Origin of the sequence: Enterobacter sp. R4-368 (assembly GCF_000410515.1) — a bacterium.
Classification (GTDB): domain Bacteria; phylum Pseudomonadota; class Gammaproteobacteria; order Enterobacterales; family Enterobacteriaceae; genus Kosakonia.
In genome coordinates this window covers 3,214,611-3,272,281 of sequence record NC_021500.1, presented here as the reverse complement: position 1 = coordinate 3,272,281, position 57,671 = coordinate 3,214,611, and the positions used below count along the sequence as shown (strand labels likewise).

Below are 57,671 nucleotides of genomic sequence, written 5' to 3'. Positions count from 1 at the left end.
GATTTTCAGCACGCCCGGTGCCAGATCGTCGCCCTGAGTGATTTTGCGGCGTTTCGCTTCGAGTTTTTTCTCGAACTCGTGTTTCAGTTCGTCATACTGCTCAGCCAGCTGTTCCAGCTGATTTTGTTTCTCTTCGTCGGTCAGGCCGAGTTCCAGCCAGCGGTCGCGCGGCAGCTTGTCGAGCTTGTCAGCTTCAACGCCGCCGGAAACCAGCACGCTGTGGATACGGCTAAACAGGCCAGCTTCGAGGATCTGCAGTTCTTCAGACAGGTCTTTCTTCGCCTGTTTGAGCTGCATTTCTTCGATTTCCAGCGCACGTTTGTCTTTTTCCACGCCATCGCGGGTAAAGACCTGAACGTCGATAACGGTACCGGAAACACCGTTCGGTACGCGCAAAGAAGAGTCTTTAACGTCAGACGCTTTCTCACCGAAGATCGCGCGCAGCAGTTTCTCTTCTGGCGTCAGCTGGGTTTCACCTTTCGGCGTTACCTTACCAACCAGAATGTCGCCGCCGGTCACTTCCGCACCGATGTAAACGATACCGGATTCATCCAGTTTGGAGAGCGCGGCTTCACCCACGTTCGGGATGTCTGCGGTGATCTCTTCTGGCCCCAGCTTGGTGTCACGAGACACACACGCCAGTTCCTGGATGTGAATCGTGGTGAAACGATCTTCCTGAACCACACGCTCGGAGACGAGGATGGAGTCTTCGAAGTTGTAACCGTTCCACGGCATGAACGCTACGCGCATGTTCTGGCCGAGCGCCAGTTCACCGAGGTCGGTGGACGGGCCGTCTGCCAGCACGTCGCCGCGCTCAATTGGCTCACCCAGATAAACACACGGCATCTGGTTGATGCAGGTGTTCTGGTTAGAACGGGTGTATTTGGTCAGGTTATAGATGTCGATACCTGCTTCGCCCGGGTACATCTCATCTTCGTTAACTTTGATAACGATACGAGAGGCATCCACGTACTGAACAGTACCGCCACGTTTAGCAACTGCGGTTACACCGGAGTCAACAGCAACAGCACGTTCCATACCGGTACCAACCAGCGGCTTGTCAGCGCGCAGAGTCGGAACCGCCTGACGTTGCATGTTCGCACCCATCAATGCACGGTTGGCGTCATCGTGTTCCAGGAACGGGATCAGGGACGCACCGACAGAAACCACCTGTTGGGTGGAAACGTCCATGTAGTCAACCTGGTCTGCGCTGAAGAGGCTGGATTCGCCTTTGCTGCGGCAGGTTACCAGATCGTCTACGAAACGACCTTCTTCCGTCAGGTTGGTGTTCGCCTGAGCGATAACGTAGTTACCTTCTTCGATAGCAGAAAGGTAATGGATCTCGTCAGTCACAACGCCGTCGGTCACTTTACGGTACGGCGTTTCCAGGAAGCCGTATTCGTTAGTCTGTGCGTACACGGACAAGGAGTTGATCAGACCGATGTTCGGACCTTCAGGCGTTTCGATCGGACATACGCGACCGTAGTGGGTCGGGTGTACGTCTCGAACTTCAAAGCCTGCGCGCTCACGGGTTAGACCGCCTGGGCCGAGTGCAGAGATACGACGTTTGTGCGTAATCTCGGACAGCGGGTTGTTCTGGTCCATAAACTGTGACAGCTGGCTGGAACCGAAGAACTCTTTAACGGCTGCAGAGATAGGCTTCGCGTTGATCATGTCCTGCGGCATCAGGGTATCCAGATCGCCCAGAGACAGACGCTCTTTCACCGCACGTTCTACACGAACCAGGCCAACGCGGAATTGGTTTTCCGCCATTTCGCCTACGGAACGGATACGACGGTTGCCGAGGTGGTCGATATCATCCACTTCACCGATGCCGTTACGGATACCGATGAGCTTTTTCATCACTTCGATGATGTCTTCTTTGCTCAGGATACCGGAACCTTCGATGCTGTCGCGCAGCAGAGAACGGTTGAACTTCATGCGACCAACCGCAGAGAGATCGTAGCGGTCTTCAGAGAAGAACAGGTTCTCGAACAGGCTTTCCGCAGCTTCGCGAGTCGGCGGCTCACCAGGGCGCATCATGCGGTAGATTTCTACCAGCGCGCTCAGACGATCGTTGGTCGGGTCGACACGTACGGTCTCAGAGATGTACGGACCGTGGTCCAGATCGTTGGTGAACAGGGTTTCGATACGTTTGTGACCAGACTGGCTCAGCTTCGCCAGCAGATCGAGCGACAGCTCCATGTTTGCCGGGCAGATCAGCTCGCCAGTGGATTCGTCAACGTAGTCTTTAGCTGCAACTTTGCCTGCGATGTACTCAACCGGTACTTCAATGTGTTGAATTTCGTCTTTTTCCAGCTGACGAATATGGCGCGCGGTAATACGGCGGCCTTTTTCAACATACATTTTGCCGTTTGCTTCGATATCGAAGGATGCAGTTTCGCCACGCAGGCGTTCCGGCACCAGTTCCATCTGCAACTTGTTGTCGCGGATTTCAAAGACAACTTTTTCAAAGAACAGATCGAGAATCTGCTCAGTGGTGTAGTTCAGCGCGCGCAGAATAATGGTCGCCGGCAGTTTGCGGCGGCGGTCGATACGCACGAAGAGGTTATCTTTCGGGTCGAACTCGAAGTCCAGCCATGACCCACGGTAAGGAATAATACGTGCGTTATAAAGCACCTTACCAGATGAGTGGGTTTTACCCTTATCGCTGTCGAAGAAGACGCCAGGACTACGGTGCAGCTGAGAAACGATAACACGCTCAGTACCGTTGATAACAAAGGTACCGTTGTCGGTCATGAGCGGAATTTCGCCCATGTAGACTTCTTGTTCTTTAATGTCTTTAACGGTGCCTTCCGGCGCTTCGCGCTCGTAGATCACCAGACGCAGTTTTACGCGCAGCGGAGCGGAATACGTTACGCCACGGATCTGACATTCTTTAACGTCAAAAACAGGTTCGCCAAGACGGTAGCTGACGTATTGCAGTTCCGAATTGCCGCTGTAGCTCTTAATCGGGAACACGGAGCGGAACGCCGCTTCCAGACCGTACTGCCCTTCAGGATCTTGCTCGATAAACTTCTGGAACGAGTCAAGCTGGATAGAAAGGAGATATGGGACATCCAGTACTTGTGGACGTTTACCAAAATCCTTACGAATACGTTTTTTCTCGGTATAGGAGTAAACCATAGGGTTCCTCAGCTCGCTGACAAGTCGACCCACTCTGTCCGTCGAAAGGGACAGTTTATGCAACACTATTTTTTTAGACCGGAAAGTGGAGCACTTCCCGCAATGCTTGTTGCTATCACGCTTAAATCATTTCATTGCGATTTACACAGAAAGAATTTTCTGTCGCAGTATATTAAGTCGTCGATAGAAACAAGCATTGTAAAGGCTACTGGCAGTCAAACAGTGTGAAACGCTACCGGTACCTTCTACAGCGCAAAAAGGCTGGTGACCAAAAAGTCACCAGCCATCAGCCTAATTTCTCAGGCTGCAACCGGAAGGGTTGGCTTATTTAACTTCAACTTCAGCGCCAGCTTCTTCCAGAGATTTTTTCAGAGCTTCAGCGTCATCTTTGCTCACGCCTTCTTTCAGAGCGGCCGGAGCAGATTCTACCAGGTCTTTAGCTTCTTTCAGACCCAGGCCAGTTGCGCCACGTACTGCTTTGATAACAGCAACTTTGTTAGCGCCAGCGGCTTTCAGAATTACGTCGAACTCAGTTTTTTCTTCAGCAGCATCAGCAGCCGGGCCAGCAGCAACAGCTACAGCAGCAGCAGCAGAAACACCGAATTTTTCTTCCATTGCAGAGATCAGTTCTACAACGTCCATTACGGACATAGCGGCAACTGCTTCAATGATTTGATCTTTAGTGATAGACATTTAAATTGTTCCTGAATATCAGAATAAGTTTATACGTAAGCAAATGCTTTATAAAGAAAACTGCGATTAAGCAGCTTCTTTCGCATCGCGTACAGCAGCCAGAGTACGAACCAGTTTGCCAGCAGAGGCTTCTTTCATGGTTGCCATCAGGCGTGCAATTGCTTCTTCGTAGGTCGGCAGGGTTGCCAGGCGATCGATCTGGGACGCCGGGATCAACTCACCTTCAAAGGCAGCGGCTTTGACCTCAAATTTTGCATTCGCTTTCGCGAACTCTTTGAACAGACGAGCAGCAGCGCCCGGGTGTTCCATAGAGTATGCAATCAGGGTCGGACCAACGAACGCGTCTTTCAGGCACTCAAACTGAGTACCCTCAACAACACGGCGCAGCAGGGTGTTGCGAACAACACGCATGTAAACGCCGGCTTCGCGACCTGCTTTACGCAGTTCGGTCATTTTATCTACGGTAACGCCACGGGAATCCGCAACAACCGCAGACAGCGCGCCTTTGGCTACTTCGCTGACTTCAGCAACAATCGCTTGTTTGTCTTGAAGATTTAAAGCCATTAGCTTTGCTCCTGGATGTTTGCCAGGGCTCATGCCCTGGAACTCACTTCACTCTTCTCAATGAAAAGAGCGTCTTAATACGGTGAGCAGAAACAAGCCAAAGAGTACTTTAAAAATAATCTTTAGGTTCTGTCACCGTCTACGCAGGGAATTAAGCTTCTTACGAAACACCTGCGGTCTTCGACGGAGGCCTGGATTAGGCCAGGCTCCAACGAACAAATCTGTTTGTTTGCTAACTTACGCTAGCAAAACGTGGGGGTAAGATTGTAGACAAATCCACCACCCACGTAAAGGCGAATATTAGTTCGCTACTGCGTTCAGACCAGCCTGGTCTACCGCAACACCCGCACCCATGGTGGTGGAGATGCTAATTTTCTTGATGTACACGCCTTTCGCCTGAGACGGTTTTGCTTTTTTCAGCGCAACCAGCAGAGATTCCAGGTTTTCTTTCAATTTGTCAGCGTCAAAATCCACTTTACCGATGGTGGTATGGATGATGCCGTTTTTGTCGTTACGGTAACGAACCTGACCGGCTTTAGCGTTTTTAACCGCTTCAGCAACGTTCGGCGTTACGGTACCAACTTTCGGGTTTGGCATCAGGCCACGCGGACCCAGAACCTGGCCCAGCTGGCCAACAACGCGCATTGCATCCGGAGAAGCAATAACTACGTCGAAGTTCATTTCGCCTTTTTTGATCTGCTCAGCCAGATCTTCCATACCTACCAGCTCAGCGCCAGCTGCTTTAGCAGCTTCAGCGTTCGGGCCCTGGGTAAATACGGCTACGCGAACAGAACGGCCAGTACCGTGCGGCAGTACAGTTGCACCACGTACGTTCTGGTCAGATTTACGCGCGTCGATGCCGAGGTTAACAGCAACGTCTACGCTTTCTACGAATTTAGCAGTGGCCAGCTCTTTCAGCAGAGCAATGGCTTCGTTGATGTCGTACTGTTTGGTCGCATCAACTTTGTCACGGATCACGCGCATGCGCTTGGTCAGTTTAGCCATTTCTTAATCCTCCACTACCAGGCCCATGGAACGCGCAGTACCTTCGATTGAGCGAGTCATCGCTTCAATGTCAGCACCGGTCATGTCCGCGGCTTTAGTCTGAGCAATTTCCTGCACCTGAGCGCGGGTTACTTTGCCCACTTTGTCTTTGTTCGGCTTGCCGGAACCAGACTTGATACCAGCCGCTTTCTTCAGCAGAACTGCTGCCGGAGGCGTTTTGGTAACGAAAGTGAAGGAGCGGTCAGCGTAAACGGTAATAACAACCGGAATTGGCAGACCTTTTTCGATGGAATCAGTTTTGGCGTTAAACGCTTTACAGAATTCCATGATGTTAACACCCTGCTGACCCAGAGCCGGACCAACCGGTGGGCTCGGGTTTGCCATGCCAGCTGCAACCTGCAGCTTGACGTAGGCCTGGACTTTCTTAGCCATTGAAATTTCCTCGTTTGGGTATAGCGCCCCGAAAGGCTCCCCGTGTTTGAATACGTTTTACGGATACGAGACCCATAAAAACAAAAGGCGCGAAATTGTATGTCAATTTCGCGCCCTGTGCAACGTTTGATCGCCGAATATTTAGGCTTTTTCGACCTGGCTGAAATCCAGTTCTACCGGGGTCGCACGACCGAAGATAGAAACAGACACTTTAAGGCGAGACTTCTCATAGTCCACCTCTTCAACCACACCGTTAAAGTCGGCAAACGGACCGTCGCTAACGCGGACCATTTCACCCGGTTCAAACAGCGTTTTCGGACGCGGCTTATCACCAACCTGTTGCAGGCGGTTCATGATCGCATCCACTTCTTTATCGCTAATCGGCGCCGGACGATCGGACGTGCCGCCGATGAAGCCCATTACGCGCGGAACGCTGCGTACCAGGTGCCAGCTGGCGTCATTCATCACCATCTGGACAAGGACGTAGCCCGGGAAGAATTTGCGTTCGCTTTTGCGACGCTGGCCACCACGGATTTCGACCACTTCTTCAGTCGGCACCATGACTTCGCCAAACAACTCTTCCATATTGTGTAATTTGATATGCTCGCGCAGCGAAGTTGCTACGCGGCCTTCAAAACCGGAAAACGCCTGAACGACGTACCAGCGCTTTTTAGGAGCTTCAGACATCTCAGAACCTCAGGCCAGTGATAAAGGAAACCAGGCGGACCAGAATACCATCCAGTCCCCACAGGATCAGTGACATGACTGCAGTTACGGCAGCCACGATCAATGTGGTGTGCAATGTTTCCTGACGAGTGGGCCAAATCACTTTACGTACTTCGGTTCTCGCTTCACGGGCAAAAGCAACGGTCGCTTTACCCTTCGTCGTCAACAGCGCGACACCACCTGCTGCAGCAATCAGAATAACAACTGCCAGCGCGCGGAGCGGCAGCATCATGTCACGATAAAGATAGTTGCCAACGATAGCCACGAGCAGCAGTACTGCAACAACAACCCACTTCATCGCTTCCAGGCCGCGCCCGCTCCCTTGAGCTTCGGTATTCGCACTCATAAACCAACCTGTCACAAGAATTCAGACAAACATTTTTGCCCCGCATAAGCGAGGCAACCAAACCGAAATGCTCTGGCGAGATTCGGACTAACGCCCTCTTCAGAGCCTGTCTCAGCAATGATTATGACAAATAAAATCACTGATGAGCCAGGTTCTGGTTCGAAAGCGTACAAAAAGGGCATCAAATGATGCCCTCTTCTTGCGCATTGCGTCAAATGTTATCAGCGATTAGCTGAGAACTTTTGCTACAACGCCCGCGCCAACGGTACGGCCGCCTTCACGGATTGCGAAACGCAGACCATCGTCCATCGCAATCGGGTGAATCAGGGTAACAACCATTTTGATGTTGTCGCCCGGCATTACCATCTCTACGCCTTCCGGCAGTTCGATGGTGCCAGTCACGTCAGTTGTACGGAAGTAGAACTGCGGACGGTAGCCTTTGAAGAACGGAGTGTGACGGCCGCCTTCATCTTTGGACAGAATGTACACTTCAGATTCGAATTTGGTGTGCGGCTTGATGGAACCCGGCTTAGCCAGTACCTGACCACGTTCGATTTCTTCACGTTTGATACCACGCAGCAGAACACCTACGTTCTCACCAGCACGGCCTTCGTCCAGCAGTTTGCGGAACATTTCAACGCCGGTACAGGTCGATTTCGCGGTGTCTTTGATACCAACGATTTCAACTTCTTCACCCACTTTGATGATACCGCGCTCTACACGACCGGTAACAACGGTACCACGACCGGAGATGGAGAATACGTCTTCGATCGGCAGCAGGAACGGCTTGTCAATCGCACGCTCTGGTTCCGGAATGTAGGAATCCAGGAAGCCAGCCAGTTCGATGATTTTCGCTTCCCACTCTGCTTCGCCTTCCAGCGCTTTCAGAGCAGAACCACGAACGATCGGCGTGTCGTCGCCCGGGAAATCGTACTGAGACAGCAGTTCACGAACTTCCATCTCTACCAGTTCCAGCAGCTCTTCGTCATCAACCATGTCGCATTTGTTCAGGAACACGATGATGTACGGAACGCCTACCTGACGACCCAGCAGGATGTGCTCACGGGTCTGCGGCATCGGGCCGTCAGTCGCAGCAACAACCAGGATCGCGCCGTCCATCTGCGCAGCACCGGTGATCATGTTTTTAACATAGTCGGCGTGGCCCGGGCAGTCTACGTGTGCGTAGTGGCGAGTCGGGGTGTCATATTCAACGTGAGACGTGTTGATGGTGATACCACGAGCTTTTTCTTCCGGCGCGTTATCGATCTGGTCGAATGCGCGAGCAGAACCACCGTAGGTTTTAGCCAGAACGGTAGTGATTGCAGCAGTCAGCGTTGTTTTACCATGGTCAACGTGGCCGATAGTACCGACGTTAACGTGCGGTTTTGTACGTTCAAACTTTTCTTTAGACATCGATTGTCCCTCTAAGACACGGATAAATCGGTGATATCACCACATCAACCAGGCAACATGCCCGACTCGTTGAATGCTAATAACAGAAGAGAAACCAGGGAGGAGAAGTGAAGTGGTGCTGATACCCAGAGTCGAACTGGGGACCTCACCCTTACCAAGGGTGCGCTCTACCAACTGAGCCATATCAGCACGTCTTGGAGCGGGCAGCGGGAATCGAACCCGCATCATCAGCTTGGAAGGCTGAGGTAATAGCCATTATACGATGCCCGCATCCTGAAACTCGGCTACCCAGTACTTTCTGTATTATCGGGAGAAGACACTCTCCCAAAGAGCTGATTCACTACTGACACCAACTCAGGTTACGTTTTAGCGTAACCGAAAATGGTGGTGGGGGAAGGATTCGAACCTTCGAAGTCTGTGACGGCAGATTTACAGTCTGCTCCCTTTGGCCGCTCGGGAACCCCACCGGACTTGATGGTGCCGACTACCGGAATCGAACTGGTGACCTACTGATTACAAGTCAGTTGCTCTACCTACTGAGCTAAGTCGGCATCAAGTAGCGCGCATTCTAGGGAGACAGAGGGATTGATGCAACTAAAAAATTGCACAAAACGTTCTATCGCTCACATTTTGCGCGACAAGCCGAAGAAATGCTGTAATTTCATGCAACACCGTGGAAAAAACCACCATTTTTCACGATTCATTCCCATCTATTCTCTCGCCACCCTTCTCTGCTCAATACCGGGCAGACCTTTGCCAGTGCAGTTGCGTTATCGTGGTGCAAATAAAAACTCGCTCAACGCCGATTCCTCAGCGCTAGTGTGGGATCGTGAAGTGGATCACTAATTGCATCTCCGCTATCACACCCCAGCGGAGGCATCATCATGAAGATTGTTTTGTTAAATGCAGCCACGTTGCCCGTCTATTGCCCGGAACTTGCTCAATTGCTACTGGACGCATTGCACAGCGGCGCATCCGTGGGGTATCAACGTTCGATCAGCCAACAGGAAGCTGAAAGTAGCTTTTACCGTTTACGCAGTGAACTAGAAAAAGGCGAGCGACTCATCTGGATTGCGCGGGATGAACAGGGCGTTTCGGGCAGCGTCAGTTTGCAACTCAACATGCAACCTGAAGCCCTTAACCGGGGACATATCAAACTTCTGCTGGTACATCGCCGCGCCCGCCGCACAGGTGTTGGCAAGAGACTCATTGCTGAACTTGAGAGAGTAGCATGTGCTCGCCAGCGCGGTTTGCTATCGCTTGAAGTGCTGGCGGGTTCTGCCGGAGAAGCATTCTATCGCTCACAGGGATACCGCTGCCTTGGTGAAGTGCCAGATTTTCTCTGCTCTGCAGATGGTTATTACCACCCGGCAGCCATTTATTTTAAACGCTTATTTGCTGTAAATCAGATGGTTCGTTCTATTGCCAGCTAAAGTGAAGCGCGTGATGCTTTCTACTGAAAGCATCACCTCAACGCGATTTTTCATATTATTCCCTGTCATCTGGTGTTAACCTCCTGCCCATTGATCCCACTTATTTCAATAACGTCGTGCCATAGCATTATCTATAGAGTCTCTCTCTTACTGCGCGCAGGAAGCCAACGCAGCGAGTGATAATGGCAGGCTAATAAAAGCTTATGAGTAAAAAAGAGCAAACGTTAATGACGCCTTACTTACAGTTTAATCGCAGCCAGTGGGCTGCGCTTCGCGACTCTGTCCCTATGACCTTAACCGAAGGCGAGATCGCGAGATTAAAAGGCATTAATGAAGACCTTTCTTTGGAAGAAGTTGCGGAAATATATCTTCCACTTTCCCGTTTACTCAATTTCTACATCAGTTCGAACTTACGCCGTCAGGCCGTTCTTGAACAATTTCTCGGCACTAACGGGCAGCGTATTCCTTATATCATCAGCATTGCGGGTAGCGTTGCCGTAGGCAAAAGCACCACCGCTCGCGTCTTGCAGGCACTGCTGAGCCGCTGGCCAGAGCATCGCCGTGTAGAACTCATTACGACCGATGGTTTTTTGCACCCAAACCAGGTGCTGAAAGACCGCGGCTTGATGAAGAAAAAAGGGTTTCCGCAATCTTATGATATGCACCGCCTTGTGCAGTTTGTTTCAGATATTAAATCGGGTGTGACTAACATCACCGCGCCGGTTTATTCACATCTTATTTATGATGTGATCCCCGATGGGGATAAAACGATCTCGCAACCGGATATTTTAATTCTCGAAGGGTTAAATGTTTTACAAAGCGGGATGGATTACCCACACGATCCACATCATGTATTTGTTTCCGACTTTGTTGATTTCTCGATTTATGTGGATGCGCCAGAAGATCTCTTGCAAACCTGGTATATCAACCGTTTCCTGAAGTTCCGCGAAGGGGCATTTACCAATCCTGATTCTTATTTCCACAACTATGCCAAATTGTCGGAAGCCGAGGCGATTGAGATTGCTATGTCATTGTGGAAAGAAATTAACGGTCTAAATCTTAAAGAAAACATCCTGCCAACCCGCGAGCGCGCAAGCCTGATAATGACAAAAAGCGCCAACCATGCCGTGGAACAAGTACGACTACGCAAATAAATAAAAAGGGAGCATGAATGCTCCCTTTTTATTATTCCGCGCTACGAAGCGATATTTCTCCACCCACCCAGGGTTTAATAACGCCGTCCTGCTCAAGTAGCAAAGCACCTTGTGAATCAATCCCGCGGGAAATGCCAAAGATCTCTTTTTCACCAATAATCAATTTCACAGGACGATTAATGAAATTATCCAGCACTTCCCAGCGAGAGAGGAAAGGCGTTAACCCCTCTTGTTCAAATTGCTGTAAGGCAGTGCGAAGTTCAATGATCAAGCGTGACGCCAGTTGGTTGCGATCAATGCGCACACCAGCCTCCTGCAGATTAATCCAGCTCTGACTGATATCTTCTGCCTGTGTTTTTCGCATTACAAGATTGACGCCAGCGCCAATGACAATTTGCGCCGCATCGCCGGTTTTCCCCGTTAATTCGACGAGGATCCCCGCGAGTTTACGATCCTGTAGATAAAGATCATTTGGCCATTTGACGCGAACTTGCTCAGCGCCTAAATCGCGCAACACCTCGGCCATAACGATCCCAATGACCAGGCTCAGACCAATTGCAGCCGCCGGCCCCTGCTCAAGCCGCCAGTACATGGAAATATAGAGGTTGGCACCAAACGGAGATACCCATTTGCGCCCACGCCGCCCACGACCAGCCTGTTGATATTCGGCAACACAGGCGTCACCGGAGCGTAAGTCACTTAAGCGATCCAACAGGTACTGGTTGGTTGAATCGATCACCGGTAGCACCGCAACAGAGCCCTGTGCGACCTGGCTACTGATAAAGGCTTCATCCAGTAGTTGAATAGGTTCTGGCAAGCTATAGCCTTTTCCCGGCACGGTGAAAACATCTATACCCCAGTCACGTAGCGTCTGGATATGTTTGTTGATAGCAGCACGGCTCATGCCTAAACGCTCACCAAGCTGCTCGCCAGAATGGAATTCGCCATCCGCCAGAATCGAAATCAGCGTTAATGGAACGGTATTGTCTTTCACGCAATAGCCTCCACCGCATTCACCTCGCCAGAAGATCCTATAAAGCGCACTTCCGGTTCCAGCCAGATATCAAATTTATCGCCTACACTCTGCCGAACAAAATGTGCAAGACGCACCACATCTTCGCTCGTTGCGTGCCCGGTGTTAATCAACACTAAAGCTTGTAAGTGATGGACCGCAGCGCCCCCTAATGAGGTTCCTTTCAACTGGCATTGATCGATCAACCAGCCTGCGGCCAGCTTCACTGAACCATCTTCCTGTGGGTAATGCGGAGCATGAGGAAAACGTGCGAGCAGTATGCGAGCTTGCTCAGCCGTGATCACCGGGTTTTTGAAGAAGCTACCCGCATTCCCGTTCACTTTAGGATCCGGCAACTTGCTGGTACGCATCTGGCAAACAGAATCGAAAACTTGTTGAGGCGTTACAGTCGCGGGATCCAGACGGGTTAAATCACCGTAGGTCAACACAGGCTGCCAGGATTTTGCCAATCGCAGCCCAACAGCGGTAATCGCGTAACGGTCCTGATATTCATGCTTAAAGATGCTGTCACGGTAGCCAAAGCGGCAGGCCTCTGCAGATAAACGCAGCGACTTACCGCTACTGAGCTCCATGCAATCTACATAACTGCAGACACGTTGTAACTCAACGCCATAGGCACCGATGTTCTGGATAGGAGAGGAGCCCACACAGCCTGGAATTAACGCCAGATTTTCCAGTCCCGGCATGCCTTGCTCAAGTGTGCACCGTACAAGATTATGCCAGTTCTCTCCCGCACCAACATGCAAAAGCCATGCGTCCGCCTCTTCGTGAACGTCAATTCCTTTAATACGATTGATAATGACCGTGCCGACAAAATCTTCCAGAAACAATACGTTGCTTCCTTCGCCGAGGATCAATACGGGTTGCTGGCTTTGTACTGCAGACTGCCAGGCATTGAGCAGTTGCTGCGTACTTTCGACACAAACAATTTGGTGAGCCTGGCGATCAATACCAAAGGTATTCCAGGGCTTAAGGGAGAGATTCATTAGCGCTATCCTGATGCAAAAACACGGCTAGTTTACCGCATCCGCAGGATGAGCGCTTGTGCTGTTTCGCAGCGCAGAAACGCAAAAAGGCCATCCGTCAGGATGGCCTCTTCACTTAATTAATGCCTGGCAGTTCCCTACTCTCGCATGGGGAGACCCCACACTACCATCGGCGCTACGGCGTTTCACTTCTGAGTTCGGCATGGGGTCAGGTGGGACCACCGCGCTACTGCCGCCAGGCAAATTCTGTTGTCAGACCGTTCTCACGCCCTGACATAATCTGTATCTCGCTGAAAATCTTCTCTGTCTCTCACGCCAAAACATCTTCGGCGTTGTAAGGTTAAGCCTCACGGTTCATTAGTACCGGTTAGCTCAACGCATCGCTGCGCTTACACACCCGGCCTATCAACGTCGTCGTCTTCAACGTTCCTTCAGGAGACTCAAGGTCTCAGGGAGAACTCATCTCGGGGCAAGTTTCGTGCTTAGATGCTTTCAGCACTTATCTCTTCCGCATTTAGCTACCGGGCAGTGCCATTGGCATGACAACCCGAACACCAGTGATGCGTCCACTCCGGTCCTCTCGTACTAGGAGCAGCCCCCCTCAATTCTCCAGCGCCCACGGCAGATAGGGACCGAACTGTCTCACGACGTTCTAAACCCAGCTCGCGTACCACTTTAAATGGCGAACAGCCATACCCTTGGGACCTACTTCAGCCCCAGGATGTGATGAGCCGACATCGAGGTGCCAAACACCGCCGTCGATATGAACTCTTGGGCGGTATCAGCCTGTTATCCCCGGAGTACCTTTTATCCGTTGAGCGATGGCCCTTCCATTCAGAACCACCGGATCACTATGACCTGCTTTCGCACCTGCTCGCGCCGTCACGCTCGCAGTCAAGCCAGCTTATGCCATTGCACTAACCTCCTGATGTCCGACCAGGATTAGCTGACCTTCGTGCTCCTCCGTTACGCTTTAGGAGGAGACCGCCCCAGTCAAACTACCCACCAGACACTGTCCGCAACCCGGATTACGGGTCCACGTTAGAACACCAGCCATTAAAGGGTGGTATTTCAAGGGCGGCTCCACGCAGACTGGCGTCCACGCTTCAAAGCCTCCCACCTATCCTACACATCAAGGACCAGTGTTCAGTGTCAAGCTATAGTAAAGGTTCACGGGGTCTTTCCGTCTTGCCGCGGGTACACTGCATCTTCACAGCGAGTTCAATTTCACTGAGTCTCGGGTGGAGACAGCCTGGCCATCATTACGCCATTCGTGCAGGTCGGAACTTACCCGACAAGGAATTTCGCTACCTTAGGACCGTTATAGTTACGGCCGCCGTTTACCGGGGCTTCGATCAAGAGCTTCTCCTTACGGATGACCCCATCAATTAACCTTCCGGCACCGGGCAGGCGTCACACCGTATACGTCCACTTTCGTGTTTGCACAGTGCTGTGTTTTTAATAAACAGTTGCAGCCAGCTGGTATCTTCGACTGATTTCAGCTCCATCCGCGAGGGACTTCACCTACATATCAGCGTGCCTTCTCCCGAAGTTACGGCACCATTTTGCCTAGTTCCTTCACCCGAGTTCTCTCAAGCGCCTTGGTATTCTCTACCTGACCACCTGTGTCGGTTTGGGGTACGATTTCGTGTTACCTGGAGCTTAGAGGCTTTTCCTGGAAGCAGGGCATTTGTTACTTCAGCACCGTAGTGCCTCGTCATCACGCCTCAGTGTTAAAGTGCTCCGGATTTGCCTGGAGCACACACCTTCACGCTTAAACCGGGACAACCGTCGCCCGGCTAACATAGCCTTCTCCGTCCCCCCTTCGCAGTAACACCAAGTACAGGAATATTAACCTGTTTCCCATCGACTACGCCTTTCGGCCTCGCCTTAGGGGTCGACTCACCCTGCCCCGATTAACGTTGGACAGGAACCCTTGGTCTTCCGGCGAGCGGGCTTTTCACCCGCTTTATCGTTACTTATGTCAGCATTCGCACTTCTGATACCTCCAGCATGCCTCACAGCACACCTTCGCAGGCTTACAGAACGCTCCCCTACCCAACAACGCATAAGCGTCGCTGCCGCAGCTTCGGTGCATGGTTTAGCCCCGTTACATCTTCCGCGCAGGCCGACTCGACCAGTGAGCTATTACGCTTTCTTTAAATGATGGCTGCTTCTAAGCCAACATCCTGGCTGTCTGGGCCTTCCCACATCGTTTCCCACTTAACCATGACTTTGGGACCTTAGCTGGCGGTCTGGGTTGTTTCCCTCTTCACGACGGACGTTAGCACCCGCCGTGTGTCTCCCGTGATAACATTCTCCGGTATTCGTAGTTTGCATCGGGTTGGTAAGCCGGGATGGCCCCCTAGCCGAAACAGTGCTCTACCCCCGGAGATGAATTCGTCATCCCCACCCTTCCTCCAGTTTATCACTGGCAGTCTCCTTTGAGTTCCCGGCCTAACCGCTGGCAACAAAGGATAAGGGTTGCGCTCGTTGCGGGACTTAACCCAACATTTCACAACACGAGCTGACGACAGCCATGCAGCACCTGTCTCACAGTTCCCGAAGGCACCAATCCATCTCTGGAAAGTTCTGTGGATGTCAAGACCAGGTAAGGTTCTTCGCGTTGCATCGAATTAAACCACATGCTCCACCGCTTGTGCGGGCCCCCGTCAATTCATTTGAGTTTTAACCTTGCGGCCGTACTCCCCAGGCGGTCTATTTAACGCGTTAGCTCCGGAAGCCACGCCTCAAGGGCACAACCTCCAAATAGACATCGTTTACGGCGTGGACTACCAGGGTATCTAATCCTGTTTGCTCCCCACGCTTTCGCACCTGAGCGTCAGTCTTCGTCCAGGAGGCCGCCTTCGCCACCGGTATTCCTCCAGATCTCTACGCATTTCACCGCTACACCTGGAATTCTACCTCCCTCTACGAGACTCAAGCCTGCCAGTTTCGGATGCAGTTCCCAGGTTGAGCCCGGGGATTTCACATCCGACTTGACAGACCGCCTGCGTGCGCTTTACGCCCAGTAATTCCGATTAACGCTTGCACCCTCCGTATTACCGCGGCTGCTGGCACGGAGTTAGCCGGTGCTTCTTCTGCGGGTAACGTCAATGAGCAAGGTTATTAACCTTACTCCCTTCCTCCCCGCTGAAAGTACTTTACAACCCGAAGGCCTTCTTCATACACGCGGCATGGCTGCATCAGGCTTGCGCCCATTGTGCAATATTCCCCACTGCTGCCTCCCGTAGGAGTCTGGACCGTGTCTCAGTTCCAGTGTGGCTGGTCATCCTCTCAGACCAGCTAGGGATCGTCGCCTAGGTGAGCCGTTACCCCACCTACTAGCTAATCCCATCTGGGCACATCTGATGGCAAGAGGCCCGAAGGTCCCCCTCTTTGGTCTTGCGACGTTATGCGGTATTAGCTACCGTTTCCAGTAGTTATCCCCCTCCATCAGGCAGTTTCCCAGACATTACTCACCCGTCCGCCACTCGTCACCCGAGAGCAAGCTCTCTGTGCTACCGTTCGACTTGCATGTGTTAGGCCTGCCGCCAGCGTTCAATCTGAGCCATGATCAAACTCTTCAATTTAAAAGTTTGATGCTCAATGAATTAAACTTCGTAATGAATTACGTGTTCACTCGTTGAGACTTGGTATTCATTTTTCGTCTTGCGACGTCAAGAATCCAGTCACCCTGAGTGCCCACACAGATTGTCTGATAAATTGTTAAAGAGCGGTGCCGCCTCGCTTTTTTTTTGCTGCGGCGCGGGTTGCGTATACTACGCTTTCCCGCCGTGAAGTCAACTGTTTATTTTCAGGTTTCTTCACCTGACAGGCCGGTGTGTTTGCCGTTGTGCCGTGTCAGTGGAGGCGCATTATAGGGAGTTAATTCCCGCTGACAAGCATAAATTTAAAAAAAGTTTTCGTTCGCTTAATTTTCAGTCGCAACGGCTTCGCCGAGGATCAATACGGGTTGCTGGCTTTGTACTGCAGACTGCCAGGCATTGAGCAGTTGCTGCGTACTTTCGACACAAACAATTTGGTGAGCCTGGCGATCAATACCAAAGGTATTCCAGGGCTTAAGGGAGAGATTCATTAGCGCTATCCTGATGCAAAAACACGGCTAGTTTACCGCATCCGCAGGATGAGCGCTTGTGCTGTTTCGCAGCGCAGAAACGCAAAAAGGCCATCCGTCAGGATGGCCTCTTCACTTAATTAATGCCTGGCAGTTCCCTACTCTCGCATGGGGAGACCCCACACTACCATCGGCGCTACGGCGTTTCACTTCTGAGTTCGGCATGGGGTCAGGTGGGACCACCGCGCTACTGCCGCCAGGCAAATTCTGTTGTCAGACCGTTCTCACGCCCTGACATAATCTGTATCTCGCTGAAAATCTTCTCTGTCTCTCACGCCAAAACATCTTCGGCGTTGTAAGGTTAAGCCTCACGGTTCATTAGTACCGGTTAGCTCAACGCATCGCTGCGCTTACACACCCGGCCTATCAACGTCGTCGTCTTCAACGTTCCTTCAGGAGACTCAAGGTCTCAGGGAGAACTCATCTCGGGGCAAGTTTCGTGCTTAGATGCTTTCAGCACTTATCTCTTCCGCATTTAGCTACCGGGCAGTGCCATTGGCATGACAACCCGAACACCAGTGATGCGTCCACTCCGGTCCTCTCGTACTAGGAGCAGCCCCCCTCAATTCTCCAGCGCCCACGGCAGATAGGGACCGAACTGTCTCACGACGTTCTAAACCCAGCTCGCGTACCACTTTAAATGGCGAACAGCCATACCCTTGGGACCTACTTCAGCCCCAGGATGTGATGAGCCGACATCGAGGTGCCAAACACCGCCGTCGATATGAACTCTTGGGCGGTATCAGCCTGTTATCCCCGGAGTACCTTTTATCCGTTGAGCGATGGCCCTTCCATTCAGAACCACCGGATCACTATGACCTGCTTTCGCACCTGCTCGCGCCGTCACGCTCGCAGTCAAGCCAGCTTATGCCATTGCACTAACCTCCTGATGTCCGACCAGGATTAGCTGACCTTCGTGCTCCTCCGTTACGCTTTAGGAGGAGACCGCCCCAGTCAAACTACCCACCAGACACTGTCCGCAACCCGGATTACGGGTCCACGTTAGAACACCAGCCATTAAAGGGTGGTATTTCAAGGGCGGCTCCACGCAGACTGGCGTCCACGCTTCAAAGCCTCCCACCTATCCTACACATCAAGGACCAGTGTTCAGTGTCAAGCTATAGTAAAGGTTCACGGGGTCTTTCCGTCTTGCCGCGGGTACACTGCATCTTCACAGCGAGTTCAATTTCACTGAGTCTCGGGTGGAGACAGCCTGGCCATCATTACGCCATTCGTGCAGGTCGGAACTTACCCGACAAGGAATTTCGCTACCTTAGGACCGTTATAGTTACGGCCGCCGTTTACCGGGGCTTCGATCAAGAGCTTCTCCTTACGGATGACCCCATCAATTAACCTTCCGGCACCGGGCAGGCGTCACACCGTATACGTCCACTTTCGTGTTTGCACAGTGCTGTGTTTTTAATAAACAGTTGCAGCCAGCTGGTATCTTCGACTGATTTCAGCTCCATCCGCGAGGGACTTCACCTACATATCAGCGTGCCTTCTCCCGAAGTTACGGCACCATTTTGCCTAGTTCCTTCACCCGAGTTCTCTCAAGCGCCTTGGTATTCTCTACCTGACCACCTGTGTCGGTTTGGGGTACGATTTCGTGTTACCTGGAGCTTAGAGGCTTTTCCTGGAAGCAGGGCATTTGTTACTTCAGCACCGTAGTGCCTCGTCATCACGCCTCAGTGTTAAAGTGCTCCGGATTTGCCTGGAGCACACACCTTCACGCTTAAACCGGGACAACCGTCGCCCGGCTAACATAGCCTTCTCCGTCCCCCCTTCGCAGTAACACCAAGTACAGGAATATTAACCTGTTTCCCATCGACTACGCCTTTCGGCCTCGCCTTAGGGGTCGACTCACCCTGCCCCGATTAACGTTGGACAGGAACCCTTGGTCTTCCGGCGAGCGGGCTTTTCACCCGCTTTATCGTTACTTATGTCAGCATTCGCACTTCTGATACCTCCAGCATGCCTCACAGCACACCTTCGCAGGCTTACAGAACGCTCCCCTACCCAACAACGCATAAGCGTCGCTGCCGCAGCTTCGGTGCATGGTTTAGCCCCGTTACATCTTCCGCGCAGGCCGACTCGACCAGTGAGCTATTACGCTTTCTTTAAATGATGGCTGCTTCTAAGCCAACATCCTGGCTGTCTGGGCCTTCCCACATCGTTTCCCACTTAACCATGACTTTGGGACCTTAGCTGGCGGTCTGGGTTGTTTCCCTCTTCACGACGGACGTTAGCACCCGCCGTGTGTCTCCCGTGATAACATTCTCCGGTATTCGTAGTTTGCATCGGGTTGGTAAGCCGGGATGGCCCCCTAGCCGAAACAGTGCTCTACCCCCGGAGATGAATTCACGAGGCGCTACCTAAATAGCTTTCGGGGAGAACCAGCTATCTCCCGGTTTGATTGGCCTTTCACCCCCAGCCACAAGTCATCCGCTAATTTTTCAACATTAGTCGGTTCGGTCCTCCAGTTAGTGTTACCCAACCTTCAACCTGCCCATGGCTAGATCACCGGGTTTCGGGTCTATACCCTGCAACTTAACGCCCAGTTAAGACTCGGTTTCCCTTCGGCTCCCCTATTCGGTTAACCTTGCTACAGAATATAAGTCGCTGACCCATTATACAAAAGGTACGCAGTCACACCCGAAGGTGCTCCCACTGCTTGTACGTACACGGTTTCAGGTTCTTTTTCACTCCCCTCGCCGGGGTTCTTTTCGCCTTTCCCTCACGGTACTGGTTCACTATCGGTCAGTCAGGAGTATTTAGCCTTGGAGGATGGTCCCCCCATATTCAGACAGGATACCACGTGTCCCGCCCTACTCATCGAGCTCACAGCCTGTGTGCTTTTGTGTACGGGGCTGTCACCCTGTATCGCGCGACTTTCCAGACGCTTCCACTAACACACAAGCTGATTCAGGCTCTGGGCTGCTCCCCGTTCGCTCGCCGCTACTGGGGGAATCTCGGTTGATTTCTTTTCCTCGGGGTACTTAGATGTTTCAGTTCCCCCGGTTCGCCTCATTAACCTATGGATTCAGTTAATGATAGTGTGACGAATCACACTGGGTTTCCCCATTCGGACATCGCCGGCTATAACGGTTCATATCACCTTACCGGCGCTTTTCGCAGATTAGCACGTCCTTCATCGCCTCTGACTGCCAGGGCATCCACCGTGTACGCTTAGTCGCTTAACCTCACAACCCGAAGATGTTTCGTGAACATCCGCGTGTCGCGAAAATTTGAGAGACTCACAGAACAGTTCGCACTGTTCAGTGTTTCAATTTTCAGCTTGATCCAGATTTTTAAAGAGCAAATATCTCAAACATGACTCGTGAGTCAGTTTTGAGATACGGTGGCAACGCCTTTCACACATTCCCGCGCAAGTGGCGTCCCCTAGGGGATTCGAACCCCTGTTACCGCCGTGAAAGGGCGGTGTCCTGGGCCTCTAGACGAAGGGGACGTAAAGTCTCGCTCGCAAGACGCCTTGCTATTCACTTTTCATCAGACAATCTGTGTGGACACTGCAGGGGCAGGTTCTTTAAGGTAAGGAGGTGATCCAACCGCAGGTTCCCCTACGGTTACCTTGTTACGACTTCACCCCAGTCATGAATCACAAAGTGGTAAGCGCCCTCCCGAAGGTTAAGCTACCTACTTCTTTTGCAACCCACTCCCATGGTGTGACGGGCGGTGTGTACAAGGCCCGGGAACGTATTCACCGTGGCATTCTGATCCACGATTACTAGCGATTCCGACTTCATGGAGTCGAGTTGCAGACTCCAATCCGGACTACGACGCACTTTATGAGGTCCGCTTGCTCTCGCGAGGTCGCTTCTCTTTGTATGCGCCATTGTAGCACGTGTGTAGCCCTGGTCGTAAGGGCCATGATGACTTGACGTCATCCCCACCTTCCTCCAGTTTATCACTGGCAGTCTCCTTTGAGTTCCCGGCCTAACCGCTGGCAACAAAGGATAAGGGTTGCGCTCGTTGCGGGACTTAACCCAACATTTCACAACACGAGCTGACGACAGCCATGCAGCACCTGTCTCACAGTTCCCGAAGGCACCAATCCATCTCTGGAAAGTTCTGTGGATGTCAAGACCAGGTAAGGTTCTTCGCGTTGCATCGAATTAAACCACATGCTCCACCGCTTGTGCGGGCCCCCGTCAATTCATTTGAGTTTTAACCTTGCGGCCGTACTCCCCAGGCGGTCTATTTAACGCGTTAGCTCCGGAAGCCACGCCTCAAGGGCACAACCTCCAAATAGACATCGTTTACGGCGTGGACTACCAGGGTATCTAATCCTGTTTGCTCCCCACGCTTTCGCACCTGAGCGTCAGTCTTCGTCCAGGAGGCCGCCTTCGCCACCGGTATTCCTCCAGATCTCTACGCATTTCACCGCTACACCTGGAATTCTACCTCCCTCTACGAGACTCAAGCCTGCCAGTTTCGGATGCAGTTCCCAGGTTGAGCCCGGGGATTTCACATCCGACTTGACAGACCGCCTGCGTGCGCTTTACGCCCAGTAATTCCGATTAACGCTTGCACCCTCCGTATTACCGCGGCTGCTGGCACGGAGTTAGCCGGTGCTTCTTCTGCGGGTAACGTCAATGAGCAAGGTTATTAACCTTACTCCCTTCCTCCCCGCTGAAAGTACTTTACAACCCGAAGGCCTTCTTCATACACGCGGCATGGCTGCATCAGGCTTGCGCCCATTGTGCAATATTCCCCACTGCTGCCTCCCGTAGGAGTCTGGACCGTGTCTCAGTTCCAGTGTGGCTGGTCATCCTCTCAGACCAGCTAGGGATCGTCGCCTAGGTGAGCCGTTACCCCACCTACTAGCTAATCCCATCTGGGCACATCTGATGGCAAGAGGCCCGAAGGTCCCCCTCTTTGGTCTTGCGACGTTATGCGGTATTAGCTACCGTTTCCAGTAGTTATCCCCCTCCATCAGGCAGTTTCCCAGACATTACTCACCCGTCCGCCACTCGTCACCCGAGAGCAAGCTCTCTGTGCTACCGTTCGACTTGCATGTGTTAGGCCTGCCGCCAGCGTTCAATCTGAGCCATGATCAAACTCTTCAATTTAAAAGTTTGATGCTCAATGAATTAAACTTCGTAATGAATTACGTGTTCACTCGTTGAGACTTGGTATTCATTTTTCGTCTTGCGACGTCAAGAATCCAGTCACCCTGAGTGCCCACACAGATTGTCTGATAAATTGTTAAAGAGCGGTGCCGCCTCGCTTTTTTTTTGCTGCGGCGCGGGTTGCGTATACTACGCTTTCCCGCCGTGAAGTCAACTGTTTATTTTCAGGTTTCTTCACCTGACAGGCCGGTGTGTTTGCCGTTGTGCCGTGTCAGTGGAGGCGCATTATAGGGAGTTAATTCCCGCTGACAAGCATAAATTTAAAAAAAGTTTTCGTTCGCTTAATTTTCAGTCGCAACGGCCGCTAATCGGTCGATTTGCACTTTAATTGAGCGATTTCGCGGGCAAAACTCGCCACATGCTGCCAGTTGGTATAGACAACTTCCTTAGTCGGATCCGTTTCGCCACCGGTCATCTTCATAATCAGTTGAATCATCAAGCGGTCATACCAACGATAATGTGGATAACGCAACGCACCGGCAAATACCGCGCACTGATCTGGCTGCCACGGTGAAGAGAGCAAAAATTTACGGGTATAGTTATTGGTTTGCGGAGAGCTTTTCTCAGGCTTACGCGCAACAAGGTTAACGGAGTAGAACGCGCTCGGTAGCGCATTCAGCTGCTGCAGGTGCTTTTTCACGAAGCTCGCCAGCGCCGGGTGGAAATGGCCGTATCGGATAGATGCACCAATCACCACGCGCTCGTAGTTATCCCATTCAATATCTGGCGTACGGTTCAGGTTCACCACATCAGCATAGACACCAAGCTCTTTCAGCTCGGACGCCAGATAAGAGGCGATTTCCCGCGTTTGCCCATCCCGGGTCGAAAATAGAATCAATGTTTTCACGTCACACTCCCTTATTCGCGCCAGAAAGTTGGGGTAAACAGTACCAACAATGTGAAGACTTCAAGGCGACCAAACAGCATATTCGCGATGAGGATCCACTTCGCCACCGGGTTCATGCTCGCGAAATTATCAGCAACTACGCCCAGCCCTGGCCCCAGGTTATTCAGCGTGGCGACAACGGAAGCAAAAGCAGAAAAGTCATCCACGCCTGTGGCGATAATCGCCAGCATGCTGACAATAAACACCAGCGCATAAGCAGAGAAGAATCCCCACACTGCTTCAAGAATACGTTCCGGCAAAGCGCGATTCCCCAGCTTAATGCTGTAAACCGCATTCGGGTGCACCAGACGTTTCAGCTCGCGGTTACCCTGCTTGAACAGCAGCAATATACGGATCACTTTCAAACCACCACCGGTAGAACCCGCACAGCCACCAATAAACGCCGAACACAGTAGCAGCACCGGCAAGAACAGCGGCCAACGCGCAATACTGTCAGTGGTAAACCCGGCAGTGGTCGCCATCGACACCACCTGAAAGAAAGCCTGGTTCACCGTCGTTACCGCAGAGCTGTAAACATCGTGGAACCACAGCACCACGGTGCAGATCACCACCAGCGTCAGTTGCACGCCGATAAACATTCTGAATTCAGGATCGCGCCAGTAAACTTTCAGGCTGCGCCCGCTCAGCAAAGAGAAGTGCAGGCCGTAATTACAGCCGGAGATCAATAAGAAGATAGCAATGATGGTGTTAATGGTTGGGCTATTGAAGTAACCCACGCTGGCATCATGTGTCGAGAAGCCGCCAATGGCGATGGTCGCAAAGCTATGGCCGATGGCATCAAAAGCGGGCATCCCGGCAAACCACAGCGCCAGCGCGCACGCTACGGTCAGCAACACATAAATAAGCCACAGCGTTTTTGCCGTTTCGGCAATACGCGGGCGCATTTTGTTATCTTTCAGTGGTCCTGGCATCTCCGCGCGGTAAAGCTGCATCCCCCCCACGCCAAGAATCGGCAGTATCGCGACCGCCAGGACAATGATCCCCATCCCACCAAACCATTGCAGCATCTGGCGGTAGAAGAGGATGGCATGCGGCAACGAATCCAGCCCCACCAGCGTGGTGGCCCCGGTTGTCGTCAGGCCAGAGAAGGATTCAAAAAAGGCGTCGGTCACCGTCAGGTTCGGGCTTTCCGAGAAAATAAACGGCAGCGCACCCACACTCCCCAGCACGGTCCAGAACAGCACGACGATCAAAAAGCCTTCGCGGGATTTCAGTTCCTTTTTCTCCCGACGGTTTGGCCACCACAGGATGGAGCCAATTACCAACGCAGCGAAAAAGGTCTGGGTAAATGCACGACCCGCACCATCGCGGTAAATAAGGGCTACCAGTCCGGGTAAGATCATCGTTCCGGAAAAGAGGATAACCAGCAGTCCAACGATTCGGGTTATGGCGCGAAATTGCATCTCTGCCGCTTCCTTAGGTGTTCAGAAAATCAGGTGGGGGATTATTCTTCAGTTTTTAACAATTGCAATGCGCCACGACTAAAATCCGCAAGCCTTGCTGAAAATGCGTCCAGTCTGCTGTGAGGAAGCGCCACTCGCAGATGCACGGAGGCCTGATACTCGCTTGCGACAATTTTCCCCTCAAATTGCCCAAGCAGCGTTTCAACTCCGGCGAGCTGTGCGTAATCGCACCACAAAGTATATTCGGTTAATGGCATTTTGCGGACGGTGGTTAACAGGCTTAACGCCTGCTGCACCCCGCCGCCATAAGCTTTCACCAGCCCACCGGTTCCCAGCAGCACGCCGCCATAATATCGCACAACTACGGCGGTAATTTCGCCGATACCGCTGCCCATTAACTGCGAGAGTATCGGTTTACCCGCCGTGCCTGCCGGTTCGCCATCGTCAGAAAAGCCTAACTGCTGCGAATCATCCGGCGCGCCAGCGACCCACGCTACACAGTGATGACGCGCGTCCGGATGTTCCGCCCGAACCGCGTCAACAAACGCTTTTGCTGCGTCAACACCGTCCGTATGCGCCAGCAGCGTAATAAAGCGGCTCTTTTTGATCTCCTCGCTAAAGGTGACCGGTGCCGCCGGGATCAGCCAGCTCTCCATTACGCCAGCTTCTGGTCCCGCGTCATGTTTTCAATACCGTTTTCGTGGATAACCACGTTATCTTCAATACGAATGCCGCCAAACGGTTTCAGCGCATCAATCTTCTGCCAGTTAAAATGCTTGCTGAGCGGGCCTTCACGCCACGGCGCTAACAGCGACTCAATAAAGTAAATACCCGGCTCGATGGTCAGCACCATGCGCGGTTCCATCACACGCGTGCAGCGCAGATACGGGTATTTCGATGGCGCAGCCAGATGCGTACCGCTGTCGTCTTGCATAAAACCAGCGACATCATGCACTTGCAAGCCAAGCGGGTGACCAATACCGTGCGGCATAAACGGCCCGGTAATGTCCTCCTCAACCATGGCTTCTTCACTGATATCGGTGATGATTTGGTGGCGACGCAGCAACTTCGCGATGCGCTGATGGAACTGCACATGGTACTCCACGTAATTGACACCCGCTTTCATGGTGGCAATCAGCGCCAGTTGTTCATCATTAACGTCTTTCACCAGTTGCGCGTAATCGGTGTCGCTGTTCGCCGCCCAGGTACGGGTCAGGTCAGCGGCATAGCCGTTGTACTCCGCGCCTGCATCCAGCAAGAAACTGCGCATTTCCGCCGGTGCGCGATGGTCGAGCTTGGTGTAATGCAGCACAGCGGCGTGTTCGTTCAGCGCAACAATGTTGCCATAAGGCACGTCAGTATCGCGATGGCCGGTGGCGGTCAGATAGGCGAGATTGATGTCGAACTCACTCATGCCAGACTGGAACGCCTCATGCGCTGCGCGATGACCAATCACCGCCGTCTTCTGCGCTTCACGCATGCACGCCAGTTCATAATCGGTTTTATACGCGCGGTAATAATGCAGATAATCGATCACCCCTTTCGGGTTGATATTGCTTGCCGCGATATCAAGGCTCAACGCGCGTTCCGCAACAGGCCCAATATAAGCGATGTTGCCGCGTGCGGCTGGCAGTTGGTTGCCAATACCGTCCGCTTTTGGCAACGCAATAACGTCAATCTCTTCGGTCCAGAAACTGGTCGGCAACGGCTCTACGTTGTGCCAGTAGTCCACCGGCAAGTAGAACCACAGCTTCGGTTTATTCACGCCATCAACCAGCAGCCAGCAGTTCGGCACCTGCGTTACCGGCACCCAGGCTTTAAATTGCGGATTCACTTTAAACGGATAAGGGTGGTCATCAAGAAAGACGTTAAACAACTCGCCGGAGTGAATAAGTAATGCGTCGAGTTTAAACCGCGCCAGCACATCACGGGTGCGTTCCTGTAAAGTAACAATATGATTTTTATAAAGTTCAGCCAGTGAGTCCATCGTTTTTCCTTCTGTTTCTTGTGACCTCAAGTTTTCGCATCTTAGCACACCTGCCCGCAACTGAGTGATTTCCGCCGAGCGTGATCGGCGCTGCATTTTTTTAATGAGTTGTTTGCATTTTATTAACATAAAAACCACACTCCGCTTCATCTGGTACGACCAGATCACCGCTGGATTCAGGAGACTGACATGCTCTACAAAGGCAATAACCTGTACCTCGACTGGCTGGAAGACGGCATCGCCGAACTGGTGTTCGATGCGCCTGGCTCAGTTAACAAGCTTGATACCGCTACCGTCGCCAGCCTTGGCGAAGCGTTGGGCGTGCTGGAAAAGCAATCAGATTTAAAAGGGCTGCTGCTGCGCTCGGAAAAAGCGGCCTTTATTGTCGGTGCCGATATCACCGAATTCCTCTCCCTGTTCCTGGTTCCGGAAGAACAGTTGAGCCAATGGCTGCACTTCGCCAACAGCGTCTTTAATCGTCTGGAAGATCTGCCCGTTCCGACGATCTCCGCTGTAAATGGCTATGCCCTCGGTGGCGGCTGCGAATGTGTGCTGGCGACAGACTACCGCTTAGCCACGCCGGATCTGCGCATTGGCCTGCCGGAAACCAAACTCGGCATTATGCCGGGCTTTGGCGGATCGGTGCGCATGCCACGTTTGCTGGGTGCCGATAGCGCACTGGAGATCATCGCCGCCGGGAAAGATGTCGGCGCGGAACAAGCGCTGAAAATCGGCCTGGTCGATGGCATCGTCAAACCGGAGAAATTGCGCGATGGCGCGGTGGCGATCCTGCGTCAGGCGATTAATGGCGATCTCGACTGGAAAGCCAAACGCCAGCCGAAACTGGAGCCGTTGAAGCTGAGTAAAATCGAAGCCGCCATGAGCTTTACCATCGCCAAAGGCATGGTGATGCAAACCGCCGGAAAACATTACCCGGCGCCGATCACTGCGGTTAAAACCATTGAAGCCGCCGCCAGATTTGGCCGCGAAGAAGCGCTGAAGCTGGAAAACCAGAGTTTTGTTCCGCTCGCACATACCAACGAAGCCCGCGCGCTGGTCGGCATTTTCCTCAATGACCAGTATGTAAAAGGCAAAGCGAAGAAACTCACCAAAGATACTGAAACGCCAAAACATGCTGCTGTGCTGGGTGCTGGCATTATGGGCGGCGGTATCGCTTACCAGTCGGCCTGGAAAGGCGTGCCGGTATTAATGAAAGATATCAATGAGAAATCCCTCGCGCTTGGCATTAATGAAGCTGGTAAGTTGCTGAATAAGCAGCTTGAACGCGGCAAGATCGATGGCCTGAAGCTGGCGAACGTGATTGCCACTATTCAGCCAACGCTGGAATACGCTGGTATTGAGCGTGTCGATGTGGTGGTTGAAGCAGTGGTAGAAAACCCGAAAGTGAAAAAAGCGGTGCTGGCGGAAACAGAAGACAAGGTTCGCCCGGATACCGTTTTGGCCTCCAACACCTCCACCATTCCCATCAGCGAACTGGCAAGTGTGCTGAAGCGGCCGGAAAATTTCTGCGGCATGCACTTCTTCAACCCGGTGCACCGTATGCCACTGGTTGAGGTCATTCGCGGCGAGAAAACCTCTGACGACACCATCGCGAAAGTGGTGGCCTGGGCGAGCAAAATGGGCAAAACGCCGATTGTGGTCAACGACTGCCCAGGTTTCTTTGTGAACCGCGTGCTGTTCCCCTACTTTGCCGGTTTCAGCCAGTTGCTGCGCGACGGCGCGGATTTCCGCAAAGTCGACAAAGTGATGGAAAAACAGTTCGGCTGGCCGATGGGCCCGGCTTATCTGCTGGATGTCGTTGGCATTGACACCGCACATCACGCGCAGGCAGTAATGGCGGCTGGATTCCCGCAGCGGATGCAGAAAGATTATCGCGATGCGATTGACGCGCTATTCGACGCTAACCGCTTTGGACAGAAAAATGGCCTCGGTTTCTGGCGCTATAAAGAAGACAGCAAAGGCAAACCGAAGAAAGAAGAAGACAGCGCCGTGGACGGTATGCTGGCGGAAATCAGCAAAGGCAAACAGGATTTCAGCGACGACGACATTATCGCGCGCATGATGATCCCGATGGTCAACGAAGTGGTGCGTTGCCTTGAAGAAGGCATTATCGCCAGCCCCGCAGAAGCAGATATGGCGCTGGTTTACGGCCTGGGCTTCCCTCCGTTCCACGGCGGTGCGTTCCGCTGGCTGGATACGCTCGGCAGCGCGAAATACCTCGATATGGCGCAGCATTATCAGCACCTTGGCCCGCTGTATGAAGTGCCGGCCGGGCTGCGTGAAAAAGCGCGCCACAATGAACCTTACTATCCTGCGGTTGAACCTGCGCGCCCGGTGGGCGATTTGAAAACGGCTTAAGGAGTCACAATGGAACACGTTGTCATTGTCGATGCGATTCGCACCCCGATGGGCCGTTCAAAAGGCGGCGCATTTCGCAATGTGCGGGCGGAAGATCTTTCCGCTCACCTGATGCGTAGCCTGCTGGCGCGTAACCCGGCGCTGGACGCCACCGCCATCGACGACATTTACTGGGGTTGTGTGCAGCAGACGCTGGAACAGGGCTTCAACATTGCCCGTAACGCCGCGCTGCTGGCTGAGATCCCACATTCTGTACCCGCCGTAACGGTTAACCGTCTTTGCGGCTCCTCAATGCAGGCCTTACACGATGCCGCGCGTATGATCATGACCGGCGATGCGCAGGTTTGTATGGTCGGCGGCGTGGAACATATGGGCCATGTACCGATGAGTCACGGCGTTGATTTTCATCCGGGCATGAGCCGTAACGTCGCGAAAGCGGCGGGAATGATGGGGCTTACCGCGGAAATGTTATCGCGCATGCACGGCATCAGCCGTGAAATGCAGGATGCCTTTGCCGCTCGCTCCCATGCCCGCGCCTGGGCCGCGACGCAATCTGGTGCGTTTAAAAATGAGTTAATCCCTACCGGCGGCCACGATGCGGACGGCGTACTGAAACAGTTTACCTATGACGAAGTGATCCGCCCGGAAACCACGGTCGAAGCACTGTCAACGCTGCGCCCGGCCTTTGATCCGGTAAGCGGCACCGTTACCGCTGGCACCTCTTCCGCGTTGTCAGACGGTGCATCAGCCATGCTGGTGATGAGCGAGAGCCGCGCCCGTGAGCTAGGTCTGAAGCCGCGCGCGCGCATTCGTTCGATGGCGGTGGTTGGCTGCGATCCGTCGATCATGGGCTATGGCCCGGTTCCGGCCTCTCAACTGGCGCTGAAAAAAGCCGGATTGACCGCCAGCGATATCGACCTGTTTGAGATGAATGAAGCGTTTGCCGCGCAGATCCTGCCGTGTATTAAAGATCTGGGCCTTATGGAGCAGATCGATGAGAAGATCAACCTCAACGGCGGCGCGATTGCGCTTGGTCACCCGCTGGGCTGCTCAGGAACACGTATCAGCACCACGCTGCTGAACCTGATGGAACGTAAAGACGCACAATTTGGTCTGGCGACCATGTGCATCGGGTTAGGTCAGGGGATCGCTACGGTGTTTGAACGCGTTTAGCGCTTCAGGCAGGAAAAGTGCTATCTCAATACCATGAACGCCAGAGCAAGGCAGCAACAGAGCGGATCCCCGGCACGCAGCCGGGGTGAGCAAAAGCAGCCAGCAGTGCGGATGGCGATTAGGGCAAAGAGAAAAGGTCTGTCAAGCCATTGGTGCCAGAGCAAGACGGCAACTGAGTGAATACCCGGCAGCATAGTGGTATGTAACCGGGGTGAGCGAAAGTAGCCAACACGCGATGGCGTCAAGGGTAAAGAGAAGGTTTAGTTGCCGTTCTTCCCGCCTGTCAGGGGCGGGTTTTTTATTTCTGTTATCCGGCAGGCAACCACCGCATAGAGTAAAGAGAAAAGGCGATATCAAAGCTGCTGGCGGCAGATCAGGGCAGGAATAAATCATTCCCCGGCAGCATAGTGAACTATGTGACCGGGGAAAGCGAAGGCAGCCAGCGCGGCCAGAGTGACAAAGGTGAAGACAGGCTTAGATAAACGCAAACGCATCGCCAAACAGGCGATCTTCACGCGCACCGCGCTCATTACAGAACAGATCGCGGGCAATTTTCGCCATCTCGAAACGGCCTGCAATATAGATATCGTGCTCGGCCAGCGAACCGAAATCCTGCAATACCGCAGCCAGCACGGTGCCAGAGCGGCCGCGCCAGCCCGCTTCCGGCTGCTCAACGACGGGCACAACACGCAGATTCGGATGATCTACCGACAACGCTTCCAGCTCGCTTAAATCGTAGAGATGTTTCTCTTCGCGACCACCCCAGTAAATGGTGATGTCACGATTCGGGTTTTGCGCCAGAGAAGTCAGCAAAATAGAGCGGACATAGGAGAAGCCGGTACCACCGGCAATCAGCACCATCGGACGCTCTTCATCGTCACGCAGCCAGGCCTCGCCGTGCGGAATATCGATAACGATTTCCCGATCTTTCAGAATGCGATCCATCACCGCCATCGCGTAGAGATTCAGCTCAGACGCGCCAATATGCAGTTCGATAAAATCATGCTGATCCGGCGTCGAGGCCATCGAGAACGGGCGCTTGTCTCGCTCATCCATCACCACCATCAGATACTGGCCCGCGCGGAACGAAAAAGCCGCCTCCGGCACTAAACGGACACGATATACGGTATCAGTGATGGCCTCTACCGAGGTCACTTTACAGCTTAAGGTTGTCATGCGCTCTCTCTGTCGGGTCTATTTTCGTCGTTCAGTATGGCCAGTTCATCCCAGATGGCGTCGATTCTTGCCGTAACTTCCGGGTCTTTCTTGATGGGGCGGCCCCATTCACGCTGGGTCTCGCCCGGCCATTTATTGGTGGCATCCAGTCCCATTTTGGAGCCCAGTCCGGAAACCGGCGAGGCAAAATCCAGATAATCAATCGGCGTGTTTTCCACCAGAACCGTATCCCTCGCAGGATCCATTCGGGTGGTAATCGCCCAAATAACGTCATTCCAGTCGCGGGCGTTCACATCGTCATCGCACACGATCACAAATTTGGTGTACATAAACTGACGCAGGAAAGACCAGACGCCCATCATCACGCGCTTGGCGTGACCGGGGTACTGTTTCTTCATGGTGACTACCGCCAGGCGATAGGAGCACCCTTCCGGCGGCAGGTAAAAATCAACGATTTCCGGGAACTGCTTTTGCAGGATCGGCACGAACACTTCGTTTAGTGCCACGCCCAGCACTGCCGGCTCATCTGGCGGACGGCCAGTATAAGTGGAGTGGTAAATCGCATCTTCGCGCTGCGTAATATGGGTAACCGTAAACACCGGGAAATTATCAACTTCGTTGTAATAACCGGTGTGATCGCCATACGGCCCTTCCGGCGCCATCTCACCTGGCTCAATATAGCCTTCCAGCACGATTTCTGCACTGGCGGGAACTTCAAGATCGCTGGATACGCACTTCACCACTTCGGTTTTTGTGCCGCGCAGAAGCCCGGCGAAAGCATATTCAGAAAGCGTATCCGGCACCGGCGTTACTGCACCAAGGATGGTTGCCGGATCGGCGCCCAGCGCCACAGCAACCGGGAAACGTTCGCCAGGATGCGCTGCCTGCCACTCCTGGAAATCGAGCGCACCGCCGCGATGGGAAAGCCAGCGCATGATTAATTTGTTTTTACCGATCAGCTGTTGGCGATAAATACCCAGGTTCTGCCGCTCTTTGTGCGGGCCACGCGTCACGGTCAGCCCCCAGGTGATCAGCGGCGCGGCGTCTTCGGGCCAGCACTGCATAATCGGGATGTTGCGCAGATCCACGTCATCACCCTGCACTACTTTTTGCTGGCAAGGAGCACCGCGCAGACGCTTTGTCGGCATGTTAAGCACTTGCTTAAACTGCGGCAGTTTATCAAAGAGATCGCGAAAACCTTTTGGCGGCTCCGGTTCTTTGAGAAACGCCAGCAGTTTGCCCACGTCCCGCAACGCGCTGACATCCTCTTGCCCCATGCCCAGCGCTACGCGGCGCGGCGTGCCAAATAAGTTGCACAGCACCGGCATGGTGTAACCTTTGGGATTTTCAAATAACAACGCCGGGCCACCCGCACGTAGCGTGCGATCGGCTATTTCCGTCATTTCCAGATAAGGGTCAACCGGAAGAGTGATGCGTTTCAGCTCGCCCTGCTGCTCAAGCAGGGTCAGGAAGTCGCGTAGGTCGTTGTATTTCATGCGGTCTATTATCGCCTCCAGGTAAGGGGCATATTATACGGTGTTCGCCCGGCGGTTGCTGTATTTTTGTTAAATCTGCGTGAATTACAACGACATCTTTTGGCGCAGGTTATAATCAACTTAGCCATCATGCTGCGGTTTTGATATTCTTGCGCCCGAACTTACGGAAAAGAGTCATTATGCGATCCTGGTATCTACTTTACTGCAAACGTGGCCAGCTCCAGCGCGCCCAGGAACACTTAGAACGCCAGGCGGTCAGCTGTCTGACGCCTATGATTGCACTGGAAAAAATGGTGCGCGGCAAACGCACAACAGTGAACGAACCTCTTTTCCCGAACTATTTGTTTGTGGAGTTTGATCCTGAGGTGATTCATACCACCACGATCAACGCCACGCGCGGCGTCAGCCATTTCGTCCGCTTTGGTATGCATCCGGCAACCGTTCCGCAATCCGTCATTCAGCAACTTTCGCTCTATCAGCCAGAAGGGATTACCGACCCTGACACGCCTTATCCAGGCGATGATGTGGTGATCACCGAGGGTGCACTCGAAGGTTTACAGGCAATCTTTAAAGAGCCGGACGGCGAGGCGCGCTCCATGCTCTTACTCCACCTGCTTAACAAGCAGGTACTGCAAAGCGTCAAGAACACCGATTTTCGCAAGGCGTGAGCGTCGCGTTAAAAATCCACGCCGAATAACCGTCGCACGTTTTGATCCGTTACTGAACCCAGCCACTGAACCTCTTCCCCACGAAGCACGGCAACTGTGGCAAGAATATGCCCCAGCAGTGCCGGTTCATTACGCCGCGACGCAGGCTTTGGTTTAAGATCGCGCGGCAACAAGTAGGGCGCATCGGTTTCAATCAATAGCTGCCCGGCGGGGATCAGCGGAACCACTTCACGTAATTCCAACCCGCGACGTTCATCGCACACCCAGCCGGTAATGCCTAAGTAGATGCCGCGATCGAGACACTCTCGTGCTTCCTGCGCCGAACCGGTGAAACAGTGCAGCACCGCACCAGGCAACTTATCCAGCCACGGATCCAGCAGCGCCAGGAACCGTTCATGCGCATCGCGGCAGTGCAGAAACACCGGCATGTTTAGCTCGGCGGCCAGCGACAGCTGCGCACCGAAAGCGTACTCCTGCTCCTGCGGCGTCGAAAAATTGCGGTTGAAATCCAGCCCACATTCACCCACGGCAACGACTTCCGCTGTAGCGGCCAGCGTGCGGATCGTCTCTGCGGTTTCATCGGTCCAGCCACTACTGTCATGCGGATGCACACCGGCAGTGGACCAGCAATGACGATAGCGTTGAGCAAGTTGCTGTGCCTGCTGGCTTTCATGCAGGTTAGTTCCGGTAATGAGCATACCCGCCACACCCGCCGCTTGCGCCCGTGCCACGATCTCATCCCGGTCTTTTGCAAACTGGCTGCTGGTTAAATTCACACCGATATCAAACATGTTTTTTCCCATACAACAACCGCCCTGACGGGCGGCTGGTAATTACTCTTCGCTGGTTTCTGTTTCGTTCTCTTCATCCGGAATGCGGCGCTTACCGACGTAGAAGCGAGCAAAAAAGACGCCGACTTCGAACAGGCAATACATCGGTATTGCCAGTAAGGTCTGCGAGAAGACATCCGGTGGCGTTAGCAACATACCAATAACGAACGCGCCAACCAAAACGTACGGACGTTTTTGCCGCAAGTCCGCAGGCGTGGTCACGCCCATCCAGCACAGCAGCACGATAGCAACCGGCACTTCAAACGAGACGCCGAAAGCCATAAACAGCGCCATCACGAAGCTAAGATAACTGGCAATATCGGTAGAAACCTGCACGCCTTCCGGCGCGGTGTGTGTCAGGAAACCGAAGGCCAGCGGGAACACTACGAAATAGGCGAATGCCATGCCGATGTAAAACAGCAACGAACTGGAAACCAGCAGTGGCACCACCAGACGACGTTCATGCTTGTATAACGCCGGAGCGACAAACGCCCAGACCTGATACAAAATGACCGGCGCGGAAAGGATCAGCGACACCATAAAGGTCAGTTTGATCGGCGTAAAAAACGGCGAGGCCACGTCGGTGGCGATCATCGTCGCGCCCAATGGCATCTGCTTGATGAGCGGTGCGGAAACCAGTTGGTAAATATCATTCGCGAAGTAAACCAGCGCGAGGAAAATCACGATAACAGCGATAATGCAGTTCAGCAGACGCTTACGCAGCTCAATAAGGTGTGCGATCAGCGGTTGGGTATCGTCTACAGCCATGTTCAGGATTTATCACTTGAAGAAGGTGTGGAGTCGGAAACCGGCGAGGCCGTTTGCACCGTGGTAGTCACCTGCGGCACTTTTTTCGTTTCTGCAGCATCGGGGACTTGCTGTGGCGAACTGGCCTGATTTTCAGCGGCGGCAGGCGTAACGCCTTCATGCTGCGCGTCGTTATCTTTCACCACCGGGTTATGGATGGTATGAGCTTCATCACTGGCTTTTTCGGCATCGTTAGCGCTATAGGAGCGCTTCATTGATTCCGCCGCCTGGCGCAGCTCATCCATCGACTGCTTTAACTCTGGCGTCAGGTTTTCCAGGCTCGCTTTTTCCACCTTTTTCAGGCTGTCCTGGAACTCCTGCAGCTTCAGTTCCTGCGTCAGTTCATTCTGCACCGTCGTTGCCAGCGAGCGCAGCGCGCGGACCCAGCCCGCTACAGTGCGCACAGCCACAGGTAGCCGTTGCGGCCCTAATACCACGAGGCCAATGATGAAAACGAGTAACAGTTCGCCAAAACCTATATCGAACACGAATTACACCTGCTCTTTGTCGTGACGTTTTTCGTCTTTTTTAGCGTCGTCGGATGTCTTGCTGTCGGAAAGAGACGTTGCCGTAAAATCCGCATCTTGTGCCGATTTATCCTGCTTTTCCTCTTTATCGTCATCACCCATAGCCTTTTTGAAGCCTTTGATGGATGCGCCAAGGTCTGAACCTATAGAACCGAGCTTTTTGGTGCCAAACAGCAGCACCACGATGACCGCAATAATCAACAACTGCCAAATGCTGATACCACCCATACATAGTCCTCTGTAACAGATGATGTTAAAAACAGGCCCCAGTATACACTTTATCCATTAAGCTGCCTCTTTGTTGACAGCTTCTGTGCACCAGGCCCAACCGGGCGGCGTTTCGCTTAACGTGTTTTATACCAACCCACAAACCAGGCCAGAACGCCACCTACCATTAGCCATGCAGGCGTTAAACCCCACTCTGGTCGATTAATCAGTAACAGCGTACCGCTCAGTAAGAGCGTCGCGCCAATACCAAACAGATAGCGTGATTGCCCCTGGCGCACATGGTTTGCCTGTAATTCACTGGCTATCTTATCCACGCTTTGCTGCAAATGCTTGCCTTGCTGCAACCCGTTGTAGATCAGTTCAGGAATTTCCGGCATTTTCTCGATCCAGAATGGGCCTTTCTCTTTCAACGCTCTGACCAGCGCCGGAATACCCACCTGATCTTTGATCCACGTTTCAAGGAAAGGTTTCGCGGTTTTCCATAAATCCAGTTGCGGATAGAGCTGACGGCCGACACCTTCGATATAGAGCAATGTTTTCTGCAACAGGACCAGTTGCGGCTGCACTTCCATATTAAAGCGACGTGCCGTATTGAAGAGGTTGAGCAGCACATGCCCAAAGGAGATTTCCGCCAGCGGCTTTTCAAAGATCGGCTCACACACGGTGCGAATGGCAAACTCAAACTCTTCTACATTGGTATCCGGCGGAACCCAGCCTGAATCCACATGCAGCTCCGCCACTTTGCGATAGTCGCGGTTAAAGAAGGCAATAAAGTTTTCCGCCAGGTAGCGCTTATCTTCTTTGTTCAGCGAACCGACAATACCGCAGTCAATACCGATATATTGCGGATCTTCCGGGTGATCGTAGCTGACGAAAATATTGCCAGGGTGCATGTCGGCATGGAAAAAGCTGTCGCGGAAAACCTGGGTGAAAAAGACCTGCACACCGCGTTCGGCCAGCAATTTTAAATTGGTGCCGTTTTTCTCCAGCGCCGCCACATCGGAAACCGGAATGCCATAAATACGCTCCATTACCAGCATATTTTGGCTGCAATAATCCGAGTAGATTTCCGGCACGTACAGCATTGGGCTGTTTTCAAAGTTGCGGCGCAACTGGATCGCGTTAGCGGCTTCACGCAGCAGATCCAGCTCATCAATCAGCGTCTTCTCATACTCGCGCACCACTTCACGCGGGCGCAGACGACGACCGTCCGGTAACAGGCGTGGAACCCAGCCCGCCAGGCGGTAAATCAGTTTCAAATCCGCTTTGATCACCGGCAGGATGTCCGGGCGGATGACCTTAATCACCACCTCTTTGCCACTCTCTTTCAACCGTGCTGTATGCACCTGCGCAATGGACGCAGAGGCCAGCGGTTCGATGGCGAAGTCATCAAACCAGGTTTCCACCGGCAGATCACCCATCGCTTTTTCAATCTGCTTTTTGGCGAGATGACCATCGAAAGGCGCAACGCGGTCCTGCAACATTGCCAGTTGATCGGCAATCAGCGGCGGGAATAAATCGCGGCGAGTAGACAACATTTGCCCGAACTTAATCCACACCGGCCCCAGTTCCTGCAAGGCAAGACGCAGGCGTTCCCCAAGCAATTTTTCTTTGTGCCGGTTCGGCATCCAGAACAGCGTCCGCCGCCATAACCGCAGCGGCAGAGTGATACGCATTTTGGGAATGAGCTCATCAAGCCCGTAACTTAAAAAGGTTTGGATGATGAAATAGAGGCGCCGTAATTCTCCAGGCGTCATTTGCCCTCCAGTTTATCCAGGCGTTTGGCTAAGGCATCCGCAGCCCTTTCCACAGCAGCCGTTTCTTCAGCAAACCAGGCAACTTCCAGTGCGCCCGGCGCAAGGCGCCACTCTTCCGTCAGCACTTCAGCGACATAGCGTTGCTGGCGTTGAAAACCGTGTTGCAGAAAGCGTGCCCCGCCGCGCAGGAATTTACTGATCCCCTCAGCGGCGATATCGCCTGTCCATGGTGCGAGGATCTCGGCAGGATCGAATTCCGCCAAATCCATCAGCGAAACCAGGTTTTGCACCACCTGGATATCGCCCTGCACTTCCAGCTCGCCGCTGCGAATAAGCGCAGTCAGCTGCTGGCGGTCACGCAGCTTCGGCAGTACCCGCAGTTGCGTAATCACGGAACAGTCGGCCTCACCTTCCCACTCGCCTAATACATCAATCTGGCGCTCACTGAACACCAGCACAAAGGGGGAAGAGAACTCTTGCAGCACTACGCGCAACACCTTGCCATGCAAACGCTGGCGCGCGGGTTTCAGCGCGCCTTCACGGTATAAAAACGTATTCAATACACGTTCAATTCCGGCGGCAACCATCGGCTTAAAAGGCATACGCACTCCTGTCAGAATTTGTAGCCACGGTGCAGAGCAACGATACCGGCCGTCATGTTGTAGTAATCGACGTTTTCGAAACCGGCGTCCTGCATCATCGCTTTCAGGGTGTCCTGATCGGGGTGCATACGGATGGATTCAGCAAGATAGCGATAGCTTTCCGCGTCGTTTGCTACCAGTTGACCAATACGCGGCAGGACGTGGAAAGAGTAAGCGTCATAGGCTTTGCTCAGCGGTTCAATAATTGGCTTGGAAAATTCGAGCACCAGCAGGCGACCGCCCGGTTTCAAAACGCGGAACATGGAGCGCAGCGCTTTCTCTTTTTCCGTCACGTTACGCAGACCAAACGAGATGGTGATGCAGTCGAAAGTATTGTCCGGGAACGGCAAGGCTTCAGCATTTGCCTGCACATACTCTACGTTACCGATCACACCGAGGTTGCGCAGTTTCTCGCGCCCCATTTTCAGCATCGAGTCGTTAATATCTGCCAGCACAACCTGGCCGGTTTCACCCACCAGGCGGGAGAACTTCGCCGTCAGATCGCCCGTACCACCGGCCAGATCGAGAACTTTCTGCCCGCGACGCACGCCGCTGCAATCAATGGTAAAGCGCTTCCATAAACGGTGAATGCCCATCGACATCAGATCGTTCATGACGTCATATTTTGAAGCGACCGAATGGAAGACATGCGCCACCATGTCGGCTTTGTTTTCTTTGGCGACGGTCTGAAAACCAAAGTGTGTTGTCTCTTTTGAATCTTCCGCCATCTTAGTGCCTGCTATTCAAGAAATTGTTTGTGAAGTGTATCAGATTGGAGGCGATTGCCCTACGATTCAACCACCCGAAGAAGCCTTCGATTCGGGCTCCTCGTCCGCGGCCATGCTCTCTAATGCATTGTCTTCAAAGCAATCGAGGGAATCGTTTTGCCCGGAACGCAAACGAAACTCTTCGTCCTGATCCTGTGCTTGCGCCGCCAATTCCGGATTAATCTCGCGTTTGATTTCGACACCGAGCCCGCGAAACGCCTCGGCCTGGGCCAGCAGATTGCCGCGCCCGGAACTCAGTTTTTTCATCGCCTGACGGTAATTGTCCTGCGCTTTATCCAGACTCTGGCCAATGGATGACATATCGTCAACGAACAGGCGCATTTTGTCATACAGGCGGCTCGCCCGCTCCGCGATCTGCTGCGCATTGCGGCTTTGGTGTTCATACCGCCACAGGTTGGCGATGGTGCGTAGCGCCACCAGCAGTGTCGTCGGGCTGACCAGCATAATGTTATTTTTCAGCGCTTCGGTGATCAGTTCGGGCTGCCTGTCCAGCGCAATCAAAAAGGCCGGCTCCACCGGGATAAACATCAACACATAATCCAGGCTGCGCAACCCCGGCAGTTGCTGATAATCCTTACGACCAAGCAGACGAATATGGTTGCGTACCGAGGCGATATGTTCCTGTAACGCGCCTTCGCGCGTAAAGTCGTCGTCGGCATTGAAGTAACGTTCATAGGCGACCAGCGTCATTTTGGCGTCGATTACCACGTCTTTGCCCTGCGGCAGACGCACGATCACATCCGGCTGCATTCGCGCGCGATGGTCATTTTCAATACTGACCTGGGTTTCGTATTCATAACCTTCACGCAGACCAGAGGCTTCCAGCACGCGGGTCAGCACCACTTCCCCCCAGTTACCCTGGGTTTTGTTATCGCCTTTCAGCGCGCGCGTCAGGTTAATCGCTTCCTGCGCCATCTGGGCATTGAGCTGTTGCAGGTTGCGAATTTCATGCGCCAGCGTATGCCGTTCACGCGCTTCCTGACCAAAACTCTCCTGCACCTGGCGACGAAAGCCATCAAGCTGCTCGCGCAGCGGCGTTAGCAGACCGTTCAGACTTTGTCGGTTTTGTTCATCGACGCGGCGATTGCTCTGCTCAAAGATGCGGTTAGCGAGATTTTCGAACTGCTCGCTCAAGCGCTGCTCGCTGCTGTGCATCTGGCGCAGCTTCTCTTCGGCATGTAACTGGGTAGCTTCCAGTCGGGTCGTCACTTCGCGCAAATCAGCTTCCAGCGAGCTATTGATATGTTGCAGGCTGCGCAGCTCGTTATTGAGCAGCTCGCACTCTTCGCGCCAGTGTTCGTTTTGGGTTATCTGCTGCCGGGCGGCGCTCAGTTCGCTAAAGACATCTCGCTGCTCCGCGAGCAGATCCGCCTGCTGTTGCGCCCCGCGCCAGCTTGCTGCCAGCCAGCCGACCAGTAAACCCGCCAGCGCAACGGCTGCCATGACGATGATTGAAGTGTCCACCACGTCCCCTTAGTGATAACGCATATAGCGGAGGATTGTGCTGTATAAACGTCCAGTTTGGAAGGGGTTTTCCTGCGAAGCAGTACGCAAAAAGAAAAGGCCGAACGCGTCGGCCTTAGCAAACGGGGAGGTGAATTACAGAAGACGACGCGCCGCTTCCACCACGATTTTCACCGCGTGACTTTCGGTCTGCTTCATGGTTTCCGCATTCGGGATCTCTTGCTGGGTGCGGTTTACAATCACACCGGCAACCATACCGGCACGCAGCCCCTGGCTCGCGCACATGGTCAGCAGCGTGGCGGATTCCATTTCATAGTTCATTACGCCCATGGATTGCCACTCTTCCATGGAACCTTTAAAGCGGCTCACCACGCGGCCAGAGAAGGTGTCGTAACGCTCCTGGCCTGGGTAGAAGGTGTCAGAAGAGGCAGTCACGCCGATATGTTTCGTTGCGCCAATCGCATCCGCTGCGGCAACCAGCGCGGTAGTGCACTCAAAATCCGCCACCGCCGGGTACTCCATCGGCGCAAAGTGCAGGCTCGCGCCATCAAGGCGCACGGACGCGGTGGTGATCAGCACGTCGCCAACATTGATGTGCGGCTGAATCGCACCGGTGGTGCCCACACGCAGGAAAGTGCGGATGCCAAGCTGCGCCAGTTCTTCTACGGCGATAGAGGTTGACGGGCCGCCGATGCCGGTGGAACAAACGATAACCGGTTTGCCATCCAGCTCTGCGCGCCAGCTGGTGAATTCGCGGTGGGATGCCAGTTTGACCGGCTTATCCATCAGCGCGGCGATCTTTTCCACACGCTCCGGATCGCCAGGGACGATGGCCAGCGTAGCCCCTTGTAAATCGTTTTTGGTGAGGCCGAGATGAAAAACATCAGACTTGGACATAACAGACTCCTCTGTGGTCGGTTTTATCAGTAGAGGCAAAAAGATACTTTACAGAAGGCACGGACATAATTTCGTGACTGATATCACCATGAATTAAACTGATTGCAGTTCATTTCCATAAATTAGTGACTTACATCACACTAACATGACACATCCCACAACTCAGCAGCAAAGATAGTCTACGGCACGGTGATTTGCGCGCGCGGCAGGCCTTCCCGTCTATAGTTATTGAAGCGCTAAAAAAGGTATGGAGAATGCCATGACAACCAACAACACACCAGGCTTTGCACCTGCGGCTTCACCCCTTGCTTCAACCGTTGTTCATACGTCGGAAGACGCCTTAATCGCAGGCGAAACGTCTATTCCGACACAGGGCGAAAATATGCCCGCTTTTCATGCCCGGCCGAAAAATGCAGAAGGTCCCTTGCCGATTGTCATTGTGGTACAGGAAATTTTCGGCGTGCATGAACATATTCGCGATCTGTGCCGCCGTCTGGCGCTGGAGGGCTATCTCGCCATCGCGCCGGAGCTCTACTTCCGTCAGGGCGATCCGAATGATTTTGCCGATATTCAAACCCTGCTGAGCGGCCTGGTAAGCAAAGTACCGGACGCGCAAGTGCTTGCCGATTTGGATCACGTCGCCAGCTGGGCGGCGCGTAACGGCGGGAACGCTCACCAACTCTTAGTGACCGGTTTTTGCTGGGGCGGGCGTATCGCCTGGCTGTATGCCGCGCACAATCCGCAGTTGAAAGCCGCCGTCGCCTGGTATGGCAAGCTGGTGGGGGAAAAATCACTTAATTCTCCGCGCCATCCGGTGGATATTGCCACTGAACTTACCGCGCCAGTGCTCGGTTTATATGGCGCGCAGGATACCGGCATTCCGCTGGAGAGCGTGGAAACCATGCGCCAGGCGCTGAGAGCCGCGAACGCCAAAGCGGAAATCATCGTCTACCCCGAAGCGGGCCACGCGTTTAATGCGGACTATCGTCCGAGCTATCACGCAGAATCCGCCGCTGATGGCTGGCAGCGGATGCTGGCATGGTTTGCGCAGTACAGTAAAAAGTGACGGTGTGCGCCGGAGTAAATGCCCGGCGCACCTCATGCTGTTTCGAGACGCCAGCCCTGGGTCAAACGTACCGCCACGATCTGTTTGCATTGCAGCGGTGCATGATGAAAGGCACTCAGCGTTTGCCCATCGCGCAGGCGTAAATCAAGCAAATAGCGCTCGCCCTGATAAATGCAGCTTTGTACCTCAGCGCTCAGACCCTCACTCGCTACCTGCACATGCTCGGGGCGAACCAGCACCGGCTGGTGAAGATCCGCGCCAGTATGCGCCAGCCCAGCATGCATTTGCGCGCCATCCAGTTGCTGTACCCCGGCGGGCGTCGCCAGCATCAGCACACTCCCCTTACCAATAAAACGCGCCACCCAGCCATTCTGCGGCTGCTGATACAGCGCCTGCGGTGCGCCCCACTGCATCAGTTCGCCCTGGTGCATCACCGCGATATGGCTGGCGAGCGCCATCGCTTCCGCCTGATCATGGGTGACATAGACAAACGTTGCACCAGTGCGGCGATGAAAATCACGGAAAGTCTGTTCCATGGTGGCACGCAGATGGCGATCGAGGTTTGCCAGCGGTTCATCAAGCAACACCACTTGTGGCTCCGCGACCAGGCAGCGCGCCAGCGCCACGCGTTGACGCTGACCACCGCTTAACTCTTGCGGCGAACGTGCGGCGTAAGCACCCAGTTCAACCACCTCCAGCGCGTCCATCACCTGCTTGTGACGCGCAGCGCCGTGCACATTGCGCAGCTTTAGCGGGTAGCCCACGTTCCCGGCAACCGTCATATGCGGCCACAGCGCATAAGACTGAAAGACCATCCCCATATCGCGCTGCTCCGGCGGAGTGTGCAGCGTTTTATCTGCCAGCAGACGATCGCCCAGCCATAAGCGCCCTTCGCTCAAGGTCTCAAGCCCCGCAAGAATACGCAGCGTGGTGGTTTTGCCGCAGCCACTTGGCCCCAACAGGGCGGTAAACGCCCCCTGCGGAATGGTCAGATTGATATCCCGCACCACGGTCTGGCCGGCAAATGCTTTGCTTAGATGTTCCAGTCTCAGCTCTGCCAAGGGATCACTCCTTTCGGTAAATAGCGGCCAAGCGCGCTGAGCAACAGCATCACCAGCGCCACCAGAATGACAACCAGCACGGAAAGCGCCGATGCCAGCACCTTATCGCCGCTCTCATCAAGGTTAAAAATCACCACGCCCAGCGTCTCTTTCCCGGCGCTCCACAGCAGCGCCGAGACAGTGAGTTCATTCACCGCTGTGAGGAATACCAGCAACGCCCCGGCAAACGCCGCCGGTGCCAGCAACGGCAGGACGATATGGCGCAGTCGCCGGGAGAAGTTCGCCCCAGCCAGGCTGGCCGCTTCTTCCATTGCGGGATCCAGTTGCAGCATGCTGCTGTGCACCGGCTTCAGGCAAACCGTGAGGAAACGTGCGAGATAGGCGAAAAAGATAATGCCCAGCGTGCCGCTAAGGCTGATATCGATCAGCGGCAATGGGCGAGCAAACAGCAGAATACAGGCAATCGCCAGCACCACGCCGGGCAAGGTATAGGGGATGTCGATAATTAAATACAGCCAGCGCAACGGCCGGTTCGGGTAGCGCACCAGCAGCCACGCTAGCGGCAGGCTGAGCAACATCAACACCACAGCCGCCGAGATCGATAAAAACAGGCTGTTGCTGAGCGCGCGTAACGTGGCGCTTTGCGCATCAAAGATCCCTCGCCAGGCGGCAAAGGTAAGCGTTTCACTATTCAGCGCGACGCCAAGCGTCGGCACCAGCGAGGTGGTAATCAGCGCCACTAGCGGCGCGAGCAGGATGGCACACAGCACCGCCGCCAATAATAACTCGACCGCCAGCCGCCATTTGCCGAGGGTGAAACCCAGCGCGCGCCCCGCCATGCCAATCAGCGGCAGCGCATAACGCCGCTGCATGTGGCCTTGCAGCGTGACAATGCCAATTGCCAGCATCCCCATCAGCACCGACAGCGCCGCCACGTCGTTCAGCATCGCCGGGCCAAAGCTGGAAAGCGTCTGATAGATATACACAGGGAGTACAAAGTAGGAAATCGGGATGCCCAGCATCGCCGGAATACCAAAATTACCGAGCGCCGAAACAAACGCGATCGCCGCCCCGGCCCACAATGCAGTACGGCACAGCGGCAACACAATGTCGAAGAACACCCGCCACAACGATGCGCCGTGTAATCGTGCGGCTTCAATATGCTCTTTTGGCAAACACTGTAGCTGGGTGCGCAGCGCCAGAAACACCAGCGGCGCATGCTGAATACCGAGCAGCAATGCGATGCCTTCTGCCGAATAGAGCGGGTTGCTGCTGCCAAACCCTGGCGCAAGACCAATGCTATTGAGCAAGATGCTGCCCGGCCCCAAAAGTTGCAGCCAGCTTAACGCGGTGACCTGCGGCGGGATCATCATCGGCAGCATAAACAGAAATACCCACAGCTGTTTGAGGCGGATATTGGTCAGCGCCAGGCAAAAAGCGAACAGGCTACCCAGCAGCAGTGACAGCAGCATGCCCAGCCCACTGGTATACAGGCTGTGCCACAGCGCAAGCCAGGTGGAAGGGTTGCTCATCACACGCCACAAACTGCTGTCGCTGCCGTGGCGCCCGTCAACCAGCGCAGAGACCAGCAACCGCAGGCTGGGCAGCAGGCTCAGTAGCGCAACAAGAAATAATAACAGCCAGAGCAGCCCTTTTGCCGGGCCGCCGCTGGCGTGCTGGCGCAGCGTCATACTGGTCATCAATTAGCGGTTTCCGAACAGGTCGGCAAAGCGCTTTTTATTGGCTTCCGTCTCGGCCAACGCTTTTGCTGCATCAAACGGCATCAGCTTGATGCTGTCGCGCGGCGGGAACCCGGCCGGAACCGGCAAGGTGGCGTCGGCGGGCAGATAGCCCTGCTGGAGCACCAGTTTTTGCCCCTCATCCGAGAGCACAAAGTCGATAAACGCTTTCGCCGCCTGCGGGTTTTTCGCGTTTTTCATCATCGCTACCGGCTCGGTAACAATGCTGACGCCCTCTTTCGGGAAGACGAACTCAATCGGTGCGCCTTTGGCTTTTTCGCGGATCGCCATGTAATCCACCAGCACGCCATAGGCTTTGCTGCCGGACGCAATCGCGCTCATCACCGCGCCGTTACCGCTTTGCGGCATCGCACCGTTCTCTTTTAGTTTCTCGTAGTATTGCCAGCCGAGCGCCGGATCGTTCATCAGCGTCGCCTGGTGGATTTGCGCCGCGCCGGAATAGAGCGGGCTTGGCAGGGTGGTCATGTTTTTCAGCTCCGGTTTGAGCAGATCCTGCCAGGAGCTTGGCTTAACGGGGGCTTTGCTGTGATAAGCAATACCGGTGGTGATCAGTTTGGTGCCGTAGTAGTAGCCCTCTTTGTCATACAACTGCGCATCAAAACGCGTCGCTTGCGGTGATTTATACGCCGCCAGTAGATTTTGCTGTTTCAGGGATTCCATGGTCACGCTGTCGGCAATCAGCAGCACGTCCGGGGCGGCGCCACCGGCGGCTAACTCTGCCTGCAAACGCGCGGTCAGCTTGGTAGTTCCGTCGCGGATCCATTTCACTTCAATGTCCGGGTGCGCTTTTTCAAAGGCGCTGACGGTCATTTGCGCATCTTCATTGGGCTGGCTGGTATAGAGCGTCAGAGTGGATTTGGCGAAAGCTGACGTACTGATGATGGCCAGCAGTACCGCTGCCAGCACACTTTTCTTACTCATGGTTCAGTCCCCTGTGTTTTCGTTGCGACGATTTAAACAAGGGAGTTTGACAAAAATGTTACCGAAGCGATGTTGGCTTGTTACAGAGGAATGACGCGCCGCCGGTTTCACACCGGGCGGCGCGGTAAGACTTACTGCTGACGCAGGTTCTGCGCGGCTTTCACCATGTTCGCCAGCGCGCTACGGGTTTCCGGCCAGCCGCGGGTTTTCAGGCCGCAGTCCGGGTTCACCCACAAACGTTGTGCCGGGATACGCTGCGCGGCTTTTTGCAGCAGTGCTTCGATCCACTCGACACTCGGTACGTTCGGCGAGTGAATATCGTACACACCCGGGCCGATTTCGTTCGGGTACTCAAACTCTTCGAACGACTCCAGCAGTTCCATATCCGATCGCGAGGTTTCAATGGTAATCACATCGGCATCCAGCGCGGCGATGGAATCCATGATGTCGTTAAACTCGCAGTAACACATATGGGTATGGATCTGCGTGTCATCTTTCGCCACCGCCGCGTTGATGCGAAAAGCCTCCACGCCCCAGGCCAGATAGGCGTCCCAGTCGCTGCGACGCAGCGGCAAACCTTCGCGCAGTGCCGGTTCATCAATCTGGATAATGCCAATCCCTGCCGCTTCCAGATCCGCCACTTCATCACGCAGTGCCAGCGCAATCTGTTTGGCGATGGTTTCGCGGCTCACGTCTTCACGCGGGAACGACCAGCAAAGAATGGTCACCGGGCCGGTCAGCATCCCTTTCACCGGTTTATCGGTCAGCGACTGCGCATACTTCGCCCACTCGACGGTAATCGCTTCCGGGCGGCTGACGTCGCCGATAACCACTGGTGGTTTTACGCAGCGGGAGCCGTAGCTCTGCACCCAGCCGTTTTGTGTAAAGACGAAGCCATCCAGGTTTTCACCGAAGTACTCCACCATGTCATTACGCTCGGCTTCGCCATGCACCAGCACGTCTAAGCCCAGACGCTCCTGCTCGACAATCGCCTGTTTGATATGTTCGGCGATACCAGTGCGGTAATTACCCGCGTCGAGATTGCCTTTTTTGAAATCCAGCCGCAGGCCGCGAATCTCGGTAGTCTGCGGGAAAGAGCCGATAGTGGTGGTCGGCCAGGCAGGCAGCTTAAAGCGCTCGCGCTGGGCTTTCGCGCGCTCGGCGTACGGGCTGTTACGCTGGCTGTCCTGCGCGGTGATCGCCGCCAGACGCTGCGCTACTGCCGTGTTGTGAACGCGCGTAGAGTGGCGACGCGCCTGAATCGGGGCGCTCCATTCCACCAGTTTTTCCGTATTACCGCTGTTCAGCGCATCGCGCAGCAGCGCCAGTTCCTGGCATTTTTGCAGGGCGAAGGCGAACCAGCTTTTCACTTCCGCATCCAGACGCGTTTCAACACTCAGATCGATCGGGCTGTGCAGCAAAGAACACGAAGAGGCAACCCACAGCGGACGTTTACCGACCACTTCGTTGATTTGCGCATATTTCTCGGTGAGATCGGCGCGCCAGACGTTACGACCATTCACCAGACCGGCAGAAAGCAGCCAGTCAGCAGGCAGACGCGAGTGCAGCTCGGCCACGTTGTCCTTGCCGTGTACTAAATCAACGTGCAGCCCCTGCACCGGCAGCGCGGTGATCACATCAAGGTTCGGCGTCACACCTTCAAAATAGGTGGTCAGCAGCAGCTTTAGCTGGCCGGAAAGCGCGTCGTAAGCTGGTTTAAACGCATCCAGCCAGGCTTGTGGCAACTCCAGCACCAGCGCCGGTTCGTCGATTTGTACCCACTCAATACCGCGTTTTGCCAGCTCGCCTAGCACCTGTTTGTAGACCGACAGAATGTCGTTCAGCAGGCTTAAACGATCAAACTGTTCGCCTTTCACTTTGCCCAGCCACAGGTAAGTGACCGGGCCCAGCAGCACAGGTTTCACCTTATGGCCGAGCGCCAGCGCTTCGTCTACTTCGTCCAGCAGTTGCGTCCAGGTCAGTTTGAACTGCTGGCCTTTGCTGAACTCCGGCACCATGTAGTGGTAGTTGGTGTTGAACCATTTGGTCATTTCCGCCGCTGCCGCCGGTTCGCCGGTTGGCGCGCGGCCACGACCAATGCGGAACAGGGTGTCGATATCGACGGAACCGTCGTTGTTCTGATGACGAGCCGGCACATTGCCCAGCAGCAAGCTGGTGGTCAGAACATGGTCGTACCAGGCGAAATCGCCCACCGGCAGCAGATCGATACCGGCCTCTTTTTGCTGCTCCCAGTGGCGGGCGCGCAACTCGCGCCCTACCGCCAGCAGCTCTTCACGGGTGGAGTTACCCGCCCAGTAGCTCTCTTGCGCTTTTTTCAGCTCGCGGCGCAGGCCAACGCGAGGGAAACCGAGGGTGTGATTAAGAATTGTCATTTTTAGCCTCTTCAATTGGGTTAATCCAAAGGATTTCGGATTAAGGGAAGGCGGCAAGTTCATGAATCCCCAGGAGCTTACTGAAGTAAGTGACTGGGGTGAAAGAGCGCAGCCAACGCACCATTAATTCGAAAGACACAGGATTTTTAGACGTCCAGATGTTTACACATCCATATTGTGTAGGTACTGTATATTCCTCAAGCGCAAAATGTTCATGCCGGAGTGAAGGACTTTCATGATCGAAATTAAACACCTGAAAACGCTACAGGCGTTACGAAACAGCGGGTCGCTGGCGGCAGCGGCGGCAACGCTGCATCAAACGCAGTCCGCGCTTTCCCACCAGTTCAGCGATCTGGAACAGCGCCTTGGCTTTCGTCTGTTTGTGCGGAAAAGCCAGCCGCTGCGCTTTACGCCGCAGGGTGAAATTCTGCTGCAACTGGCAAATCAGGTGCTGCCGCAGATTAGCCGCGCGCTGCAGGCCTGCAATGAGCCGCAGCAAGCCACGCTGCGCATCGCTATTGAGTGCCATAGCTGTATTCAGTGGCTGACACCTGCGCTTGAGAACTTCCGCCAGAACTGGCCGCAAGTGGAGATGGATTTCAAATCCGGCGTCACGTTTGATCCGCAACCTGCGCTGCAACAGGGCGAGCTGGATCTGGTCATGACCTCCGACATTCTGCCGCGCAGCGGTCTGCACTATTCGCCGATGTTTGATTTTGAAGTGCGTCTGGTGCTCGCCCCCGATCATCCGCTGGCGGCGAAAGCGCGCATCACGCCGGACGATATCGCCAGCGAAACGCTGCTGATTTACCCCGTACAGCGCAGCCGCCTGGATATCTGGCGTCACTTCCTGCAACCGGCGGGCGTGAGCCCGTCGCTGAAAAGCGTTGATAATACGCTGCTGCTGATTCAGATGGTTGCCGCGCGGATGGGCATTGCGGCGCTGCCGCACTGGGTGGTGGAGAGTTTTGAGCGCCAGGGTCTGATAGTGACCAAAACCCTGGGCGAAGGATTGTGGAGCCGGCTGTACGCCGCCGTGCGCGACGGCGAGCAGCGTCAGCCGGTAACGGAAGCGTTTATTCGCTCAGCGCGGAACCACGCTTGCGACCATCTGCCTTTTGTGCGGAGCGCGGAGCGACCCAACGGCGATGCACCCACAGCGAGGCCATTATCACCGCACCACCAATAATAAAGCTCGGCCAGTGCGGTTGTTCCTGCCAGATCGCGAGGTTAACTAGTAACCCGGCGGGAACATGCACATTGTTCATGATGCCGAGCGTCCCGGCATCCACCTGCGTGGCGCCGTAGTTCCACATAAAATAACCCAACCCGGATGCCACCACGCCAAGCCACACCAGCACGCTCCATTGCAGCGTCGTGGTCGGCAATTTCTGCGGATTACCCATCACAAACCACGCCACAACGGCGACCACGAATGCGCCAAGATAAAACCAGGCGAACGCGTTGTGTTGCGGCATCGGGCGCGTCTCCATCAGGCGTTTGTAGCCGACCATACCAATGGCAAAGCTGATATTCGCCAGTTGCACCAGAATCAGACCAATCCAGAAGTGATCGCTCACTTTGTCGTAGCGAATAATCGCCGCGCCAATTACCGCCAGCCCGGCGCTCAGCGCGTAGCTCCAGCGCAGCCCGCGCTTACTGAGCAGATCGTAAATCAGGGTGACATACAGCGGTGTGAAAACGGTAAACAACAGGAATTCAGACACCGTCAGGTAGAGATACGCCTGGAAGCTGAACAGGTACATAATGCCCAGTTGCAGCGCGCCCACCAGCATGTACAGGCCAATGGTCTTGAGGTTATGCCCACGCGCACGCAGAAACGGTAAAAAGACCAGCGCCGCCAGCCCCACGCGCATCAGCACGGAGAAGTAGCTGTCGACATGGCCCGCAAGGTATTCGCCAATCAGGCTAAAAGAGAAAGCCCACAAAATAGTGGTGATGATGAGTAACGCCACAATGAATGTCTCTTCGATGAGTGGACAGGCATTGTAGCGAACTCAGTTGCGCAAAGTTTGAGTATTTAGTTGACGAGCGGTTAATTTAAAACCACTCGTCAATCTTATTCGAGGAACAGCTTACGCAGGTAATGCGGTACGGCGTTATCGGCGTTGGTGCCAATCACTTCCAGCTCCGGGTGCAGTTCTTTCAGGCGCTGGTGAGCGTTACCCATAATGCAACCTTTGCCCGCCATCGACAGCATTTCCGCGTCGTTCATGCCGTCACCAAAGGCGATGCACTCTTTCAGGCTATAACCCAGCGCGCCGGCGACCGCTTCCAGCGCATGGCCTTTCGACACGCCGCCCGCCATCACTTCCAGGCAGGTTAAGGTAGAGAAACTGACGTTCACGCGATCGCCCCAGCGGGCGTTGATGGCCTGCTCGAGCGGCAGCAGTTTTTCATGACTTTCACATGTGAAGAAGACTTTGCTGATCCCTTCCGGCTCAAGCAAACCCGGTTCATACAGCGAATACTGGAACACCGCTTCTTTAAAGAAACGCATCTCATCCGGGCGGTGGCGGTTCATGAACCACTCATCGTTGCGGTAGACGTTGGTAATGATATCCGGCTCGTTATGCACCACGCCGAACAGATCGGTGGCGATATCGCGATCCAGGTTATGGGTGAACACCAGATTGCCATCGGTGTCGTGTACCCGCGCACCGTTGGAGGTGATCATATAGGCTTTAATGCCCAGATTGTCGCGGATTTGCCCGACATCCACATGGTGGCGGCCGGTGGCGAAGACGAAGTTGACGCCGCGCGCGGTAAGCAGTTTTAACGTTTCTTTGGCAAAGGGCGACAGTGTGTGGTCGGGGGAGAGCAATGTGCCATCTAAATCAGATGCAACAACCTGGTACATAAGAAAATTTAACCTCAATAATTCATCAGTTATGCCGGTCGAAGAATTCGACGATGGCGTTGAGCGCGACCGAGCGCATGGCGTCCTTTTCAAAAAGGATCTCATGGTACGCGCCTTGTATGACCAGCGGTTTCCCCCCTTCACAAGGGTGGCCCGCTGCGGCGCGTCGTTCACAGAAGCGTTGATGCATGCGGTTATCCACCACATGCTCCTCTTCTGCCTGAATAATCAATGTCGGCGTGGCGTCTTTTTCCGCCCCCGCCAGCGCGTGTTCACCGGCGAGGATCCCTTCGCGTACCCAGTGCCAGGTGGGCCCGCCAACGCGAAGCTGCGGTTCATCGGCATAAAAACGCAAATTACGGCGATAGCGCTCGCGGCTGTGGGTTAACACGTTTATCGCGAACGGCAACGGGCGCCAGCTCCCGGTGCCAATGGCGTAACCCTCACGAAGACTCGGGTAACTTTCAGCCCAGTCCAGCAACGGGCGCACCATCCATTCAGGCAGGCGAATGATAATGCCGAACATGGGCGCGCACAGGGCAATCGCATCGCAGGCTTGCGGATAGCGCTGTAAAAACAGGGTGGAAATGGCACCACCCATCGAATGGGCAAGGATATAGCGTTTGCGCCACGGCCCGCTGGCCACTTCCTGATCCCAAAACGCCGCCAGATCGTCGACATAATCGCTGAATTTCACCACATGGCCACGATGCGTGTCCGGCAACATTCGCCCGGAACGCCCCTGGCCGCGATGATCAATAATCAACACGTCATAACCGAGGTGGAACAGGTCATACGCCAGCTCTGCGTATTTTACGTAGCTTTCGATGCGGCCGGGACAAATCACAATAACGCGGTCGTTACTTTGCGCGCGAAAACGGACAAAACTGACCGGCACATCGTCCACGCCGGTAAAGACCGCTTCTTCCCGCGAACGCCAGAAATCCATCAGCGGTCCCATGGTAAAAGCCGCGAACGCTTTTTCTCTGGTTTCCCATGTCGATTTGTGCCGAAACATTGGGATTTCGCCCCTTTTAGCCATGTAAAATCGTTTTTTTGTGACCCATAGCAAATTCCGCTGCCAATAGCGTATTGTGGCATAAAAACCGATATCCAGGGAGTTTCTCATGACCTTCGAATGGTGGTTCGCCTACCTGCTGACATCCTTAATCCTGAGCCTGTCCCCCGGCTCCGGCGCGATTAACACCATGTCCACGTCCATCAGCCACGGTTATCGCGGCGCGGCGGCGTCGATTGCCGGGCTACAAACCGGTTTAGCCATTCACATCGTGCTGGTCGGTGTCGGTTTAGGCACATTATTTTCACGCTCGGTGCTGGCCTTTGAAGTGCTGAAATGGGCGGGCGCGGCTTATCTGATTTGGCTTGGCATCCAGCAGTGGCGCGCTGCGGGCGCTATCGATCTCAATACGCTGGCAAAAACTCAAACGCGCGGGCGTTTGTTTAAACGCGCCGTATTCGTCAACCTGACCAATCCGAAGAGCATTGTTTTTCTCGCCGCACTGTTCCCGCAATTTATCGTCCCGCATCAACCGCAAGTGATGCAGTACGTGGTGCTCGGCGTCACCACCATCGTGGTGGATATCATTGTGATGATTGGCTACGCCACGCTGGCGCAGCGCATTGCGGCATGGATCAAAGGCCCGCATCAGATGAAAGCGTTGAACAAAGTGTTTGGTTCGTTGTTTATGCTGGTCGGCGCGCTGCTGGCATCGGCAAGACACGCCTGAAAAGAGAGCCGGATAGCGGCTATCCGGCGTTTATCGCTTAGCGGGAAATAATCAGGTGGATACCAAAACCGGCGAACAGTGCGCCAGCAAAACCATCAATCCACTTCGCCAAACGCTGATAACCCCGACGGATTTGCGGTAAGGCGAACAGGCTGGCGACCACGGTAAACCAGGCAAAGGTTTCCACCGCAATCAGCATAAAAATACCCCAGCGCGCGCCAGCGCCCACGCTATCTCCAACAAACAGTGAAAACACTGAGCCAAAGTAAATGATCGCTTTCGGGTTAGCGAGATTGGTCAGTAACCCTTTGATAAAGCTGCGTCCGCTGGCGGCCAGCTCAACCTGCGGCGCATCGCTGCTTTGCGGCCCTTTCTTCAGCGCGCCGCGCAACATCTGGTAGCCCATCCAGCATAAATACAGGCCGCCGCCGACCATAATGATGTTATGCAGCCACGCCATTTTTGCGAGGATCAGGTTCAGGCCGAGCAGTGCCACGCCGGCCCAAATCATGACGCCGGTGGTGATACCGAGCACGCCCATCATCGCTTCTTTGCGCGAGCGGCTGACGGCGGTTTGTGAAACGAAGAAGAAATCGGGGCCGGGGCTCATCAGTGCGACGATATGCACCAGCGCCACGGTGAGAAATAACATCAACATAGATAACTCGCGGGAAAATAGTTCAGGGGGAAACCATCCTCCCATTTTTTTCGCAGGCTGACTACTCTTCTTCGCCGTCAACATGCGCGCGAATCAACGCCATGAACTCCTGGCCGAAGCGTTCAAGTTTGCGCGTCCCCACCCCGTTGACGCTGAGCATCTCACCGGGAGAGAGCGGCATCTGTTCGGCCATTTCAATCAGTGTGGCGTCGTTAAAGACCACGTACGGCGGAATGTTCTCTTCATCGGCAATCGCTTTACGCAACTTGCGCAGCTTGGCGAACAGCTTGCGGTCGTAATTGCCAACCGCCGCTTTCTGCATCACTTTTGGTTTCAGCGCCACCATACGCGGCACCGCCAGCATCAACGGGACTTCACCGCGCAGCAGCGAACGCGCCGCTTCGGTGAGTTGCAATGCCGAGTGCTGAGCAATGTTTTGTGTGGCGAAGCCTAAGTGAATCAGTTGGCGGATCACGCTCACCCAATGTTCGTGGCTCTGCTCGCGACCAATTCCATACACCGGTAATTTGTCGTGACCAAACTCGCGGATGCGCTGATTGTTCGCCCCGCGCAGCACTTCCACCACATAGCCCATACCGAAACGCTGATTCACGCGGTAAATAGCCGACAGCGCTTTTTGCGCGTCCTGCAATCCGTCGTACTGGCGCGGCGGATCGAGGCAAATATCGCAGTTACCGCAGGGCTCCTGGCGACCTTCGCCAAAGTAGTTCAGCAGCACCAGACGGCGGCAGGTTTGCGCTTCGGCAAAGGCGCCCATCGCATTGAGCTTGTGTCGTTCGATATCCTGCAACGGCCCGGCGGGCTTCTCTTCCAGGCAGCGGCGCAGCCACGCCATATCCGCCGGATCGTAAAACAGCATCGCTTCCGCAGGCAGGCCGTCACGCCCGGCGCGACCGGTTTCCTGATAATAGGATTCGATATTGCGCGGAATGTCGAAATGCACCACGAAGCGCACGTTGGGCTTATTGATGCCCATACCAAACGCCACCGTCGCCACGACAATTTGCAGGTCGTCGCGCTGGAACTGTTCCTGTACGCGCGCCCGCACCTCGTTTTCCAGCCCGGCATGGTAAGCCGCCGCGCTAAAACCACGGCTTTGCAAACGGGCGGCGGTGTCTTCCACTTTCGCCCGGCTGTTGCAATACACGATGCCGCACTTGCCGCGCTGCTCCTGCACATAACGCAGTAGCTGATCGAGCGGCTTAAATTTTTCCATCAGCATGTAGCGAATGTTCGGGCGGTCAAAGCTGCTGACCTGAATCAGCGGATCGTGAAGCCCCAGCAAACGCTCGATATCGCGGCGGGTTGTGTCATCGGCGGTGGCGGTAAGCGCCATAAACGGCACGGAAGGCAGCATCTGGCGTAACTGGCCCAGCGCGGCGTATTCCGGGCGGAAATCATGGCCCCACTGGGAAATACAGTGCGCTTCGTCCACGGCCAGCAGCACCGGATTCCACTGGCGCAGCTGATCGAGGAAGTTGTCGAGCATCAGGCGCTCGGGAGCGATATAAAGCAGGCGAATCTGGCCGTTGCGACAGCCGTTGATCACCTCAAACTGCTGTTCGCGGCTCTGGGTAGAGTTCAGGCATGCTGCTGCAACACCGTTTGCCAGTAGCTGATCGACCTGATCTTTCATCAGCGAGATAAGCGGTGAAACCACCACCGTCAGGCCATCTAATACCAGCGCCGGAATTTGGTAACACAGGGATTTCCCGCCGCCGGTCGGCATCACCACCAGGCAGTCGCGGCCGCTGAGCACGGTGTCGATAATATCCTGCTGGCCCGGGCGGAATTGCTGGTAGCCGAAGGTCTCTTGCAAAACCTGTTTCGCCAGCGATTCCTGATTCAATACTTCCGCCTGTGCCACTCTGACCCCATTTGCCTGAAATAAAAACAGGCGCTATTTTCAGCGCCTGAGAGAGAAACTGCAACGCTTAAAACAGATCGTTAAGCATCACGCCCACGCCGACACGTGTCTGATTGAAATTGTAGTCAATCAACGATTCGCCGTACCCGCTGTAGACCTGCGTATAAAGACGTACGTGTTTAGTCACTGGGTAGCTTAGACCGAGTTCCGCGCCGCCGTAACCGGTATTCCAGTTATATTGTCCTTTTGCGCTGAGGATCGCATCGCCCAGCTGGTAGCCAATTTTCAGCTGGTAATAACCCATATATTTGGTGATATCCGGGTTGTCATCAACCGATCCCACCACATACCAGGGTTTGACTTCCACCAACCAGTTGCCGCTTTGCGCCATTAAGCGCGTATAGGCGCGGTTCCAGCTGCGTGAAGTCGGGTCGGAACGTCCGTTCGAATCGTGGTTAAAGCCAAATTCCACGTCGCGCAGCGTCCAGCCAGCAAATTCGTAATCGGTGGCGAAACCAAGGAACAGTTGCGGTTCGTAGTTGGTTTCACGGAATGGAGAAGACTCTCCGCTGTTTGACAACTGCCACCAGGATTTTTGCGTGTAGGAACCACCGAACACCGAGTTTGGCCCCAGAATCCCGCGCCAGAGAGGGAACGCCAGGCTGAGCTGGAACTTCACTTCATCTTTGCGCGCATTATCCGCCCAGTTATAGGAGCGAATCGCTTCTTTGTTCAGATCGCTGGTATCGGTGTAGATAACGTAGTTGGATTCATAAGGGTAGAGCGTGAACGGATTGTCGTGCTCCTGCAATAAATTGGCGATGATGCTGCCGCGCACGGCAGGTGCATCATGAACTTCTTTTACCGTCGCTTCTTGTGCGTAAGCCATAAACGGCAGTGCAAGCACTGCGAAAAACCAACCCAGAGAGGTCCGCATCGGTTTGCTGCTCCAAATCATATTGTTGAATTGACGAATTTCCCCGCAAGTATTCTACATATTTATTGAGTCACTGCTCATGTATCGGTTCCGAAAGTGGAAATCAACAATCGATAAGCATAAAATCAACATTTCATTAACTCATCGGATCAGATAGCCATGTCAGTTGTTCTCACAGCGGAAGAAGTCCTGAAAACGGTCGGCGAGATATTCGTGTACCACATGCCGTTTAATCGTGCGTTAGGGCTGGAGCTGGAGCGCTATGAAAAAGAGTACGCGCAGCTGAGTTTCACTAACCAGCCTATGATGGTCGGCAACTGGGCGCAAAGCATTTTACACGGCGGCGTGATTGCCTCCGCGCTGGATGTCGCCGCGGGTCTGGTTTGCGTGGGCAGCACGTTAACCCGCCATGAAACCATTAGCGAAGAGGAGCTGCGCCAGCGTTTAGCACGGATGGGCACGATCGATTTACGCGTCGATTACCTGCGACCGGGTCGCGGCACGCGCTTTACCGCCAGTAGCAGCTTGCTGCGCGCGGGTAATAAAGTTGCCGTCGCGCGCGTAGAGCTGCACAACGAAGAACAGCTCTACATCGCCAGCGCGACCGCCACCTATATGGTGGGGTGAGCCGGTCAGAAAAATCGGGTACCATGAGGATTCATTTCAGCTACGAGCTTTCCCGATGGATGCAAAACAGACGCGGCTGGGCGTGCTTCTTGCCCTGGCCGCATATTTTATTTGGGGCGTTGCCCCGGCTTACTTCAAAACGATCTGGTTCGTTCCGGCCGACGAAATTCTTACACATCGCGTGATCTGGTCCTTCTTCTTTATGCTGGCGTTGATTAGCGTTAGCCGCCAGTGGAGCAGCGTGAAAGCCCTGCTGCAAACGCCGAAAAAGATCCTGCTGCTGGCGCTCTCTGCGGTACTGGTAGGGGGAAACTGGTTGTTGTTTATCTGGGCGGTAAACCATAACCATATGCTGGAAGCGAGCCTGGGCTACTTTATTA

General features: G+C 54.2%; 45 protein-coding genes, 5 tRNA genes, 4 rRNA genes, 1 pseudogene and 2 other annotated features (2 of these 57 cut by a window edge). Of the genes and pseudogenes, 10 read left to right on the top strand and 45 right to left on the bottom strand.

All coding sequences use genetic code 11. From position 1 onward, the window contains the following. From rpoB to H650_RS15375, 12 genes are all read right to left on the bottom strand, one after another. On the bottom strand, nucleotides 1-3,147 hold the 5' portion of the coding sequence (rpoB, locus tag H650_RS15430) for a DNA-directed RNA polymerase subunit beta (protein ID WP_020456057.1). The gene continues 882 nt to the left of window position 1, outside the view; 3,147 of the gene's 4,029 nt are visible here — the first part of the coding sequence; its start codon is at nucleotides 3,145-3,147; its stop codon lies off the left edge, out of view. Nucleotides 3,148-3,471: 324 nt separating this feature from the next. Then, entirely contained in the window at nucleotides 3,472-3,840 is a 369-nt protein-coding gene (rplL, locus tag H650_RS15425) for a 50S ribosomal protein L7/L12 (protein WP_014882064.1), read from the bottom strand. A gap of 66 nt (nucleotides 3,841-3,906) precedes the next feature. Next, nucleotides 3,907-4,404: a 50S ribosomal protein L10 gene (gene rplJ / locus H650_RS15420; protein WP_002438625.1), complete on the bottom strand. Its 498-nt coding sequence runs from the start codon at nucleotides 4,402-4,404 to the stop codon at nucleotides 3,907-3,909. 300 nt (nucleotides 4,405-4,704) lie between these two features. Further along, the gene (gene rplA / locus H650_RS15415; RefSeq protein WP_017460030.1) at nucleotides 4,705-5,409 is read right to left on the bottom strand and encodes a 50S ribosomal protein L1; all 705 of its coding nucleotides are present in this window, start codon (nucleotides 5,407-5,409) and stop codon (nucleotides 4,705-4,707) included. A 3-nt stretch (nucleotides 5,410-5,412) separates the two neighbouring features. Next, nucleotides 5,413-5,841 carry a 50S ribosomal protein L11 gene (gene rplK, locus H650_RS15410; protein WP_002438627.1) on the bottom strand — a complete coding sequence of 143 codons (429 nt, stop codon included), beginning with the start codon at nucleotides 5,839-5,841 and terminating at the stop codon, nucleotides 5,413-5,415. Nucleotides 5,842-5,982: 141 nt separating this feature from the next. Beyond that, nucleotides 5,983-6,528: a transcription termination/antitermination protein NusG gene (gene nusG, locus H650_RS15405; RefSeq protein WP_006816549.1), complete on the bottom strand. Its 546-nt coding sequence runs from the start codon at nucleotides 6,526-6,528 to the stop codon at nucleotides 5,983-5,985. A 1-nt stretch (nucleotide 6,529) separates the two neighbouring features. Continuing rightward, the gene (gene secE, locus H650_RS15400) at nucleotides 6,530-6,913 is read right to left on the bottom strand and encodes a preprotein translocase subunit SecE (RefSeq protein WP_003033128.1); all 384 of its coding nucleotides are present in this window, start codon (nucleotides 6,911-6,913) and stop codon (nucleotides 6,530-6,532) included. Between the two features lie 228 nt (nucleotides 6,914-7,141). After that, nucleotides 7,142-8,326, bottom strand: coding sequence for an elongation factor Tu (gene tuf / locus H650_RS15395; RefSeq protein WP_017460031.1), 1,185 nt, complete (start codon nucleotides 8,324-8,326; stop codon nucleotides 7,142-7,144). A gap of 113 nt (nucleotides 8,327-8,439) precedes the next feature. Continuing rightward, a tRNA-Thr gene (locus H650_RS15390) sits at nucleotides 8,440-8,515 on the bottom strand. Nucleotides 8,516-8,521: 6 nt separating this feature from the next. Further along, nucleotides 8,522-8,596, bottom strand: a tRNA-Gly gene (locus H650_RS15385). A 112-nt stretch (nucleotides 8,597-8,708) separates the two neighbouring features. Further along, a tRNA-Tyr gene (locus H650_RS15380) sits at nucleotides 8,709-8,793 on the bottom strand. Nucleotides 8,794-8,801: 8 nt separating this feature from the next. Further along, a tRNA-Thr gene (locus tag H650_RS15375) sits at nucleotides 8,802-8,877 on the bottom strand. Between the two features lie 333 nt (nucleotides 8,878-9,210). Between H650_RS15375 and H650_RS15370 the strand changes: the two genes are divergently transcribed. Together H650_RS15370 and coaA are read left to right on the top strand one after the other, a co-directional pair. Next, nucleotides 9,211-9,759 carry a GNAT family N-acetyltransferase gene (locus H650_RS15370; RefSeq protein ID WP_020456056.1) on the top strand — a complete coding sequence of 183 codons (549 nt, stop codon included), beginning with the start codon at nucleotides 9,211-9,213 and terminating at the stop codon, nucleotides 9,757-9,759. Nucleotides 9,760-9,962: 203 nt separating this feature from the next. Beyond that, the gene (coaA, locus tag H650_RS15365; protein WP_017460033.1) at nucleotides 9,963-10,913 is read left to right on the top strand and encodes a type I pantothenate kinase; all 951 of its coding nucleotides are present in this window, start codon (nucleotides 9,963-9,965) and stop codon (nucleotides 10,911-10,913) included. Nucleotides 10,914-10,944: 31 nt separating this feature from the next. On the opposite strand, the gene birA is transcribed toward coaA, so the two are convergent. The 12 genes and pseudogenes from birA to pepQ form a co-directional block, all read right to left on the bottom strand. Then, on the bottom strand, nucleotides 10,945-11,907 hold the full coding sequence (gene birA, locus H650_RS15360; protein ID WP_020456055.1) for a bifunctional biotin--[acetyl-CoA-carboxylase] ligase/biotin operon repressor BirA: 963 nt from the start codon (nucleotides 11,905-11,907) through the stop codon (nucleotides 10,945-10,947). Further along, a complete protein-coding gene (gene murB / locus H650_RS15355; RefSeq protein ID WP_020456054.1) occupies nucleotides 11,904-12,932 on the bottom strand; it encodes a UDP-N-acetylmuramate dehydrogenase in 1,029 nt (342 codons plus the stop codon). Before murB ends, birA begins: the two co-directional genes overlap by 4 nt. A gap of 124 nt (nucleotides 12,933-13,056) precedes the next feature. Next, nucleotides 13,057-13,172, bottom strand: a 5S ribosomal RNA gene (gene rrf, locus H650_RS15350). Between the two features lie 96 nt (nucleotides 13,173-13,268). After that, nucleotides 13,269-15,584: a sequence feature (most likely nonfunctional fraction of RNA operon), on the bottom strand. Nucleotides 15,585-15,644: 60 nt separating this feature from the next. Further along, nucleotides 15,645-16,517 (bottom strand) — a sequence feature (16S ribosomal RNA rRNA prediction is too short). Nucleotides 16,518-16,887: 370 nt separating this feature from the next. Beyond that, nucleotides 16,888-17,031 (bottom strand): annotated as a pseudogene (locus H650_RS25360) (UDP-N-acetylmuramate dehydrogenase); the annotation flags it as partial. A 124-nt stretch (nucleotides 17,032-17,155) separates the two neighbouring features. Beyond that, nucleotides 17,156-17,271, bottom strand: a 5S ribosomal RNA gene (gene rrf / locus H650_RS15345). Between the two features lie 96 nt (nucleotides 17,272-17,367). After that, nucleotides 17,368-20,273 (bottom strand): 23S ribosomal RNA (locus H650_RS15340). A gap of 190 nt (nucleotides 20,274-20,463) precedes the next feature. Then, a tRNA-Glu gene (locus H650_RS15335) sits at nucleotides 20,464-20,539 on the bottom strand. A gap of 84 nt (nucleotides 20,540-20,623) precedes the next feature. After that, nucleotides 20,624-22,163, bottom strand: a 16S ribosomal RNA gene (locus tag H650_RS15330). Together the 16S, 23S and 5S rRNA genes with 1 tRNA gene alongside form the textbook arrangement of a ribosomal RNA operon. 364 nt (nucleotides 22,164-22,527) lie before the next feature. After that, nucleotides 22,528-23,070: a menaquinone-dependent protoporphyrinogen IX dehydrogenase gene (gene hemG / locus H650_RS15325; protein WP_020456051.1), complete on the bottom strand. Its 543-nt coding sequence runs from the start codon at nucleotides 23,068-23,070 to the stop codon at nucleotides 22,528-22,530. A gap of 11 nt (nucleotides 23,071-23,081) precedes the next feature. Further along, nucleotides 23,082-24,533: a Trk system potassium transporter TrkH gene (gene trkH, locus H650_RS15320; RefSeq protein WP_020456050.1), complete on the bottom strand. Its 1,452-nt coding sequence runs from the start codon at nucleotides 24,531-24,533 to the stop codon at nucleotides 23,082-23,084. A gap of 41 nt (nucleotides 24,534-24,574) precedes the next feature. Then, entirely contained in the window at nucleotides 24,575-25,189 is a 615-nt protein-coding gene (locus H650_RS15315; protein ID WP_020456049.1) for an IMPACT family protein, read from the bottom strand. Beyond that, a complete protein-coding gene (gene pepQ, locus H650_RS15310) occupies nucleotides 25,189-26,520 on the bottom strand; it encodes a Xaa-Pro dipeptidase (protein ID WP_020456048.1) in 1,332 nt (443 codons plus the stop codon). The genes H650_RS15315 and pepQ overlap by 1 nt, the downstream gene beginning before the upstream one ends. Nucleotides 26,521-26,709: 189 nt before the next feature. Between pepQ and fadB the strand changes: the two genes are divergently transcribed. Then, nucleotides 26,710-28,899, top strand: a complete 2,190-nt coding sequence (gene fadB / locus H650_RS15305) for a fatty acid oxidation complex subunit alpha FadB (protein ID WP_020456047.1) — start codon at nucleotides 26,710-26,712, stop codon at nucleotides 28,897-28,899. 9 nt (nucleotides 28,900-28,908) lie between these two features. Next, nucleotides 28,909-30,072 (top strand): acetyl-CoA C-acyltransferase FadA, encoded by a 1,164-nt coding sequence (gene fadA / locus H650_RS15300; protein ID WP_020456046.1) that lies wholly within the window; start codon nucleotides 28,909-28,911, stop codon nucleotides 30,070-30,072. A 474-nt stretch (nucleotides 30,073-30,546) separates the two neighbouring features. On the opposite strand, the gene fre is transcribed toward fadA, so the two are convergent. Beyond that, complete coding sequence (gene fre, locus H650_RS15295) at nucleotides 30,547-31,248, bottom strand: NAD(P)H-flavin reductase (RefSeq protein ID WP_017459763.1); 702 nt, start codon at nucleotides 31,246-31,248, stop codon at nucleotides 30,547-30,549. Further along, nucleotides 31,245-32,753, bottom strand: coding sequence for a 4-hydroxy-3-polyprenylbenzoate decarboxylase (gene ubiD / locus H650_RS15290; RefSeq protein ID WP_170956385.1), 1,509 nt, complete (start codon nucleotides 32,751-32,753; stop codon nucleotides 31,245-31,247). Before ubiD ends, fre begins: the two co-directional genes overlap by 4 nt. Before the next feature lie 170 nt (nucleotides 32,754-32,923). On the opposite strand from ubiD, the gene rfaH reads away from it, so the two are divergent. Further along, nucleotides 32,924-33,412, top strand: coding sequence for a transcription/translation regulatory transformer protein RfaH (gene rfaH / locus H650_RS15285; protein ID WP_017459761.1), 489 nt, complete (start codon nucleotides 32,924-32,926; stop codon nucleotides 33,410-33,412). Nucleotides 33,413-33,420: 8 nt separating this feature from the next. Here rfaH and tatD read toward each other — a convergent pair whose 3' ends face one another. The 9 genes from tatD to udp all read right to left on the bottom strand — a co-directional run bounded on the left by tatD (nucleotide 33,421) and on the right by udp (nucleotide 41,351). Beyond that, complete coding sequence (gene tatD, locus H650_RS15280; RefSeq protein ID WP_189660070.1) at nucleotides 33,421-34,203, bottom strand: 3'-5' ssDNA/RNA exonuclease TatD; 783 nt, start codon at nucleotides 34,201-34,203, stop codon at nucleotides 33,421-33,423. A 42-nt stretch (nucleotides 34,204-34,245) separates the two neighbouring features. Beyond that, nucleotides 34,246-35,010 carry a Sec-independent protein translocase subunit TatC gene (gene tatC, locus H650_RS15275; protein ID WP_020456043.1) on the bottom strand — a complete coding sequence of 255 codons (765 nt, stop codon included), beginning with the start codon at nucleotides 35,008-35,010 and terminating at the stop codon, nucleotides 34,246-34,248. 2 nt (nucleotides 35,011-35,012) lie between these two features. Then, complete coding sequence (tatB, locus tag H650_RS15270; protein WP_020456042.1) at nucleotides 35,013-35,537, bottom strand: Sec-independent protein translocase protein TatB; 525 nt, start codon at nucleotides 35,535-35,537, stop codon at nucleotides 35,013-35,015. Nucleotides 35,538-35,540: 3 nt separating this feature from the next. Then, complete coding sequence (tatA, locus tag H650_RS15265) at nucleotides 35,541-35,804, bottom strand: Sec-independent protein translocase subunit TatA (protein WP_020456041.1); 264 nt, start codon at nucleotides 35,802-35,804, stop codon at nucleotides 35,541-35,543. A 116-nt stretch (nucleotides 35,805-35,920) separates the two neighbouring features. Next, on the bottom strand, nucleotides 35,921-37,561 hold the full coding sequence (gene ubiB, locus H650_RS15260) for a ubiquinone biosynthesis regulatory protein kinase UbiB (protein WP_020456040.1): 1,641 nt from the start codon (nucleotides 37,559-37,561) through the stop codon (nucleotides 35,921-35,923). Next, a complete protein-coding gene (gene ubiJ, locus H650_RS15255; protein WP_020456039.1) occupies nucleotides 37,558-38,163 on the bottom strand; it encodes a ubiquinone biosynthesis protein UbiJ in 606 nt (201 codons plus the stop codon). The genes ubiB and ubiJ overlap by 4 nt, the downstream gene beginning before the upstream one ends. An 11-nt stretch (nucleotides 38,164-38,174) precedes the next feature. After that, nucleotides 38,175-38,930 (bottom strand): bifunctional demethylmenaquinone methyltransferase/2-methoxy-6-polyprenyl-1,4-benzoquinol methylase UbiE, encoded by a 756-nt coding sequence (gene ubiE / locus H650_RS15250; RefSeq protein ID WP_020456038.1) that lies wholly within the window; start codon nucleotides 38,928-38,930, stop codon nucleotides 38,175-38,177. 66 nt (nucleotides 38,931-38,996) lie between these two features. Continuing rightward, nucleotides 38,997-40,454, bottom strand: a complete 1,458-nt coding sequence (gene rmuC / locus H650_RS15245) for a DNA recombination protein RmuC (protein ID WP_044489543.1) — start codon at nucleotides 40,452-40,454, stop codon at nucleotides 38,997-38,999. A gap of 135 nt (nucleotides 40,455-40,589) precedes the next feature. Continuing rightward, nucleotides 40,590-41,351 (bottom strand): uridine phosphorylase, encoded by a 762-nt coding sequence (gene udp / locus H650_RS15240; RefSeq protein ID WP_020456036.1) that lies wholly within the window; start codon nucleotides 41,349-41,351, stop codon nucleotides 40,590-40,592. Between the two features lie 259 nt (nucleotides 41,352-41,610). On the opposite strand from udp, the gene H650_RS15235 reads away from it, so the two are divergent. Continuing rightward, nucleotides 41,611-42,417 carry a dienelactone hydrolase family protein gene (locus tag H650_RS15235; protein ID WP_020456035.1) on the top strand — a complete coding sequence of 269 codons (807 nt, stop codon included), beginning with the start codon at nucleotides 41,611-41,613 and terminating at the stop codon, nucleotides 42,415-42,417. A gap of 32 nt (nucleotides 42,418-42,449) precedes the next feature. On the opposite strand, the gene H650_RS15230 is transcribed toward H650_RS15235, so the two are convergent. The 4 genes from H650_RS15230 to metE form a co-directional block, all read right to left on the bottom strand. Then, complete coding sequence (locus H650_RS15230; RefSeq protein WP_020456034.1) at nucleotides 42,450-43,478, bottom strand: ABC transporter ATP-binding protein; 1,029 nt, start codon at nucleotides 43,476-43,478, stop codon at nucleotides 42,450-42,452. Then, entirely contained in the window at nucleotides 43,466-45,178 is a 1,713-nt protein-coding gene (locus tag H650_RS15225) for an ABC transporter permease (RefSeq protein WP_044489542.1), read from the bottom strand. Before H650_RS15225 ends, H650_RS15230 begins: the two co-directional genes overlap by 13 nt. 3 nt (nucleotides 45,179-45,181) lie before the next feature. Then, complete coding sequence (locus tag H650_RS15220) at nucleotides 45,182-46,159, bottom strand: ABC transporter substrate-binding protein (protein WP_020456032.1); 978 nt, start codon at nucleotides 46,157-46,159, stop codon at nucleotides 45,182-45,184. A 131-nt stretch (nucleotides 46,160-46,290) separates the two neighbouring features. After that, a complete protein-coding gene (metE, locus tag H650_RS15215; RefSeq protein ID WP_020456031.1) occupies nucleotides 46,291-48,552 on the bottom strand; it encodes a 5-methyltetrahydropteroyltriglutamate--homocysteine S-methyltransferase in 2,262 nt (753 codons plus the stop codon). Between the two features lie 235 nt (nucleotides 48,553-48,787). Here metE and metR point away from each other — a divergent pair, with 235 nt between their 5' ends. Beyond that, complete coding sequence (gene metR / locus H650_RS15210; protein ID WP_020456030.1) at nucleotides 48,788-49,741, top strand: HTH-type transcriptional regulator MetR; 954 nt, start codon at nucleotides 48,788-48,790, stop codon at nucleotides 49,739-49,741. Here the strand turns inward: metR and H650_RS15205 are convergent. The 3 genes from H650_RS15205 to pldB all read right to left on the bottom strand — a co-directional run bounded on the left by H650_RS15205 (nucleotide 49,629) and on the right by pldB (nucleotide 52,451). After that, nucleotides 49,629-50,528, bottom strand: coding sequence for a carboxylate/amino acid/amine transporter (locus tag H650_RS15205; RefSeq protein WP_020456029.1), 900 nt, complete (start codon nucleotides 50,526-50,528; stop codon nucleotides 49,629-49,631). The genes metR and H650_RS15205 overlap by 113 nt on opposite strands. Before the next feature lie 104 nt (nucleotides 50,529-50,632). Continuing rightward, nucleotides 50,633-51,433, bottom strand: a complete 801-nt coding sequence (yigL, locus tag H650_RS15200; protein ID WP_020456028.1) for a sugar/pyridoxal phosphate phosphatase YigL — start codon at nucleotides 51,431-51,433, stop codon at nucleotides 50,633-50,635. Nucleotides 51,434-51,458: 25 nt separating this feature from the next. Next, nucleotides 51,459-52,451: a lysophospholipase L2 gene (pldB, locus tag H650_RS15195; protein ID WP_020456027.1), complete on the bottom strand. Its 993-nt coding sequence runs from the start codon at nucleotides 52,449-52,451 to the stop codon at nucleotides 51,459-51,461. Nucleotides 52,452-52,560: 109 nt separating this feature from the next. Here pldB and rhtB point away from each other — a divergent pair, with 109 nt between their 5' ends. Next, the gene (gene rhtB / locus H650_RS15190; protein ID WP_020456026.1) at nucleotides 52,561-53,181 is read left to right on the top strand and encodes a homoserine/homoserine lactone efflux protein; all 621 of its coding nucleotides are present in this window, start codon (nucleotides 52,561-52,563) and stop codon (nucleotides 53,179-53,181) included. Nucleotides 53,182-53,218: 37 nt separating this feature from the next. Here the strand turns inward: rhtB and rhtC are convergent, their stop codons facing one another. The 3 genes from rhtC to pldA all read right to left on the bottom strand — a co-directional run bounded on the left by rhtC (nucleotide 53,219) and on the right by pldA (nucleotide 56,664). Further along, on the bottom strand, nucleotides 53,219-53,839 hold the full coding sequence (gene rhtC, locus H650_RS15185) for a threonine export protein RhtC (RefSeq protein WP_020456025.1): 621 nt from the start codon (nucleotides 53,837-53,839) through the stop codon (nucleotides 53,219-53,221). Between the two features lie 61 nt (nucleotides 53,840-53,900). Then, nucleotides 53,901-55,727 (bottom strand): ATP-dependent DNA helicase RecQ, encoded by a 1,827-nt coding sequence (recQ, locus tag H650_RS15180; RefSeq protein ID WP_020456024.1) that lies wholly within the window; start codon nucleotides 55,725-55,727, stop codon nucleotides 53,901-53,903. A gap of 67 nt (nucleotides 55,728-55,794) precedes the next feature. Further along, nucleotides 55,795-56,664: a phospholipase A gene (gene pldA, locus H650_RS15175; RefSeq protein ID WP_044489770.1), complete on the bottom strand. Its 870-nt coding sequence runs from the start codon at nucleotides 56,662-56,664 to the stop codon at nucleotides 55,795-55,797. A gap of 159 nt (nucleotides 56,665-56,823) precedes the next feature. On the opposite strand from pldA, the gene yigI reads away from it, so the two are divergent. Beyond that, nucleotides 56,824-57,291 carry an acyl-CoA thioesterase YigI gene (gene yigI / locus H650_RS15170; protein WP_020456022.1) on the top strand — a complete coding sequence of 156 codons (468 nt, stop codon included), beginning with the start codon at nucleotides 56,824-56,826 and terminating at the stop codon, nucleotides 57,289-57,291. A gap of 55 nt (nucleotides 57,292-57,346) precedes the next feature. Continuing rightward, nucleotides 57,347-57,671: the 5' portion of an EamA family transporter RarD gene (gene rarD, locus H650_RS15165; protein WP_020456021.1), read on the top strand. The gene runs 572 nt beyond the window's last position; the window shows 325 of its 897 coding nt (coding positions 1-325); it begins with the start codon at nucleotides 57,347-57,349; its stop codon lies beyond the right edge, outside the window.

Coding starts and splice junctions, on each gene's coding strand:
- rhtB (WP_020456026.1), top strand. CDS start 52,561: ATGACCTTCGAATGGTGGTTCGCCTACCTGCTGACATCCTTAATCCTG.
- rplK (WP_002438627.1), bottom strand. CDS start 5,841: ATGGCTAAGAAAGTCCAGGCCTACGTCAAGCTGCAGGTTGCAGCTGGC.
- ubiB (WP_020456040.1), bottom strand. CDS start 37,561: ATGACGCCTGGAGAATTACGGCGCCTCTATTTCATCATCCAAACCTTT.
- rplA (WP_017460030.1), bottom strand. CDS start 5,409: ATGGCTAAACTGACCAAGCGCATGCGCGTGATCCGTGACAAAGTTGAT.
- rplJ (WP_002438625.1), bottom strand. CDS start 4,404: ATGGCTTTAAATCTTCAAGACAAACAAGCGATTGTTGCTGAAGTCAGC.
- tatA (WP_020456041.1), bottom strand. CDS start 35,804: ATGGGTGGTATCAGCATTTGGCAGTTGTTGATTATTGCGGTCATCGTG.
- pepQ (WP_020456048.1), bottom strand. CDS start 26,520: ATGGACTCACTGGCTGAACTTTATAAAAATCATATTGTTACTTTACAG.
- fadB (WP_020456047.1), top strand. CDS start 26,710: ATGCTCTACAAAGGCAATAACCTGTACCTCGACTGGCTGGAAGACGGC.
- ubiJ (WP_020456039.1), bottom strand. CDS start 38,163: ATGCCTTTTAAGCCGATGGTTGCCGCCGGAATTGAACGTGTATTGAAT.
- secE (WP_003033128.1), bottom strand. CDS start 6,913: ATGAGTGCGAATACCGAAGCTCAAGGGAGCGGGCGCGGCCTGGAAGCG.
- metE (WP_020456031.1), bottom strand. CDS start 48,552: ATGACAATTCTTAATCACACCCTCGGTTTCCCTCGCGTTGGCCTGCGC.
- rhtC (WP_020456025.1), bottom strand. CDS start 53,839: ATGTTGATGTTATTTCTCACCGTGGCGCTGGTGCATATCGTCGCACTG.
- rfaH (WP_017459761.1), top strand. CDS start 32,924: ATGCGATCCTGGTATCTACTTTACTGCAAACGTGGCCAGCTCCAGCGC.
- ubiE (WP_020456038.1), bottom strand. CDS start 38,930: ATGGCGGAAGATTCAAAAGAGACAACACACTTTGGTTTTCAGACCGTC.
- murB (WP_020456054.1), bottom strand. CDS start 12,932: ATGAATCTCTCCCTTAAGCCCTGGAATACCTTTGGTATTGATCGCCAG.
- coaA (WP_017460033.1), top strand. CDS start 9,963: ATGAGTAAAAAAGAGCAAACGTTAATGACGCCTTACTTACAGTTTAAT.
- yigI (WP_020456022.1), top strand. CDS start 56,824: ATGTCAGTTGTTCTCACAGCGGAAGAAGTCCTGAAAACGGTCGGCGAG.
- H650_RS15370 (WP_020456056.1), top strand. CDS start 9,211: ATGAAGATTGTTTTGTTAAATGCAGCCACGTTGCCCGTCTATTGCCCG.
- H650_RS15225 (WP_044489542.1), bottom strand. CDS start 45,178: ATGACCAGTATGACGCTGCGCCAGCACGCCAGCGGCGGCCCGGCAAAA.
- nusG (WP_006816549.1), bottom strand. CDS start 6,528: ATGTCTGAAGCTCCTAAAAAGCGCTGGTACGTCGTTCAGGCGTTTTCC.
- trkH (WP_020456050.1), bottom strand. CDS start 24,533: ATGCAATTTCGCGCCATAACCCGAATCGTTGGACTGCTGGTTATCCTC.
- metR (WP_020456030.1), top strand. CDS start 48,788: ATGATCGAAATTAAACACCTGAAAACGCTACAGGCGTTACGAAACAGC.
- H650_RS15235 (WP_020456035.1), top strand. CDS start 41,611: ATGACAACCAACAACACACCAGGCTTTGCACCTGCGGCTTCACCCCTT.
- pldB (WP_020456027.1), bottom strand. CDS start 52,451: ATGTTTCGGCACAAATCGACATGGGAAACCAGAGAAAAAGCGTTCGCG.
- fre (WP_017459763.1), bottom strand. CDS start 31,248: ATGACAACCTTAAGCTGTAAAGTGACCTCGGTAGAGGCCATCACTGAT.
- yigL (WP_020456028.1), bottom strand. CDS start 51,433: ATGTACCAGGTTGTTGCATCTGATTTAGATGGCACATTGCTCTCCCCC.
- H650_RS15220 (WP_020456032.1), bottom strand. CDS start 46,159: ATGAGTAAGAAAAGTGTGCTGGCAGCGGTACTGCTGGCCATCATCAGT.
- udp (WP_020456036.1), bottom strand. CDS start 41,351: ATGTCCAAGTCTGATGTTTTTCATCTCGGCCTCACCAAAAACGATTTA.
- tatD (WP_189660070.1), bottom strand. CDS start 34,203: ATGTTTGATATCGGTGTGAATTTAACCAGCAGCCAGTTTGCAAAAGAC.
- rplL (WP_014882064.1), bottom strand. CDS start 3,840: ATGTCTATCACTAAAGATCAAATCATTGAAGCAGTTGCCGCTATGTCC.
- pldA (WP_044489770.1), bottom strand. CDS start 56,664: ATGCGGACCTCTCTGGGTTGGTTTTTCGCAGTGCTTGCACTGCCGTTT.
- fadA (WP_020456046.1), top strand. CDS start 28,909: ATGGAACACGTTGTCATTGTCGATGCGATTCGCACCCCGATGGGCCGT.
- H650_RS15315 (WP_020456049.1), bottom strand. CDS start 25,189: ATGGAGAGCTGGCTGATCCCGGCGGCACCGGTCACCTTTAGCGAGGAG.
- tatC (WP_020456043.1), bottom strand. CDS start 35,010: ATGGCTGTAGACGATACCCAACCGCTGATCGCACACCTTATTGAGCTG.
- tuf (WP_017460031.1), bottom strand. CDS start 8,326: ATGTCTAAAGAAAAGTTTGAACGTACAAAACCGCACGTTAACGTCGGT.